The 57,671-nt window shown below is 60.0% G+C and carries 50 protein-coding genes and 1 pseudogene (2 of these 51 only partly in view); 39 read left to right on the top strand and 12 right to left on the bottom strand.

Translation table 11 applies throughout. The features are described 5' to 3' along the window. The 18 genes from IEX16_RS03265 to IEX16_RS03180 form a co-directional block, all read left to right on the top strand. On the top strand, nt 1-521 hold the final stretch of the coding sequence (locus tag IEX16_RS03265) for an MFS transporter (RefSeq protein ID WP_188706570.1). 742 nt of this gene lie to the left of the window's left edge; only the last 521 of its 1,263 coding nucleotides appear in the window; its start codon lies off the left edge, out of view; the stop codon is at nt 519-521. Nucleotides 522-642: 121 nt separating this feature from the next. Beyond that, the gene (locus tag IEX16_RS03260) at nt 643-2,271 is read left to right on the top strand and encodes an MFS transporter (RefSeq protein ID WP_188706569.1); all 1,629 of its coding nucleotides are present in this window, start codon (nt 643-645) and stop codon (nt 2,269-2,271) included. 44 nt (nt 2,272-2,315) lie between these two features. After that, the gene (locus tag IEX16_RS03255) at nt 2,316-6,134 is read left to right on the top strand and encodes a nitrate reductase subunit alpha (protein WP_188706566.1); all 3,819 of its coding nucleotides are present in this window, start codon (nt 2,316-2,318) and stop codon (nt 6,132-6,134) included. After that, entirely contained in the window at nt 6,131-7,663 is a 1,533-nt protein-coding gene (gene narH, locus IEX16_RS03250) for a nitrate reductase subunit beta (protein ID WP_188706564.1), read from the top strand. Before IEX16_RS03255 ends, narH begins: the two co-directional genes overlap by 4 nt. A 3-nt stretch (nt 7,664-7,666) precedes the next feature. After that, nucleotides 7,667-8,371, top strand: coding sequence for a nitrate reductase molybdenum cofactor assembly chaperone (gene narJ, locus IEX16_RS03245; protein WP_188706562.1), 705 nt, complete (start codon nt 7,667-7,669; stop codon nt 8,369-8,371). Further along, nucleotides 8,368-9,090 (top strand): respiratory nitrate reductase subunit gamma, encoded by a 723-nt coding sequence (narI, locus tag IEX16_RS03240; protein WP_188706559.1) that lies wholly within the window; start codon nt 8,368-8,370, stop codon nt 9,088-9,090. Before narJ ends, narI begins: the two co-directional genes overlap by 4 nt. A gap of 23 nt (nt 9,091-9,113) precedes the next feature. Then, nucleotides 9,114-9,974, top strand: coding sequence for a peptidylprolyl isomerase (locus tag IEX16_RS03235; RefSeq protein ID WP_188706558.1), 861 nt, complete (start codon nt 9,114-9,116; stop codon nt 9,972-9,974). Continuing rightward, on the top strand, nt 9,971-10,663 hold the full coding sequence (locus IEX16_RS03230; protein WP_188706555.1) for a carbonic anhydrase: 693 nt from the start codon (nt 9,971-9,973) through the stop codon (nt 10,661-10,663). The genes IEX16_RS03235 and IEX16_RS03230 overlap by 4 nt, the downstream gene beginning before the upstream one ends. 34 nt (nt 10,664-10,697) lie before the next feature. Then, nucleotides 10,698-11,894, top strand: a complete 1,197-nt coding sequence (locus tag IEX16_RS03225; protein WP_229676146.1) for an NAD(P)H-dependent flavin oxidoreductase — start codon at nt 10,698-10,700, stop codon at nt 11,892-11,894. A 12-nt stretch (nt 11,895-11,906) separates the two neighbouring features. Next, nucleotides 11,907-15,476, top strand: coding sequence for a ribonucleotide reductase barrel domain-containing protein (locus IEX16_RS03220; RefSeq protein WP_188706550.1), 3,570 nt, complete (start codon nt 11,907-11,909; stop codon nt 15,474-15,476). Further along, complete coding sequence (locus tag IEX16_RS03215) at nt 15,473-16,795, top strand: NnrS family protein (RefSeq protein WP_188706548.1); 1,323 nt, start codon at nt 15,473-15,475, stop codon at nt 16,793-16,795. Before IEX16_RS03220 ends, IEX16_RS03215 begins: the two co-directional genes overlap by 4 nt. An 11-nt stretch (nt 16,796-16,806) precedes the next feature. Continuing rightward, the gene (locus IEX16_RS03210; RefSeq protein ID WP_188706546.1) at nt 16,807-17,487 is read left to right on the top strand and encodes a nitroreductase family protein; all 681 of its coding nucleotides are present in this window, start codon (nt 16,807-16,809) and stop codon (nt 17,485-17,487) included. Nucleotides 17,488-17,499: 12 nt separating this feature from the next. Beyond that, entirely contained in the window at nt 17,500-17,904 is a 405-nt protein-coding gene (locus IEX16_RS03205) for a ribonucleotide reductase subunit alpha (RefSeq protein ID WP_188706544.1), read from the top strand. Between the two features lie 46 nt (nt 17,905-17,950). Next, a complete protein-coding gene (locus IEX16_RS03200; protein WP_229676145.1) occupies nt 17,951-18,487 on the top strand; it encodes a hemerythrin domain-containing protein in 537 nt (178 codons plus the stop codon). Between the two features lie 64 nt (nt 18,488-18,551). Next, the gene (locus tag IEX16_RS03195; protein WP_188706542.1) at nt 18,552-19,862 is read left to right on the top strand and encodes a glutamate-5-semialdehyde dehydrogenase; all 1,311 of its coding nucleotides are present in this window, start codon (nt 18,552-18,554) and stop codon (nt 19,860-19,862) included. A 118-nt stretch (nt 19,863-19,980) separates the two neighbouring features. Next, nucleotides 19,981-20,604: a methyltransferase domain-containing protein gene (locus tag IEX16_RS03190; protein WP_188706540.1), complete on the top strand. Its 624-nt coding sequence runs from the start codon at nt 19,981-19,983 to the stop codon at nt 20,602-20,604. A 116-nt stretch (nt 20,605-20,720) separates the two neighbouring features. After that, on the top strand, nt 20,721-22,016 hold the full coding sequence (gene gshA / locus IEX16_RS03185) for a glutamate--cysteine ligase (RefSeq protein WP_188706538.1): 1,296 nt from the start codon (nt 20,721-20,723) through the stop codon (nt 22,014-22,016). A gap of 414 nt (nt 22,017-22,430) precedes the next feature. After that, nucleotides 22,431-24,299, top strand: coding sequence for a potassium transporter Kup (locus tag IEX16_RS03180; RefSeq protein ID WP_188706536.1), 1,869 nt, complete (start codon nt 22,431-22,433; stop codon nt 24,297-24,299). A gap of 95 nt (nt 24,300-24,394) precedes the next feature. Here IEX16_RS03180 and IEX16_RS03175 read toward each other — a convergent pair whose 3' ends face one another. The 4 genes from IEX16_RS03175 to IEX16_RS03160 all read right to left on the bottom strand — a co-directional run bounded on the left by IEX16_RS03175 (nt 24,395) and on the right by IEX16_RS03160 (nt 28,460). Then, nucleotides 24,395-25,186: a gamma-glutamyl-gamma-aminobutyrate hydrolase family protein gene (locus IEX16_RS03175; RefSeq protein WP_188707157.1), complete on the bottom strand. Its 792-nt coding sequence runs from the start codon at nt 25,184-25,186 to the stop codon at nt 24,395-24,397. A 159-nt stretch (nt 25,187-25,345) separates the two neighbouring features. Next, nucleotides 25,346-26,782, bottom strand: coding sequence for a sensor histidine kinase (locus tag IEX16_RS03170; protein ID WP_188707155.1), 1,437 nt, complete (start codon nt 26,780-26,782; stop codon nt 25,346-25,348). A gap of 233 nt (nt 26,783-27,015) precedes the next feature. Beyond that, entirely contained in the window at nt 27,016-27,690 is a 675-nt protein-coding gene (locus IEX16_RS03165) for a response regulator (RefSeq protein ID WP_188706535.1), read from the bottom strand. 269 nt (nt 27,691-27,959) lie between these two features. After that, nucleotides 27,960-28,460 carry a MarR family winged helix-turn-helix transcriptional regulator gene (locus tag IEX16_RS03160; RefSeq protein WP_188706533.1) on the bottom strand — a complete coding sequence of 167 codons (501 nt, stop codon included), beginning with the start codon at nt 28,458-28,460 and terminating at the stop codon, nt 27,960-27,962. A 152-nt stretch (nt 28,461-28,612) separates the two neighbouring features. On the opposite strand from IEX16_RS03160, the gene recA reads away from it, so the two are divergent. Beyond that, on the top strand, nt 28,613-29,746 hold the full coding sequence (gene recA / locus IEX16_RS03155; protein ID WP_188706531.1) for a recombinase RecA: 1,134 nt from the start codon (nt 28,613-28,615) through the stop codon (nt 29,744-29,746). 56 nt (nt 29,747-29,802) lie between these two features. Next, complete coding sequence (gene recX / locus IEX16_RS03150; protein WP_188706529.1) at nt 29,803-30,321, top strand: recombination regulator RecX; 519 nt, start codon at nt 29,803-29,805, stop codon at nt 30,319-30,321. A gap of 122 nt (nt 30,322-30,443) precedes the next feature. Here recX and argC read toward each other — a convergent pair whose 3' ends face one another. Further along, a complete protein-coding gene (gene argC, locus IEX16_RS03145; protein WP_188706527.1) occupies nt 30,444-31,367 on the bottom strand; it encodes an N-acetyl-gamma-glutamyl-phosphate reductase in 924 nt (307 codons plus the stop codon). A 198-nt stretch (nt 31,368-31,565) separates the two neighbouring features. Here argC and sucC point away from each other — a divergent pair, with 198 nt between their 5' ends. The 10 genes from sucC (at nt 31,566) to IEX16_RS03095 (ending at nt 45,092) form a co-directional block, all read left to right on the top strand. After that, nucleotides 31,566-32,726, top strand: a complete 1,161-nt coding sequence (gene sucC / locus IEX16_RS03140; RefSeq protein ID WP_188706525.1) for an ADP-forming succinate--CoA ligase subunit beta — start codon at nt 31,566-31,568, stop codon at nt 32,724-32,726. Between the two features lie 16 nt (nt 32,727-32,742). Next, on the top strand, nt 32,743-33,636 hold the full coding sequence (gene sucD / locus IEX16_RS03135) for a succinate--CoA ligase subunit alpha (RefSeq protein ID WP_077591559.1): 894 nt from the start codon (nt 32,743-32,745) through the stop codon (nt 33,634-33,636). Nucleotides 33,637-33,721: 85 nt separating this feature from the next. Then, nucleotides 33,722-34,423 carry a TerC family protein gene (locus tag IEX16_RS03130; protein WP_188706523.1) on the top strand — a complete coding sequence of 234 codons (702 nt, stop codon included), beginning with the start codon at nt 33,722-33,724 and terminating at the stop codon, nt 34,421-34,423. 219 nt (nt 34,424-34,642) lie between these two features. Further along, nucleotides 34,643-37,342: a CHASE2 domain-containing serine/threonine-protein kinase gene (locus tag IEX16_RS03125; RefSeq protein WP_188706521.1), complete on the top strand. Its 2,700-nt coding sequence runs from the start codon at nt 34,643-34,645 to the stop codon at nt 37,340-37,342. A 9-nt stretch (nt 37,343-37,351) separates the two neighbouring features. After that, entirely contained in the window at nt 37,352-38,137 is a 786-nt protein-coding gene (locus IEX16_RS03120; protein ID WP_188706519.1) for a Stp1/IreP family PP2C-type Ser/Thr phosphatase, read from the top strand. Nucleotides 38,138-38,175: 38 nt separating this feature from the next. Continuing rightward, nucleotides 38,176-38,829: an FHA domain-containing protein gene (locus tag IEX16_RS03115; protein ID WP_188706517.1), complete on the top strand. Its 654-nt coding sequence runs from the start codon at nt 38,176-38,178 to the stop codon at nt 38,827-38,829. A 63-nt stretch (nt 38,830-38,892) separates the two neighbouring features. Next, entirely contained in the window at nt 38,893-41,142 is a 2,250-nt protein-coding gene (locus IEX16_RS03110) for a CHASE2 domain-containing protein (RefSeq protein WP_188706515.1), read from the top strand. 33 nt (nt 41,143-41,175) lie between these two features. Next, entirely contained in the window at nt 41,176-41,967 is a 792-nt protein-coding gene (locus IEX16_RS03105; protein WP_188706513.1) for a 3',5'-cyclic-nucleotide phosphodiesterase, read from the top strand. Beyond that, entirely contained in the window at nt 41,964-44,369 is a 2,406-nt protein-coding gene (locus IEX16_RS03100; protein WP_188706511.1) for a GspE/PulE family protein, read from the top strand. The genes IEX16_RS03105 and IEX16_RS03100 overlap by 4 nt, the downstream gene beginning before the upstream one ends. 159 nt (nt 44,370-44,528) lie before the next feature. Further along, a complete protein-coding gene (locus IEX16_RS03095) occupies nt 44,529-45,092 on the top strand; it encodes a pilin (RefSeq protein WP_188706509.1) in 564 nt (187 codons plus the stop codon). Here the strand turns inward: IEX16_RS03095 and IEX16_RS03090 are convergent. Next, nucleotides 45,089-45,451 carry a hypothetical protein gene (locus IEX16_RS03090; protein ID WP_188706507.1) on the bottom strand — a complete coding sequence of 121 codons (363 nt, stop codon included), beginning with the start codon at nt 45,449-45,451 and terminating at the stop codon, nt 45,089-45,091. The two genes, IEX16_RS03095 and IEX16_RS03090, sit on opposite strands and share 4 nt — an antisense overlap. On the opposite strand from IEX16_RS03090, the gene IEX16_RS20415 reads away from it, so the two are divergent. After that, nucleotides 45,370-45,660, top strand: a complete 291-nt coding sequence (locus IEX16_RS20415) for an ATPase, T2SS/T4P/T4SS family (protein WP_444543966.1) — start codon at nt 45,370-45,372, stop codon at nt 45,658-45,660. The two genes, IEX16_RS03090 and IEX16_RS20415, sit on opposite strands and share 82 nt — an antisense overlap. Before the next feature lie 157 nt (nt 45,661-45,817). Here IEX16_RS20415 and IEX16_RS03085 read toward each other — a convergent pair. Further along, nucleotides 45,818-46,710: pseudogene (locus IEX16_RS03085) on the bottom strand (IS5 family transposase). A gap of 354 nt (nt 46,711-47,064) precedes the next feature. On the opposite strand from IEX16_RS03085, the gene IEX16_RS03080 reads away from it, so the two are divergent. The 3 genes from IEX16_RS03080 to IEX16_RS03070 all read left to right on the top strand — a co-directional run bounded on the left by IEX16_RS03080 (nt 47,065) and on the right by IEX16_RS03070 (nt 50,137). After that, nucleotides 47,065-47,676: a pilin gene (locus IEX16_RS03080; protein ID WP_308421318.1), complete on the top strand. Its 612-nt coding sequence runs from the start codon at nt 47,065-47,067 to the stop codon at nt 47,674-47,676. Nucleotides 47,677-47,804: 128 nt separating this feature from the next. Continuing rightward, on the top strand, nt 47,805-48,557 hold the full coding sequence (tfpZ, locus tag IEX16_RS03075) for a TfpX/TfpZ family type IV pilin accessory protein (RefSeq protein WP_188706504.1): 753 nt from the start codon (nt 47,805-47,807) through the stop codon (nt 48,555-48,557). Nucleotides 48,558-48,886: 329 nt separating this feature from the next. Continuing rightward, nucleotides 48,887-50,137 (top strand): PglL family O-oligosaccharyltransferase, encoded by a 1,251-nt coding sequence (locus tag IEX16_RS03070; RefSeq protein WP_229676144.1) that lies wholly within the window; start codon nt 48,887-48,889, stop codon nt 50,135-50,137. A 13-nt stretch (nt 50,138-50,150) separates the two neighbouring features. Here the strand turns inward: IEX16_RS03070 and moaC are convergent, their stop codons facing one another. Beyond that, nucleotides 50,151-50,633, bottom strand: coding sequence for a cyclic pyranopterin monophosphate synthase MoaC (gene moaC / locus IEX16_RS03065; RefSeq protein ID WP_188706500.1), 483 nt, complete (start codon nt 50,631-50,633; stop codon nt 50,151-50,153). Between the two features lie 82 nt (nt 50,634-50,715). Between moaC and IEX16_RS03060 the strand changes: the two genes are divergently transcribed. After that, entirely contained in the window at nt 50,716-50,892 is a 177-nt protein-coding gene (locus IEX16_RS03060; RefSeq protein ID WP_188706498.1) for a hypothetical protein, read from the top strand. Continuing rightward, nucleotides 50,876-52,435: a M48 family metalloprotease gene (locus IEX16_RS03055; RefSeq protein ID WP_188706496.1), complete on the top strand. Its 1,560-nt coding sequence runs from the start codon at nt 50,876-50,878 to the stop codon at nt 52,433-52,435. Before IEX16_RS03060 ends, IEX16_RS03055 begins: the two co-directional genes overlap by 17 nt. On the opposite strand, the gene IEX16_RS03050 is transcribed toward IEX16_RS03055, so the two are convergent. The 3 genes from IEX16_RS03050 to IEX16_RS03040 all read right to left on the bottom strand — a co-directional run bounded on the left by IEX16_RS03050 (nt 52,394) and on the right by IEX16_RS03040 (nt 54,094). After that, entirely contained in the window at nt 52,394-52,744 is a 351-nt protein-coding gene (locus tag IEX16_RS03050; RefSeq protein WP_188706493.1) for a phage holin family protein, read from the bottom strand. The genes IEX16_RS03055 and IEX16_RS03050 overlap by 42 nt on opposite strands. A gap of 75 nt (nt 52,745-52,819) precedes the next feature. Then, a complete protein-coding gene (locus IEX16_RS03045; RefSeq protein ID WP_188706491.1) occupies nt 52,820-53,269 on the bottom strand; it encodes a hypothetical protein in 450 nt (149 codons plus the stop codon). A 96-nt stretch (nt 53,270-53,365) separates the two neighbouring features. Next, nucleotides 53,366-54,094: a TerC family protein gene (locus IEX16_RS03040; RefSeq protein ID WP_188706489.1), complete on the bottom strand. Its 729-nt coding sequence runs from the start codon at nt 54,092-54,094 to the stop codon at nt 53,366-53,368. A gap of 471 nt (nt 54,095-54,565) precedes the next feature. On the opposite strand from IEX16_RS03040, the gene IEX16_RS03035 reads away from it, so the two are divergent. Further along, nucleotides 54,566-54,997, top strand: a complete 432-nt coding sequence (locus IEX16_RS03035; RefSeq protein ID WP_188706487.1) for a DUF3717 domain-containing protein — start codon at nt 54,566-54,568, stop codon at nt 54,995-54,997. A 353-nt stretch (nt 54,998-55,350) separates the two neighbouring features. Further along, nucleotides 55,351-55,656, top strand: a complete 306-nt coding sequence (locus tag IEX16_RS03030; protein WP_188706486.1) for a DUF2007 domain-containing protein — start codon at nt 55,351-55,353, stop codon at nt 55,654-55,656. Between the two features lie 126 nt (nt 55,657-55,782). Here IEX16_RS03030 and purB read toward each other — a convergent pair whose 3' ends face one another. Beyond that, nucleotides 55,783-57,171: an adenylosuccinate lyase gene (gene purB / locus IEX16_RS03025; RefSeq protein ID WP_188706484.1), complete on the bottom strand. Its 1,389-nt coding sequence runs from the start codon at nt 57,169-57,171 to the stop codon at nt 55,783-55,785. A gap of 137 nt (nt 57,172-57,308) precedes the next feature. Here purB and IEX16_RS03020 point away from each other — a divergent pair, with 137 nt between their 5' ends. Then, a protein-coding gene (locus IEX16_RS03020) for a glutathione S-transferase family protein (RefSeq protein ID WP_188706482.1) crosses the window boundary here: on the top strand, nt 57,309-57,671 show its 5' portion. The gene runs 264 nt beyond the window's last position; 363 of the gene's 627 nt are visible here — the first part of the coding sequence; the start codon lies at nt 57,309-57,311; the stop codon falls past the right edge of the window.

Raw genomic sequence — 57,671 nt, 5'->3', positions numbered from 1 at the left:
CGGCCTTGCTAGCAGCCTGCTTCTCGTTGCCGGGTGGTGCACTGCGCGCGTTTGGCGGTGTTCTGTCGGACAAGTACGGCGCGCACAGCGTGACATGGTGGGTGATGTGGGTGAGTTGGGTCTGTCTGTTTCTGCTGTCCTATCCGCAGACCGACTTCACCATCCTCACCGTCAACGGCCCGGCGACCTTCCACATTGGCCTGAACGTTTACACCTTCACGGCGCTGATGTTTCTGCTGGGCATTGCCTGGGCCTTCGGCAAGGCAAGTGTTTTCAAATACATCAGCGACGACTACGGCGCCAACATCGGCGCGGTCAGCGGCATTGTCGGGCTGGCGGGTGGCCTGGGCGGCTTTGTCTTGCCGATCATTTTTGGCGTGTTGATGGATGTAACAGGCATTCGGTCTAGCGCCTTCATGTTCATGTATGGGGTGGTCTGGGTTTCACTGCTCTGGATGTACTGGACGGAGGTGCGCCGCACCGAGGTGATGGGCAAAAACGCCGCAGGGGCATTGGTCTGAATGAAAAGTGTCTCTTTACAAATCAACTCCAAACAGGTCGCTCGCGGGTGCGTTGACGCACAGACCGCAACGCATGCACCTTGTACGGTGAACACAAAACCACGCTACTTCAACAAGCACCATGACTACAAAAACCAATTCCAGCACCGACATTGCCGACTGGCAGCCCGAGGACGAAAAGTTCTGGGAGAGCACCGGCAAACGCATTGCTTACCGCAACCTCTGGATCTCTGTGCCCAGCCTGCTTTGCGGCTTTGCTGTCTGGGGCATGTGGGGCATCATCACGGTGCAGATGCTGAACCTGGGCTTTCCTTTTACCCAGGCTGAGCTGTTCACCTTGACCGCGATTGCAGGGCTGGCCGGCGCCACCATGCGCATACCGGCGTCCTTCCTGATTCGGCTGGCCGGTGGGCGCAACACTATCTTCCTGACAACTTCGATGTTGTTGGCGCCGGCCATCGGCACCGGTATCGTGCTTCAGCATCCCGAGTGGCCGCTGTGGTCCTTTCAGCTGATGGCCTTGTGGTGTGGCGTGGGTGGCGGAAACTTCGCCAGTTCCATGTCCAACATCAGTACTTTTTTCCCCAAGCGACTGCAGGGCACGGCACTCGGCCTGAATGCAGGTCTGGGCAACTTTGGCGTGACGACCATGCAAATCGTCATTCCGCTGGTCATGACGGTGAGCCTCTTCGGTAGCTTTGGTGGTGAGTCTGCTCTCCTCGTCAAAGACAGTGGCTGGATTTTCGGAAAGATTGTTGCGGGCACACCCACCTGGATACAGAACGCCGGTTTTGCCTGGCTGTTGTCACTGGTGCCGCTGTCCGTCATTTGCTTCTTCGGCATGAACAACCTGAAGACTGTCTCTCCTGCCATTGGCGGCACGATCCCGGCCTTTCTCAAAATCATCTGGCTCTACACGTTGTCGTTTGTGCCGGCGGGTATCGGACTGTACCTCTACCTGCCCAAACCTACCGGTCTGGGTCTGCTCAATATGTGGATCGCCATGCCATTGATTGTGGCAAGCACATTGCTGGTGCTCAAACTCACAGCCTTTGGCACGATGAAGGAAAATATCACCAAGCAGTTTGCGATCTTCAGTAACAAACACACCTGGTCGCTGACGCTGCTGTACATCGTGACCTTTGGCTCATTCATAGGCTTTTCGATGGCCTTGCCGCTGGCCATCACGGTGATCTTTGGCATCAGCCACGTGCCGGACGCCGCAGGTGTCATGCAACACGCGATAAAAAACCCGAATGCACCCTCGGCTCTGACTTTCGCATGGATAGGCCCGTTTGTAGGCGCGCTGATCCGTCCGGTGGGTGGCTGGGTGTCCGACAAGGTGGGCGGCTCCATCGTCACACAGATCATTTCTGCCGTGATGGTGGTAGCTTCTGCGGGCGTGGGTTACGTCATGCTGCTGGCCTACAAGTCGGCCACGCCCGAAGAATACTTTTTGCTATTCATGGTGTTGTTTGTCGTGCTGTTTGCGGCCAGCGGCATCGGCAATGGATCGACCTTTCGCACCATAGGCGTCATTTTTGACCGCCAGCAAGCCGGCCCGGTGCTCGGCTGGACTTCAGCCATCGCTGCCTACGGTGCCTTCATTGCCCCGGTGGTGATTGGCGCCCAGATCAAGGCCGGAACCCCTGAACACGCGATGTATGGCTTTTCCATTTTTTATGCCCTTTGTCTGGTGCTGAACTGGTGGTTCTACCTGCGCCCGGGTGCCGAGATCAAGAACCCCTGACTTTTGCCGAACAATAGTTTGCACCGTTCCACCCGGAGAATCTAATGAGCCACTTCCTCGATCGCCTGAACCACTTTTCCAACCCGAGAGAACCGTTTTCCGGAACATTCGGTGTGACCACCGCCGAAGACCGCACCTGGGAAGAGGCCTACCGAAACCGCTGGGCCCACGACAAGGTGGTGCGCAGCACCCACGGGGTGAACTGCACGGGTTCATGCTCTTGGAAGATTTATGTCAAGGGCGGCATCGTGACCTGGGAGACCCAGCAGACCGACTACCCGCGCACTCGCTGGGACATGCCCAACCATGAGCCGCGCGGTTGCTCGCGCGGTGCCAGCTACAGCTGGTATCTGTATAGCGCGAACCGTGTCAAATACCCACTGATTCGTGCGCGGCTGCTCAAGCACTGGCGTGAGGCGCGTTTGACGCTGCCGCCGGTGGAGGCGTGGGTCGCGGTGGTGCAGGACGATGCCAAGCGGCGTGACTACCAGCGCGTGCGTGGCCTTGGCGGCTTTGTGCGTTCGAGCTGGGACGAGGTCAACGAGATCATTGCTGCGTCCAATATCTATACGATCAAAAAGCATGGCGCGGATCGCATCATCGGTTTCTCGCCCATCCCGGCGATGTCCATGGTCAGCTACGCCGCAGGTTCGCGCTACCTGTCGCTGATTGGCGGCGTCTGCATGAGCTTTTACGACTGGTACTGCGATTTGCCTCCGTCGAGTCCGCAGGTGTGGGGTGAACAGACCGACGTGCCCGAGTCGGCCGACTGGTACAACTCGGGTTTCATCATTGCCTGGGGCTCCAATGTGCCGCAAACGCGTACACCGGATGCTCATTTCTTCACAGAGGTTCGCTACAAGGGCACCAAGACGGTTGCGATCACGCCGGATTATTCCGAAGTCGCCAAGCTGTCTGATCTGTGGCTGCACCCGAAGCAGGGCACTGACGCTGCAGTCGCCATGGCGATGGGCCATGTAATTCTGAAAGACTTCTATTTCGGCGGCAACGGCAAGCCGCGCTCGGCCTACTTCGATGAATACGCCAGGCGCTATACCGACATGCCGATGCTGGTGATGCTCAAGGAATACCAGATGGTAAACGGCGAAACCGTCATGGTGCCGGACCGCTACGTGCGCGCTTCCGACTTCAACGGCACACTTGGCGCAGCCAATAACCCGGAGTGGAAAACCGTCGCTTTTGACGCGCAGGGCAAGGTCGTGTTGCCAAACGGCGCCATCGGCTTTCGCTGGGGACCGGACGGCCGTGCCGATGCGGGGCAGTGGAACCTGGAGGCAAAGGAGGCAAGCCAGGGTGACGAGGTTCGGCTCAAGCTGTCGGTGATGGAGGGTGACGCGCCCAGCCAGGACAGCGCCAAAGTGGGGTTTCCGTATTTTGGCGGCATCCCTCACGAACACTTTCCCAACAATGAACAGGGCGATGTGCTGGTACGCACGGTTCCCGTACAGCGTATTTCACTGGGCAAGGCGGGTGAAGAGCGCTTAGCACTGGTGGCCACCGTGTTCGACCTGCAGGTTGCGCAGTACGGCATTTCGCGTGGCTTGCCCGGTGAGCTGGCGGCCGCTGATTTTGACGACAACACCCCGTACACACCGGCCTGGCAGGAACAGATCACCGGTGTGCCGCGTGCCCAAGTGATCACCGTGGCACGACAGTTTGCCGACAACGCCGAGAAGACCGAAGGCCGCTCCATGATCATCATCGGCGCGGGCATGAACCACTGGTACCACAGCGACATGAACTACCGCAGCGTCATCAACATGCTGATGATGTGCGGCTGCATTGGCAAGAGCGGCGGTGGCTGGGCGCACTATGTGGGCCAGGAAAAACTGCGGCCACAGACCGGCTGGACACCGCTGGCCTTTGCGCTCGACTGGATTCGCCCACCACGGCAGACGAACTCGACCAGCTTTTTCTATGCCCACACCGACCAGTGGCGCTACGAAAAGCTGGGCGTCGATGAAGTGCTGTCACCGCTGGCCGACAAAAAGCTCTACGGCGGCAGCATGATTGATTACAACGTGCGTGCCGAACGAATGGGCTGGTTGCCGAGTGCGCCGCAGCTGCAGACCAACCCGATGCAGATCGTCAAAGACGCGCAGACGGCAGGACTCGATGCGAAAGACTATGTCGTCAAGTCACTCAAGGACGGTTCGCTCAAACTCAGTTGCGAGGACCCTGACCATCCGGACAACTGGCCGCGCAACATGTTTGTCTGGCGCTCCAACATCATTGGATCGTCGGGTAAGGGCCACGAATATTTCCTCAAACATCTGCTGGGTACGGACAATGGTGTTCAGGGCAAGGACCTGGGTGCCGAAGATGGCAAGCCAGAAGAAGTGGTGTGGCACGACAAGGCGCCCGAAGGCAAGTTGGATCTGCTGGTCACGCTCGACTTCCGCATGAGCACGACCTGCCTGTACTCCGACATCGTGCTGCCTACCGCGACCTGGTACGAAAAGAACGACCTCAACACCAGCGACATGCATCCCTTCATTCATCCGTTGTCCACCGCCGTGGACCCGGTGTGGGAATCAAAAAGTGACTGGGAAATCTACAAAGGTTTCGCAAAAAAATTCAGCGAGTTGTGTGACGGTCATTTGGGTGTTGAGAAGGAAATGGTCCTGACCCCGTTGATGCACGATTCGCCGGGCGAGCTGGCACAGCCGTTTGAAGTCAAGGACTGGAAGCGTGGTGAGTGTGAACTGATTCCCGGCAAGACCGCACCGCAAATGCAGGTCGTTGAGCGTGACTATCCCAACGTCTACAAGCGCTTCACGGCGGTTGGCCCCTTGCTGAACAAGGTGGGCAATGGCGGCAAGGGCATTTCATGGAACACAGAAACCGAAGTGCGCCAGCTGGGCCAGTTGAACGGACTGGTGACCGAGCCCGGTGTGACGCAGGGCATGCCGCGCATCGACAGCGACATTGACGCCTGCGAAATGGTCTTGCAGCTGGCACCTGAAACCAACGGGCACGTAGCGGTAAAGGCCTGGAACGCACTGTCAAAGCAAACCGGGCGCGAGCACGCGCACCTTGCGATTCACCGCGAAGACGAAAAAATTCGCTTTCGCGACATCCAGGCGCAGCCCCGCAAGATCATCAGCTCGCCGACCTGGAGTGGCATTGAATCGGAAACCGTGTCGTACAACGCGGGCTACACCAATGTGCATGAGCTGATCCCCTGGCGCACCCTGACCGGACGCCAGCAGTTCTACCAGGACCATCCGTGGATGCTGGCCTTCGGCGAAGGCCTCGCCAGCTACCGTCCCCCGGTGAACCTGAAGGCCACGGCTGGCGTGCATGGTATTCGCAGCAACGGCAACACCGAAATCCTGCTGAACTTCATCACACCGCACCAAAAGTGGGGCATTCACTCAACCTATACGGACAACCTGTTGATGCTCACCTTGAGCCGGGGCGGGCCCATCATTTGGCTTAGCGAAGACGACGCCAAACTCATCGGCGTGGAAGACAACGACTGGATCGAAGCCTATAACGTGAACGGCGCGATTGCTGCCCGCGCTGTGGTCAGCCAGCGCGTCAAGCCTGGCATGGTGATGATGTACCACGCGCAGGAAAAAATCGTCAACACACCCGGCTCTGAGATCACGGGCCAGCGTGGGGGCATCCACAACTCAGTGACGCGGATTGTGCTCAAACCAACCCACATGATTGGCGGTTATGCGCAGCTCTCCTACGGTTTCAATTACTACGGAACCATAGGCACCAACCGCGACGAGTTTGTGGTGGTACGCAAGATGGACAAAGTGGACTGGCTCGACACACCGCGTGACGACGAGCGCGCCGAAGCTGTTCAGCAAATGGGAGAAGCAGCATGAAGATACGCGCACAAATCGGCATGGTGCTGAACCTGGACAAGTGCATCGGCTGCCACACCTGTTCGGTTACCTGCAAAAACGTCTGGACCAGCCGTCCGGGTTTGGAGTACGCCTGGTTCAACAACGTGGAGACCAAGCCCGGCATTGGTTACCCCAAGGAATGGGAAAACCAGGACAAGTGGAACGGTGGCTGGGTGCGCAAGGCGGACGGCTCCATTGAACCGCGCCAGGGTGGCAAGTGGAAGCTGCTGATGCGGCTCTTCTCCAACCCGAACATGCCGCAGATTGACGACTACTACGAGCCCTTTACCTTCGACTACGACCACCTGCAGTCCGCGCCTGAGATGAAGGCTACGCCGACCGCACGCCCGCGCAGCCTGATTACCGGCAAGCGCATGGACAAAATCGAATGGGGCCCGAACTGGGAAGAGATCTTGGGTGGGGAGTTTTCCAAGCGCAGCAAGGATGCCAATCTCGCCAATTTCGATCAGGTCCAGAAGGACATGGTGGGCCAGTTCGAAAACACCTTCATGATGTATTTGCCGCGGCTGTGCGAGCACTGCCTCAATCCCGCGTGTGTGGCCTCCTGCCCTTCAGGGTCGATCTACAAGCGCGAGGAAGACGGCATTGTGCTGATCGACCAGGACAAATGCCGGGGCTGGCGCATGTGTGTCTCGGGTTGCCCGTACAAGAAAATTTACTACAACTGGAAAAGCGGCAAGGCGGAGAAATGCACCTTCTGTTATCCGCGCATTGAAGCTGGCCAGCCGACCGTGTGCAGCGAAACCTGCGTCGGACGGATTCGTTACCTCGGCGTGGTGTTGTATGACGCCGACCGCATCCAGGAAGCCGCCAGCGTGGAGGACGACAAGGACTTGTACCAGGCCCAGCTCGACATCTTCCTGAATCCGCATGACCCCAAGGTGATTGAGCAGGCGCGCAGGGACGGCATTCCCGAGGCCTGGCTCGAAGGCGCACGCCGCAGCCCGGTCTACAAGATGGCGGTGGAGTGGAAAGTGGCCTTGCCGCTGCACCCCGAGTACCGCACCCTGCCCATGGTCTGGTATGTGCCGCCACTGTCGCCCATCACTTCGGCTGCCAATGCCGGCCACATTGGTATCAACGGCGAGTTGCCCGACATCGCGCAGATGCGGATTCCCGTGCAGTACCTGGCCAATCTGCTGACTGCGGGCGACACCGCTCCGGTGATCCGCGCCTTGCAACGCATGCTGGCCATGCGCTCTTATCAGCGCAGCAAACATGTGGATCAGGTGCAAAACCTCGCCGTGCTCGAGCAGGCCGGCCTCACCGTGGCTGAGGTCGAGGACATGTACCACATCATGGCCATTGCCAACTACGAAGACCGTTTTGTCATCCCCAGCAGCCACCGCGAATACGCCGAGAACACCTTCGACATGCGGGGTGGTTGCGGCTTCACGTTCGGCAACGGCTGCTCTGACGGCGAGAGTGATGTCAGCCTGTTCGGTGGCAACCGAAAACGCACCATTCCCATCAAGGTGGAGGTCTGAACCATGGCACTTTTTAACAACCCTCCGCAGGCGACAAAAAGCCTGCGAGTCCTTGGCCGCTTGCTGGGCTATCCCGACACCGAGTTGCTGGGCAACTTGCCAGCGCTTGGTGCGGCGCTGCATACAGAGCGTGCCTTGGGCCCGCAGCGTCTGGCCGAGTTGGACGCCATGATAGCCGCGCTTGCCAGTGCTGAACCGCTGGATGCCGAGGCTGCGTATGTCGAACTGTTTGACCGAGGCCGCGCGACTTCGCTGCACCTGTTTGAACATGTGCACGGTGATTCGCGCGATCGCGGGCCGGCCATGATTGATCTGGCGCAGACCTACGAAAAGGCCGGCATGTACCTTGCCGAAGGCGAAATGCCAGACTACTTGCCGGTGGTGCTGGAGTTCACTTCCACCCAACCGGCGCGCGAGGCGCGCGAGTTCCTGGCCGAGATGGCACACATCTTCAACGCGATCTTTGCAGCGCTACAGCAGCGCGGCAGTGCCTACGCCAGTGTGCTGGGCGCTCTGCTGGAGCTGGCTGGTGAAAAAGCCCAGCCGGTGCAGATTGCTGCAGAAGAGTCCATCGACGCGGTATGGCAGGAACCGGTCGTCTTTGACGGCTGCTCGTCCAAAGGGCAGGCCAAGACCGACCAGCCGCAACCGATTCATATCGTGCCCAAGGCACTGAGAGCACGTCCCACCCAAGGAGCACAAACATGAGCCCCGGTCTTCATGGTTTTCTTTTTGGTGTCTATCCCTACATCTGTCTGACGGTATTCCTGCTCGGCAGCCTGCTCCGCTTTGACCGCGACCAGTACACCTGGAAAAGCGACTCGTCGCAATTGCTGCGTACCGGCCTGCTCCGCTGGGGCAGCAACTTGTTTCACGTCGGGATCCTGTTCCTGTTTTTTGGCCACCTGGTCGGTCTGCTGACGCCCCATGCTGTTTACGGCATGTTGATGGACGCCGCAATGAAGCAGCGTCTGGCGATCTACGCGGGCGGCATCGCCGGCTTCATTTGTTTCATCGGGCTGTCGATGCTGATTTACCGCCGAATGTTTGACCCGCGCATCCGCTACACCAGCCACAAGACCGATATGGCGATTTTGCTGATCCTGTGGGTGCAGCTGGTGGTGGGCCTGATCACCTTGCCGTACTCATGGGGCCACGCCGATGGCAGTGTGATGCTGATCCTGGCCGAATGGGCCCAGCGCATTCTCACCCTGCGTGAGGTGGACTCTGCGGCACTGGCCGTCTTGCCTTGGCCCTACTTGTTTCACGTCGTGTTCGGCATGACCATCTTCCTGCTGTTTCCGTTCAGCCGCCTGGTTCATGTGTGGAGCGGTTTTGCATCGGTCGTTTACTTGTTTCGTCCCTACCAGGTGGTACGCAGCCGCCGTATGGGTGTACCGACGGCCAAGTCGTCCGGCGAACGTTAAGCAACACAAGAACGAGTATTGCCATGAACACCCTGACTTCCCCAACTCCCGTCGTCACGCAGGGCTGCGGCAGCGGCAGTTGCCAGTGCGCTTCTGCGGCCTCCGTGCCTCTTATGCCGACAGCCTTCATCAACGGTATTGCCCTGCACTCGCCCGGCCAACAACCGGACGCCGCTACGCTGCGCGAACTGGCTTATACCGAGCTGCTTCGTCAGCAGGCGGTACGTGAGGGCTTGTTGCCACGCCACCCTGGACTGACCACCCCTGAATTGGGCGAGACCGAACGCACGGTGATCGAGGCCATGGTGGACCAGCAGGTGGTCACGCCCCGACCTACTCAAGAGGAAGGCCAACGCTATTACGAAGCACACAAGCCGCAGTTTGTCGTGGGGCAAGCGCTGCATGTGCGGCACATCCTGTTTGCGGTCACGCCCGGCGTGAATGTCCAGGCGCTCACCGTGCATGCCGAGCGTGCACTGCTTGAGCTCTCGCACAAGGGCGTGCAGCCCGCCCATTTTGCTCAGCTCGCGACCGAGTTGTCGAACTGCCCGAGCAGTGCGCAGGGCGGTGACCTCGGCTGGATCGGCCCGGACGACTGTGCACCCGAGCTGGCGACCGAACTGTTTCACCTCCAGCATGCGCAGAGCGGTACCGGTGTGCATCCGCGCCTGTTTCACACGCGCTTCGGTTTTCACATCATCGACGTGCTGGAGCGCCGCAGTGGCACGCAGCCTGCCTACGAGGACGTGCGCGAGCGCATTGCGGCCTTGCTGACCATGCAGTCGCGTGCCAGGGCTTTGCACCAGTACATGAGCCTGCTGGTGGGCGAGGCAGACATTGAGGGTATTGCGCTGGAAGGGGCGGATTCGCCTCTGGTTCAATGACCGAAGACGTCGCAGGTGCGGACGAGTTGCTGCTCCGCCTGCGGCGTTTTCACTCCGACTACTTTCCGTTGCACCAGCAGCGTTTTCAGGACTTGGTGGCCCAGGGGCAGCATCCAAAAACCCTGTTTATCGGTTGCTCAGACTCACGTGTGGTGCCTTACCTGCTGACCGGCGCCGGTCCGGGCGAGCTGTTTATTGTGCGAAATGTTGGGGCATTCATCCCGCCCTATGACGGGTCACATGGTCTGCACGGAACGATGGCTGCGATTGAATTTGCGGTACTCAGCCTGCATGTGGAGCGCATCATCGTTTGCGGACACAGCCACTGCGGCGCCATCCGCGCTGCCTACGAAGGTGTACCCGAAGAGGCGGTGGCGCTTCAGGCCTGGCTCAAACTGGCCACCGAAGCCCTGCTGCCCGTGCGCTCCAGCCCCGAGGCCTTGCGCCGCACCGAGCAGCGCGTGGTGGTGCTCCAGCTTGAACGACTGATGGCTTATCCCATGGTACGGCGTGAAGTCGAGAAGGGCGCGTTGACGCTGCACGGCTGGCACTACGTCATTGAGGACGGTGAAATTCATGTCTTTGATGTACGACAAGGAAGCTTCGTGCCGGCCGCGATAGCCTCTAACAGCGGCACGGGGCCGTACCAACCTTATGTGGAGCACGATGGACAAATCATCAGTAACTGAGGTGAGCGCAGGCGCCCCTGTCGACTCGGCTGCCATGGCAGGGATTTTGGAGATGCTGTCCCATGATTCAGGTCTCAAGCCCTGGCATTTGGGTGGCAAGGACTTGATTCCCGTGGTGCAGGGCGGCATGGGCGTGTGTGTTTCTGCCGGGGGCCTGGCAGGTGCGGTGGCCAGCATGGGTGGTGTGGGCACGCTGTCTTCAGTGGACTTGCGGCGCTTGCACCCGGACCTGATGGCGAAGACCGGGCATCTTGACAAAGAGCCTGACGCTGGCGCGCAGATTGATGCCGCCAATCTGGAGGCGCTGGACCGGGAAATCCGCCGGGCGCGTGAGCTTGCACAGGGCCGTGGCCTGCTTGCCGTGAATGTGATGAAAGCCCTTACTGCGTACGAGACTTATGTGCATCAGGCCTTGGCCAGCGGGGCCGATGCGCTGGTAGTGGGCGCGGGTTTGCCGCTTGATCTGCCGGAACTGGCAAAAGACTTTCCAAAGGCCGCTTTGATCCCCATCCTGTCAGACGCGCGCGGCGTGCAGTTGCTGGTGCGCAAGTGGCAAAAAAAGGGACGTCTGCCCGATGCCGTCGTGATTGAACATCCCGGTCTGGCGGGTGGTCATCTGGGTGCTGCAAAAGTGGCCGATCTGCACGACACGCGATTCGATTTTGAGGTGGTCATTCCGCAGGCGCTGGCGTTTTTCAAGACAGCCGGCATTGAGCGCGAGATCCCGCTGATTGCGGCAGGGGGTATCAACTGCCGCGAAGACATCCTGCGCCTGCAGGCGCTGGGGGCTTCGGCGGTACAGCTGGGTACAGCTTTTGCTGTCACGCATGAGTGCGATGCAGACCCTGCTTTCAAAAAAGTACTGGCCGACGCCAGGCCGGAAGACCTGGTGGAATTCATCAGCGTGGCCGGTCTGCCCGCGCGTGCAGTGCGCACGCCCTGGCTGGACAAATACCTGCGCCTGGAGCCCAAGCTCCAGAATGCGGCCCACGTGAAGGCCAAATGCAATATGTCGTTTGACTGTCTCGCGCATTGTGGACTGCGGGATGGGGTGGCCAGCATGGGGCAGTTCTGCATCGACCAGCAGCTCGGTCACGCGTTTGACGGTGATACGCGCAAAGGCCTTTTCTTTCGTGGTGCTGCACGTTTGCCGTTTGGCAATCAGATCCGTTCGGTGCAAGAATTGATGCAATGGCTGTTGGGCGGTGTTCGTCCTGCGGCGCTTGTCTAGGGAGCGCGGGACATGAAACGCGATCAATTTGGCCGGCCTCAGGATCTGACGGCCACGCAGACCATCAGCCATGATGTGCTGAAGGAAAAATACCTCAAGGCGGGGGAGTCCAGCGCGGAAGACGTCTACCGGCGAGTGGCGCGGGCGCTTGCCTCGGTCGAACCGGAAGCTGAGCGCGCAGCTCACGAATCACTGTTTCTTGAGAACCTGCACGCCGGCGCCATCGGCGCAGGCCGCATCATGAGCGCGGCAGGTACGACCATCCAGGCCACCTTGATCAACTGCTTCGTGCAGCCCGTGGGCGACTGCATTCAGGGCTTTGACGACGGTGGTTTTCCCGGCATCTATGAGGCCTTGCGCGAAGCGGCTGAAACCATGCGACGTGGTGGCGGTGTGGGTTACGACTTTTCGCGCATCCGTCCGCGCGGGGCTGAAGTCAAAGCCATGGCGTCTTTGGCATCGGGCCCATGCAGCTACATCAATGTGTTTGACCAGTCCTGTTCCACGGTCGAAAGCGCGGGTGCCCGGCGCGGCGCGCAGATGGGTGTGTTGCGCATCGACCACCCGGATGTGTACGAATTCATCACCGCCAAACGGACGGCGGGCCGCTGGAGCAACTTCAACGTCTCGGTGGGGATGCCAGATGCCTTTATGCATGCCCTTGCCGAAGATCAGCCGTGGGAACTGGTGCACATCGCCAAGCCCGGTGTGCCGCTGATGGCGCAGGGCGCCTTTCAGCGCGCGGATGGCCTATGGGTTTTCCAAACCGTGGCGGCGCGCGAGTTGTGGGACACCGTGATGCGTTCTGCCTACGATTTTGCCGAGCCCGGCATCCTGTTTCTGGACCACATCAACCAGGACAACAACCTGCGCTACTGTGAGTCGATTGCTGCGACCAATCCTTGCGTTGCTGGCGATACCTGGGTGATGACGACAGATGGGCCGGCACAGGTGTCGGACCTGATAGGCCAGCCGTTTAACGCGGTGGTCGATGGCAAGGCCTTCGCCGTGAAGAGTGACGGTTTTTTCAAGACAGGCCATAAACCGGTGTTTGTCTTGCGCACGCGTGAAGGACAGGTCTTGCGCCTCACCGCCGACCACCGTGTACGTCGTGTGGCGCGCAGAACCCGCTACACGCTGGAGGCCGAGTGGACCGAGGCTTCACAGCTAAAGGCGGGGGACGAAATCCTGCTGCACGATCATCGCGCACTGGGTGGCTGGGAGGGCACCGGCACGCAGGCTGAGGGTTACTTGCTGGGGCTGCTGATCGGCGATGGCACGCTCAAGAACGACAAGGCGGTAATTTCAGTGTGGGCACCGGAGCTCAAGTTGGCAGCAAATGGCGCTCTTGCTTACGCGCAAACAGGCGCTGCCGGCATCGTGCAGGCTGCCGAGGCTGCGGCCGCCACCTTGTCTCACCGCGCCGATTTCGGAGGCTTTCAGCGACCCCTATCGGTAAGAGGCGAGGCGCGCATGGTTTCCGGTGCGGTACGGCACCTTGCCCAGAAAATGGGCATGCGCCCGGGGCACAAGACCATTACCCCAGCCATGGAGAAAACTTCGTCCGCTTTCGCCGAAGGGCTTTTGCGCGGGTTGTTTGACGCTGATGGTTCCGTGCAGGGCTCGCAGGAAAAAGGTGTCAGCCTGAGGTTGTCGCAAAGTGATTTGAGCTTGCTTCAGACGACGCAGCGCATGTTGCTGCGTGTGGGCATTGCCTCAACCATCTACCCAAACCGGCGTCTGGCACAGGTACGACCGCTGCCCGACGGGCGCGGTGGATTGAAGGTGTGCCAGACCGCCTCGCAGCACGAATTGGTCGTCAGTGCGGACAACCTGCGAATTTACGCAGAGCGCATTGGTTTTGCCGATACCGACAAGGCTGAACGGCTGGACCGTGCGCTGGGCAGTTACAACCGCAGCCTCAACCGTGAGCGCTTCACGGCCACGGTTGCATCGCTGTCCGAGGACGGCAGCGAAGATGTTTTTGATGTCACCGTGGCAGACGTTCACGCCTTTGATGCCAACGGCCTGTATGTCCACAACTGCGGCGAGCAACCGTTGCCGCCTTACGGCTGCTGCGATCTCGGACCCATCATCCTCACGCGATTTGTGCGCCATCCTTTTGGATTTGACGACGCCCCTGACTTTGATTTTCAGGCCTTCGAAAAGTCGGTGAGCACCCAGGTACGGGCGCTTGACAATGTGCTGGACGTGACCTTCTGGCCGTTGCCGCAGCAGCAGGCCGAGGCCGCCGCCAAGCGCCGAATTGGGGTGGGTTTTACCGGCTTGGGCAATACGCTGGCCATGTTGCGCCTGCGGTACGACACGCCAGAAGGCTGCGCGATGGCTGCGCGTATTGCTGTGCACATGCGCGACGCAGCCTATGCCGCGTCGGTGGCACTGGCCAAAGAAAAAGGCGCTTTCCCCAAGTTCGACGCCGACGGCTACCTGGCCAGCGGTACCTTTGCCAGCCGGCTACCGGCCGCGTTGCAAAAGGCCATCCGTGCCAATGGCATCCGCAACAGCCATTTGCTGTCTATTGCGCCTACCGGTACGGTCAGCCTGGCTTTTGCCGACAACGCTTCCAACGGCATTGAGCCCCCGTTCTCCTGGATGTACCGGCGCAAGAAGCGCGAGTCCGATGGCAGCACCACCGAGTACGCCGTGGAAGACCACGCCTGGCGCCTGTACCGGGAGTTGGGGGGTGACGTGAACCAGCTGCCCAGCTACTTTGTCTCCGCGCTTGAGATGTCGGCGGCAAGTCACATCGCCATGATGCAAGCGGTTCAACCCTTTGTGGACACCGCCATCTCCAAGACCGTCAACGTGCCGGCCGACTACGCCTACGAAGACTTCAAGGGGCTCTACCAGTTGGCCTGGCGAGCGGGCCTCAAGGGTCTGGCGACCTACCGGCCAAATGCTATTTTGGGTTCGGTGCTGGAGGTTCATTCTGACCCTGCAGCAGCGCCCTCTGCTGCGGCGACCGCCATGGACCCCATGCGCACCGTGATCGAAAGCCGACCCAAGGGTGCGCTATCGGCGGTGGCCGAAAAGGTCGACTACTGGACGCAGGAGGGCCACAAGACGCTGTACATCGTAGTGTCGTTTTTGCCAGTGCCAGCGGCCAGCGGTGCGGGCACTGTTGAGCGCGCCATCGAGTTTTTCATGCCGGTGGGCCAAAGCGGCGAATCACAACAGTGGATCACTTCCAGCATGCGCATGTTGTCGCTGGCTGCACGCGGCGGATTTCTGGAGCGGGCGCTCAGCGACATGCGCAAGGTGGCCTGGGACCGAGGACCGGTGCGATTGGGAACTTACGAGAAGACCGACGGCACGCGCGTACCCCTGTGGCACGACTCCGAGGTGGCTGCCATTGCCTATGCGGTGCAGAACATCATTGCATTGCGTGCTGATCGATCAGCGTCTGGGGCAGCACCTGTTGCAGAGCCCGAGGTTGATGCCTCGCTTGCGCCCCCCGTGATGGCGGGCAAGAAATGCAGTGAGTGCGGTGCGCATGCCGTTATTCGAAAGGACGGCTGTGACTATTGCACGCAATGTGGTCATCTGGGGGTATGCGGATGAGCGAACCGCCAGTCATCGCGTTGCGGCTGAAGCCTGGCAAGCCTTCGGCCAGCGAGCGGGCGATGGTGGACCATCGCTGGCGCGTCGGCCATCTGATGCTGGCGCCGCATCGACTGGGCTTCTTTCTGGCCATGCTGGTGCTGGTGGTTGCGGCGCTCTGGTGGGCGCTGGTTCAGCTGGACCGCGTCAGTTCTGTCCTGAGTCTGCCTTACGCCTTGTCGCCCTCACTGGTCCACGGCGCGGTGATGACCTTCGGTTTTATCCCCTTGTTCTTCTCAGGCTTTTTGTTCACGGCCGGCCCGAAGTGGCTGGGTGTCACGCCACCGCAGACCCGGCAATTGCTTGTGCCTTTGCTGCTGCAGGCAAGCGGCTGGATGTTGTGGCTGATTGGCGCGCATCTGCACGGCTTGATGGCGTTGGTCGCGCTGGTACTTTCGTGCGTGGGGCTGGCGTGGGTGACTGCCCTGTTCTGGGGGCTCATCCGGCGCAGCGAAGCCGAAGACCAGTTGCACGCGCGCACAGCGGGCGTGGCTTGCGTGGTGGGATGTCTTAGCCTGGGCGGGCTGGCGCTCAGCCTGCTGCTGGGTGAGCCAGCTCTGGCGCGTGCCTGCGTGCTGACCGGTTTGTGGGGATTTATTGTGGTGGTGTACGTGGTGGTGGCGCACCGGATGATTCCGTTTTTTACCTCCAGCGCCATGCCCTTGGTCAATGCGTGGCGACCATCCTGGGCGTTGTGGCTGATGCTGGGCGTCGCAGCCTTCGAGGTGGCCGCTGCGTGGGTGGAGCATGCCGCCTGGCTTCGGGGCTTTGCTGAAGCCGGGTGGATGTTTGCGCGCGGCGCACTTGAACTGGTCTCGGGCGGCGTGCTGCTTTGGCTGGCTGTTGTCTGGGGGTTGGTGCAAAGCCTGAAAAACCGCCTGCTGGCCATGCTGCATATCGGGTTTGTCTGGCTTGGGCTGTCGCTGCTGCTGGCCGGCGTTTCGCAGTGGCTGAGTTTGTGGCAGGGCACGCCCGTGCTGGCTTTGGGATCGCTGCATGCGCTGACCATGGGTTGTCTGGCGTCCCTGATGCTGGCCATGGTCACGCGTGTGTCCTGTGGTCACAGCGGGCGTGCACTGGTGGCTGACAACCTGACCTGGGCGCTGTTCTGCTTGCTGCAGTTGGCGACCTTGCTGCGTATTGGCGCCGCCGCGCAGAGCCCCTTTGCGGCCTGGGTTTTGCTGGGCGCAGTCTTGACATGGACCAGTGTCATGGGCGTGTGGGGTGTGCGGCTGGGTAGCTGGTATGGCAGGCTGCGCGCAGACGCCCGTCCCGGTTGAATCGGATAAGCATGGGCCTCGTTGCTGTTCCTGTCCGCCGTCCCGAAATCGTTGAGCCGGAGAACGAGCTGGCGGCGATGGTGGCCGCCACCATGCAGTCGCGGCAGACCATTTTGCCGAAACGCTTGATTGCACCCGGGCCGGCTCCAGAGCAGCTGGCCATGATTTTGAATGCCGCAGCCACCGCGCCCGACCATGGGCAGCTGCTGCCGTGGCGTTTCGTGCTGGTGCCGCAGGACGCACGCTTTCGACTGGCCGATGTGTTTGGCGCGGCGCTGATCGCACGCGACGCGCTGGCAACGCCCGTACAGATCGGTCAGGCGCGCGAAAAAGCCTATCGGTCTCCCCTGCTGTTGCTGGTCGTCGTGGATGGTCGGCGCGGCGATGCCGCGATTGACCTGTCCGAACGCATCGTCTCTGCCGGCTGCGCGGTGCAGAACATGTTGCTCATGGCCACGGCGCTCGGGTTTGGTTCGGCACTGACCAGTGGTCAGGCCCTGAAGTTTGACGGGCTTCGCAAGTTGTTTTGCCTGGCAGAGGGCGAACAGCCGCTATGTTTTGTCAGCGTGGGTACGGCTCAGTCGCGCAAGCTGGCACGACCGCGCCCGGCCCCGCCCGAGTTTATGACCCGGCTGCCTGCTGTTCAAACCGTTGCGCCGGTCGAGGCGCTGCATTCTTTTTATTCCCTGTGACTGGATAGCTTCATGGACATTCTGAGTTTTGACGATCTTCTGCAAGCGGCCCGAGCCCAGCCCGAGGCGCAACGCCTGCTGTTTGTGTTCACCGGCGTCGAGTTGCCCGAGGACAGCACACCGCTTCAGCGCGAGCGTTTCCAAGCTGGCCAGGGCGGTGCGCTGGTGCCGCTGATGTGTGTGGACAAACGCCCGGACGAATTGACGTCTTTTGCAGCGCTGGCGCAAGAGTCCAGCCAGTTCGGCCACGCCTGGGGTCTGGTGTTTGCCGCGGCCATGTCGGGCACTGTGAACCGGGCGCCGACCACCGAGGACGCCGAAGAGCCGCTGCAACGCATGGTCGAGTCCATCAAGCAGGGGAGGATTGGCGCTTTTATTCCGTTTGACCCGCAGGGGCAACCGGTGCAGATGGGCTGACATGGGCGTGTTGCGCCGGGTAAGCCCGCCTGCGTCCTTGCCTGGCATGCCCGTACCGGGCGCCGGTTTTGAGGCGCCTTTTGAGATGCTGGCGGCCTGTCACGAGCGTGTGGCGCGCACGCTGGTGTTGCTGGCTCGGCTGCAGCAGCATTTGCTTGAGCAGGGCCAGGACGAGGCTGCGCGGCAGGCCGCCCGCGACGTGATGCGCTACTTTGATCTCGCCGCCCCGCTGCACCATCAGGACGAAGAGCTGCATGTGTTCCCGCCTTTGCTGGCGGGCACAGACGTGGCGCTGGCCGCTTTGGTGCAGCGCTTGTTGCAGGACCATCGGGATATGGAAGTCGCCTGGCCGCTGGCGCGCAGGGTGCTGCTGGGTATCGCAGAAAGTCCAGCCCCTGAGTGGGCGCCGCTGGCGCCCGGCCAGACCCTGGCGCTGAACGGCTTTGCCGCCTTGTACACACGGCATATGCAGGACGAAGACCATCTGGTCTACCCTGCGGCGCATGCTGCTTTGACGGGCGGCGCTCTTCAAACCATGAGCCAGGACATGATGCAGCGCCGCGGCGTCAGTGCCATCCAGTGAAGGGCTGCCATTTGCGGTCTGCTGCGGGCAGGTGTCTGGCCGCCGTTACAGGCAAAATAGCGCGATGAACGCGCCCGACTCTTCCAACGCCCTGGCTGCCCGCAGCGAACTCCCAGACCTGATGCAGACGCTGGGTTCTCAAGCAAAAACGGCCTCAGCTCTTATGGCGCGGGCGCCATCAGCTATCAAAAACAAAGCACTTGCGGGGCTGGCTGCCTTGCTGCGCAGCCAGATCGCGCCTCTGCAGGCCGCCAATACCCTCGATTTGCAACGCGCGACAGCGGCCGGCTTGGCCGGCCCCATGCTGGATCGGCTCAAGCTCGAAGCGAAAACCCTGGAAACTGTCGCCCTTGGATGCGAGCAACTTGCGGCCATGCCCGACGTGATCGGCGAGATCATTGGCATGAAACAGCAGCCCAGCGGCATCCGCGTCGGCCAGATGCGTGTGCCCATTGGCGTGTTCGGCATGATTTATGAAAGCCGGCCCAACGTCACGATTGAAGCGGCCTCGCTGGCGATCAAAAGTGGCAACGCCTGTATTCTGCGCGGCGGCTCCGAGGCGATTGAATCGAACAGGGCGCTGACTGCGCTGGTGCAGCAGGCGCTCACTCAAGCCGGCTTGCCCGCCGATGCGGTGCAACTGGTGCCAACCACCGACCGCGAAGCGGTCGGCCTCCTGATCACCATGCCGCAGTATGTGGACGTGATCATCCCGCGTGGCGGCAAGGGGCTGATCGAACGCATCAGCCGCGATGCGAAAGTGCCGGTCATCAAGCACCTGGACGGAAACTGCCACGTTTATGTGGACGACCCCTGCGACATCGCCATGGCTGTGAGCGTGGCCGACAACGCCAAGACCCAGAAGTACAGCCCCTGCAATGCCAGCGAAGGCCTTTTGGTCGCGCGTGGTGTGGCGGCGGAGTTCCTGCCAAAAATCGGTGCGATCTATGCCGCCAAAGGTGTGGAGATGCGTTGCGACCCCGAGGCCCAGGCCATGCTCGCGAAGCTGCCGGGGGCAAAGGTGCGGTCCGCCACCGAACAGGACTGGTACGAGGAATACCTGGCGCCTGTCATCAGCATCAAGGTCGTCGCGGATGTGGACGAAGCGATTGGTCACATCAACAAATATTCGAGCCACCACACCGACGCCATCCTCACGCGTGACCACATGCATGCGCAGCGCTTTCTGCGTGAGGTCGATTCGGCCAGCGTCATGGTGAATGCGAGCACCCGCTTCGCCGACGGTTTCGAGTTTGGCCTGGGCGCCGAAATCGGCATCAGCACTGATAAATTCCACGCCCGCGGGCCGGTCGGCATCGAAGGCCTGACCTCGCTGAAATATGTGGTGCTGGGCCAGGGCCAAGTACGGAGTTGATGAGTTTTGATTGAACGATTAAGCGTGAAATGCCCGCACCACTGCCTTTGCTGCAGCATGAATCGCAAGCGCACGGCTTCATGTTTCGCGTCAGAAATTAAACAGCCAAAGGATTTTTATGCATGAGGCGAGCAAGGCGTTGATGCGTCGATTGCACGATAACCGTTTCGGTTCACGTTTTTTTGTGGGCGACGGCATCGACATTGGATGTGGGCCGGACCCCTTGGGGCAGTATGCCGAGCAATTTCCGCTGATGAAAACTGTTCGAAACTGGGACATGCCGGATGGCGATGCGCAACTGCTCGAAACCGTTGGAGATGCCTCGCTGGATTTCGTGCACTCAAGTCACTGTCTTGAGCACATGCATGAACCCCGTATCGCCATGCATCACTGGTTAAGGGTCCTCAAGCCTGGCGGGCATTTGGTTGTCGTGATTCCCGACGAAGATCTCTATGAACAGGGTAGTTTCCCTTCTACCTTCAATTCGGACCACAAGTGGACATTTACCGTCCACAAAACATCCAGTTGGTCCCCAAAGTCGATCAACGTGATGGATCTCCTGGGCGGCATGTCTGGCGTGGCCCAGACCATAAAACTGGAATTGCTGGATGCAACCTACCGGTATAAGCTGGATCGATTTGACCAAACGAGGACGCCAGTGGGTGAGTCCGCCATTGAATTTGTCATGCGCAAATTGCTACCGGACGAAATGGAAAGAAAAGGACGCTTCACTCACCGGTAGGTTTCTTCAACCCGGCCATGGCGAGCGTGATCACTAAGCCTGGCTTTGCAGAACTTGAAGCCTTGCGTTTCGGCCCCAGGTTTGACGGGTTATTCGCCTATTCTCCAGAGGATTCCATGGTTCCGCACCTCATCACCGCCCTCAACGGCCCCACCAACGAGCTCGAACAGCGCATCCTCGACATGACACCGGCGATCGAACGCTGGTTCCGGCTGGAGTGGATGGAGCACACGCCGCCGTTTTACAGCTCGGTCGATGTGCGCAACGCGGGCTTCAAGCTGGCGCCGGTGGACACCAATCTTTACCCCGGCGGCTGGAACAACCTGACGCCCGAGATGCTGCCGCTGGCGGTGCAGGCGGCGATGGCGGCGATTGAAAAGATCTGCCCTGAGGCGCGCAACCTGCTGGTCATCCCCGAAAACCACACACGCAACACCTTCTATCTGTCCAATGTGCTGCAGCTCAAGCGCATCTTCCACCAGGCCGGCCTGAACGTGCGCTTCGGCTCGCTGAGCCTGGACATCACCGAGCCCACCACGCTGACCCTGCCGACCGGCGAGCAGATCACGCTGGAGCCGCTGGTGCGCACGGATCGGCGCTTGGGCCTGAAAAACTTCGACCCCTGCACGATTTTGCTCAACAACGACCTGTCAGCCGGCACACCCGGCATGCTGGAAGACCTCAATGAGCAGTATTTGCTGCCGCCGCTGCACGCAGGCTGGTCGGTGCGGCGCAAGTCGCACCATTTCCAGGCTTACGAGGAGGTCTCCAAGCGTTTCGGCAAGCTGCTGGGCGTGGACCCCTGGCTGATCAATCCGATGTTTGCTAAATGCGGCGAGGTCAACCTGGCCGAAGGCGCCGACATGGACTGCCTGACTAGTAACGTTGATGCGTTGCTGACGAAGATCCGGCGCAAATACAAGGAATACGGCATCAACGAAAAGCCGTTTGTCATCGTCAAGGCCGATAACGGCACCTACGGCATGGGCATCATGACGGTGCGCGACGTGAAAGACCTGGACGAGCTCAACCGCAAGACAAAAAACAAGATGAGCACCACCAAGGACGGCCAGTCGCTGTCCGAGGTCATCATCCAGGAAGGCGTGCAGACCCACGAACGCATCAATGACGCCGTGGCCGAACCGGTGGTCTACATGATGGACCGCTACGTGGTGGGCGGCTTTTACCGCGTGCATGCCGACCGCGGCATCGACGAAAACCTCAACGCGCCGGGCTCCAGCTTCGTGCCGCTGGCTTTTGCCGACAGCGGGCGCCTGCCGCAACCGGGTGTGCCGCCAGGTGCCAGCGGGCCCAACCGCTTCTATATGTACGGAGTGATTGGCCGCCTGGCCATGCTGGCCGCCAGCTACGAGCTGGAAGCAACCGATCCGGACGCCGAGGTCTATGACTAGGCTCACCCCTATCGTTCTCACTCCGCTGCGCTCGGTGTAGGGCCGTTTCCCTTGCAGGGGACGCCGCGGGCACCCGGCAAAGCCGGTCTGTCCGTGGCCGTTGAAAAAATCGAGGAAAATAACGATATTTCCTCGCCGACCCAGACTTTGAGTCTTTTAGGCCTCTAGCCCATAGCTAGCGGGCGTGAGCAGCTATCAAAAAAATAGTGTTTCCCTAAGCCAAGGCCAAGCACCGGACCGGCCAGGTCGCAGCCGTTCATGTTACAAGTTGTTGCACCGCAACAAAGCCCTGAAATCTGGTGGTTCGGGTGGCCGTCCGACTTGTTTCGGGCCGCGCGAGGCGCAAAATAGCGTCCCCAAGGCAACCCTTCCCGCATCGGGCCTGAACTGATTCCGGCTCAACGGGAATTTTTTGTGTCCAGTAAAAAATCATCACTTGCAGCGCTGACTCTAGGCGCCATCGGCATTGTTTACGGCGACATCGGCACCAGCGTGTTGTATGCCCTCAAGGTTGTGTTCGAGTCGGGCCATGTGCCGCTGACCCCGGACAACGTCTATGGCATCCTGTCCATGGTCTTCTGGACCATCACCGTGATTGTCTCGCTGAAATACGTCACGTTGATCCTGCGCGCCGACAACAACGGCGAAGGCGGCCTGATCGCGATGCTGGCACTTGCCACCAACGCCGTCAACGACAAGCCCAAACTGCGGCGCTGGCTGCTGGGCGTGGGCATTTTCGGCACCGCAATTTTTTATGGCGACGGCGTGATCACGCCGGCCATTTCGGTGCTGTCGGCGGTTGAGGGGCTGGAACTGCTGTCGCCAGCCTTTCATGACTACATCATGCCGATTGCGCTGGTAGTGATCTTCGGACTGTTCTACGTCCAGAAGAACGGCACCGCGGGCATAGGCAAGCTGTTCGGTCCGATCTGTGTGGTGTGGTTCGTCACCATTGCGGTGATGGGTATTCCGCACATCTGGGCCCATCCGGAGGTGCTGGGTGCCGTCAGCCCGCACCATGCCTTGCGCTTCATCTTCCAGCACCCCGGCATCACCTTTGTGCTGCTGGGCGCGCTGGTGCTGTGTGTCACGGGCGCGGAAGCGCTGTATGCCGACCTCGGCCACTTCGGAAAAAAACCGATCCGCATGGCCTGGTTTGCGCTGGTCATGCCGGCCCTGCTGATCAACTATTTCGGTCAGGGCGCGCTGCTTATCTACACCCCGGAAGCCGTGACCAACCCCTTTTACCTGATGGCGCCCAAGTGGGCGCTGGTTCCGCTGGTGCTGCTGGCCACTGCGGCCACGGTGATTGCCTCGCAGGCCCTGCTGTCCGCAGCCTTCTCGGTGACCAAACAGGCGATTCAGATGGGCTATTTGCCGCGTATGCAGATCCGCCACACCTCGGTGCACGAAACCGGTCAGATCTACATTCCCGCCGTGAACTGGTCGCTGTTCGCCGCGATTGTGATCGCGGTGGTGTTGTTCAAGAATTCGACCAATCTGGCCTCGGCCTACGGCATTGCGGTGACCTCCGACATGCTGATCACAACGGTGCTGACCTTTTTTGTGATCCGCTATAGATGGAAGCTGCCACTGGCCCTGTGCGTGAGCGCAACCGGCCTCTTCTTCATCGTCGACCTGATGTTCTTCGCCTCTAACGCGCTGAAGTTTCTCGCCGGTGGCTGGTTCCCGGTGCTGATCGGTGTGGTGATGTTTACCGTCATGATGACCTGGAAGCAGGGCCGGGCGCTGCTCAACAACAAGCTGCGTGCCGACGCCATCGACCTGCCGAGTTTTCTGGAAGCGGTGTTTGTCAGTCCCCCCGCCCGCGTTGAAGGTACCGCCGTGTTCCTGACCGCCGAGGCTGGCGTGGTGCCCAATGCATTGCTGCACAACCTCAAGCACAACAAGGTGTTGCACGACCAGAACCTGTTTGTCACCGTGCACAACCATGAGGTGCCCTGGATCGGCCTGGACAAACGCCTGGTGATTGAATCGCTGGGCCACAACTGCTGGCAGGTGGTGATCCACTACGGCTTCAAGAACGACCCCGACGTGCCCAAGGCGCTGCAGCAGATGCGCACGCGTGGCTGTGAGCTGGAGACCATGACAACCAGCTACTTCCTGTCGCGTGACGTGGTGGTGCCCACGATAGGGGGTGGCATGATGCCGTGGCGCGAGAAACTGTTTGCTCAGATGCACCACAACGCGGGCGGCGCCGCTGACTTTCTGAACCTGCCCAACAACTCGGTGGTGGAGCTGGGCAGCAAGATCGAAATCTGAATATTGAGTGCCATTTGAGCCTCAAGCCTCTGGCAAGTGGTCCTGAATAGCTATTGAATTAATAGCTGTTCTACGCAAAACCTCGGGCATCGTGTTCAGGCCATCAGCCGTTTCTTCGCCGCCGCCACGGCGGAAAGAAAATCCTCCAGCACCGCCGCATCGTCAATCGTGTCCGAACCCGGTTGGTGAAACTCCGGATGCCACTGCAAGGCCGCGATGTAACTTTTTTCCGGATCCTTGCGGCGTATCGCCTCCACAATCCTGTCGTCCACGCTGAAAGCCTCGGCCTCGAACTCTGGCGCCAGGTCCTTGATTCCCTGGTGGTGAATGCTGTTGACGCGCACTCGCTCCAGGCCCGGATAAAGGCACGACAACCGGGAGCCCTGCACGATCTCCACGCTGTGGAAGTTCTGGTCGTAACTCACCGCATCGCGGTGCACAAAGGATTCGGGCACCTGAGTTGTGATGTCCTGATACAAGGTCCCGCCAAAGGCGACATTGAGCAGCTGCAGGCCGCGGCAGATGCCGAACACCGGCTTGCCGGCCTTTTCAAATGAAGCGACCAGTGCCTTGTCGTAATCGTCGCGCACCCGGTCGCCAGACCAGCGTTCTTCCAGCGGGGCTTCGCCGTAGCTGCCGGGCCAGACGTCAGCGCCGCCGTGCAGCACCAGGCCGTCCAGCCATTGCGCGTAATCGTCAAAGTTCACGTCGCCGCGCTGGGTGCTGCCGGTCGGGCAGGGCACCATGACCACCATGGCGCCAGAGGACATGACCCAGTGCGCCACGGTTTGTTCGACGTATTGCAAGGTTTTGCCGGTGAACAGGGAGCGTGTGGGATCGGCGTGGGAAAAACAGGCCGACAGGCCGATCTTCAGGCGGGTGCGCATGTGGCGCCGGCTTTCCCTGGCGCTGGCATCGGCGGCAGGGAGGGTGTGGGGCTTGGGACTCATGGGCGGGGCATATCTCCGGGAAGGAATGCCCCAGTGTAGGCAGACCGGCATGCCTGCGCTTACAGACAGGCGCTCATTGCCCCGCCGGACAAGACCTCATTCCAGCGGCAGGTCTGCAAAACCCATGAAACGGATGGTCACGCGTGTGCCCGCCGGACTGTGCCCGGGCATGGCGTCTTCGATGGTGACCGTGGCGGCGTGCTGCTTGGCAATTTCCTCGACGATGGCCAGGCCCAGACCCGAGCCGTCCACGTTGGTGCCCAGCGCACGGTAAAACGGCTGCAGCACCAGCTCCCGTTCGGCTGCCGGAATGCCTGGGCCCGAGTCTTCGACCTGTAGCACCACCACGCCGCTGAAGCGGTCGGTCAGCAGGCGCACCGTGACCTGACCGCCATCGGGTGTGTAGTTCAGCGCGTTGTCCAGCAGGTTGCGCACCAGCTCCTTGAGCAGCGTCGGATTGGCCTCCAGCATGCTTGCTGTCTCGCCGGGCGGCGGACCGTCGTAACCCAGGTCAATATGTTTTTCCAGTGCACGGGGCACCGAGTCCTGGATGGCGTCGGACAGCACCTGCACCACGTCCAGCTTCTGCTTGGCCAGGCTGCGGCCAGTGGTCTCGGCGCGCGCCAGCGCCAGCAATTGGTTGACAGTGTGGGTGGCGCGCACGCTGGCACGTCCGATCTGCTTGAGGGATTTCTTGAGCTCGTCGGCATCGGTCTCGCGCTGGGCCAGGTCGGCCTGCATGCGCAGGCCGGCCAGCGGCGTCTTGAGCTGGTGGGCAGCGTCGGCCAGGAAGCGTTTTTGCGTGGTCAGCAGCACCTTGAGCCGGTTCAGCAGATCGTTGATCGACGAGACCAGCGGTGCCACTTCTTCGGGCACCACGCTTTCGTCGAGCGGACTCATGTCGTCGGACTTGCGCGCGCGTATGCGTTTTTCCAGCTGGTCCAGCGGCTTGATTCCGCGCACCAGCGCCAGCCAGACCAGCAGCACCGCCAGCGGCAGCGTGACAAACTGCGGCACCATCACGCCCTTGACGATTTCAGTGGCCAAGGTCTTGCGTTTCTCCAGCGTCTCGGCCACCTGCACAAGAATGGGGTGGGCACCCGGCACATCGACCTTGATCCAGGTGTAGGCCACGCGAACTTCCTGGCCCTGCATGGTGTCCTCGCGCAACCGAACCTCGCCATCGGTGGACAGTTCCTCGTCCAGCGGCAGCGGCAGATCATGCTCGCCGCTGATGAACTCGCCGCGTGTGCCCAGCACCTGGTAGAAGACCAGATCGGTGTCGTCGGCGCGCAGGATCTCACGCGCCGGCCCGGTCAGGTTGAACTGCACCTGCTTGTTCTTGACCACGATCAGCTTGCTCAGGGCCTGCACGTTGTATTCGAGCGCGCGGTCAAAAGGTTTGCCGGCAATGTTCTGTGCCACCAGCCAGGTCAGCGCCAGGCTGATGGGCCACAGCAGCAGCAGCGGCGTGAGCATCCAGTCCAGGATCTCGCCAAACAGGCTGCGGCGCTCGCGCTGGAAAAGCCTCAGTGCCACAGCTTAAAAGCGGGGCGGGCTGAGGCCCGCCGAACGTTCTCTTCATTTAAGCCGGGGCCGTGGGTCCGGCTTTGCTGGCCCGCAGGCGCAGCGGCCCCCTCGGGGCTGGCACCTGCGGCTCCAAACCTGCCTGAGCAGGTTTGGACAGGCACCAGAAGCGAAGCCTCTGGCGAGCGGCGGCTTGCAAGGTGCAGGGAGTTACACGCAGTGAAAAGCGTGGGGGCCATTTAACCAGGTATCTTTTCGAGGCAATAACCGAGGCCGCGCACCGTGGCAATCCGCACCGGGCCTTTCTCGATTTTCTTGCGCAGCCGGTGGATGTAGACCTCTATCGCGTTGTTGCTGACCTCTTCGCCCCATTCACACAGGCGCTCGACCAGCTGGTCCTTGCTGACCAGGCGGCCGGCGCGCTGCAACAGCACTTCCAGCAAACCGAGCTCGCGCGCCGACAGCTCGACCATCTGGCCGTCTATGGTGGCCACACGCCCGGCCTGGTCATACACCAGCGGGCCGTGTTTGATGGTGCTGCTGGCGCCGCCCATGCCGCGACGAATCAGGGCGCGCACGCGCGCTTCAAGCTCCTGCAGCGAAAACGGTTTGGCCATGTAGTCGTCGGCGCCATAGTCCAGGCCCTTGACGCGTTCTTCGACGCTGTCGGCGGCGGTCAGGATCAGCACCGGCATGGCCGAGCCACGCGCGCGCAGGCGCTTGAGCACTTCCAGCCCGTGCATGCGCGGCAGACCCAGATCAAGGATCAGCAGGTCGAACTCGGTATTGGTCAGCAGCGCGGCATCGGCTTCGGTGCCGCTGGCCACATGGTCAGCCGCAGCGCCGGAGGCGCGCAGGGTGCGCAGCAGGCCGTCAGCCAGGACCTGGTCATCTTCGGCGATCAAAATACGCATGCTTGTCTCCTGAGGGGATGACTGCACGCTCCGGCGGAGGGCGCAGGCTGAAACGGCTCTGAGGCTGTTTTCCAAATTCTAGGCTTTTATCCCCTCCGGTTTGCTGACTGGCTGCGCCCATGCTTTTCATAGCCTCTAGTGCGCTATGCCAATGCCTTTCTGTCTTTCCAAGCAGGGGCCGCGGATCTGGCTTTGCCAGTCCGCAGGCGCAGCGGCCCCCTCGGGGGGCAGGGAGCGACACGCAGTGCGCGACCGTGGGGGCCCCATTTTTACCCAGCATAGGCTTCCAGGCCCAGCGCGACCACGGTCGCCACGTCGGTGCCGACGGCCTGGCGGAACTCGGTCTCGGCCTGGCTGACTGCGGTGCGAAAGGCTTGCAGCCAGTGCAGGCCGGACGCGGTGAACATCACCACGCGGGCGCGTTTGTCGTGCGGGTCGGGCTCGCGTAGGACCAGGCCCCAGGCCTCGCATTGGTCCACCAGGTCGCCCATGGCCTGCTTGCTCATGCCGGCGCTTTGCGCCAGGTCGGTCAGGCGCGAGCCGCCGACCGCCAGGTGCCGCGTGATGTGGATGTGCGCCGCGCCGACCTGGGCGCGCGCGGCCAGGTTGGACAGGGCCAGGGGCACGTCCACATTGCGCGCCATCAACATCAACACGCGCTCGTCAAAACGCCGCAAGGCGTGGCCCAGCAGGCGGCCCAGGTGGGTCAAGCGCCAGTTTTCCTCGTCGGCCGGCGCGGCAGCGGGGGTCGGAACAGGGCTAAAATCCATGCCAAAAATGATACAGGCAATTGATCAGGCAAACTGACTAAAAATGGGGTTTACTTATTTCAACGACGCCCATAAAGTACTGGTCATGCATCCAGCGCTGTGATTAAAAGCAGAGCTGGAACAAGCAAAACTTTCAACTCAAGGAGCTTTTCATGGACATGCCCAATCGCAGCAACCCCGCCCTGAACACCGAAAAAGCCAAGGCCCTGCAAGCCGCCCTGGCCCAGATCGAAAAGCAGTTCGGCAAAGGCACCATCATGAAGCTGGGCGCCGGCGAGGTGATCGAGGACATCCAGGTGGTCTCCACCGGTTCGTTGGGCCTGGACATCGCGCTCGGCGTCGGCGGTCTGCCGCGCGGCCGGGTGGTGGAGATCTACGGCCCGGAATCGTCTGGCAAAACCACGCTGACCCTGCAGGTGATTGCCGAGATGCAGAAACTCGGCGGCACCTGCGCCTTTGTCGATGCCGAACACGCGCTGGACATCCAGTACGCCCAAAAACTGGGCGTCAATCTGCAGGAATTGCTGATTTCCCAACCCGACACTGGCGAGCAGGCGCTCGAAATTGTGGATTCACTGACCCGCTCCGGCGCAGTTGATTTGATCGTGATCGACTCGGTCGCGGCGCTGACACCCAAGGCCGAGCTTGAAGGCGAAATGGGCGATTCCCTGCCCGGCCTGCAGGCCCGCCTGATGAGCCAGGCGCTGCGCAAGCTGACGGCCCACATCAAGAAGGCCAACTGCATGGTGATTTTCATCAATCAGATCCGCATGAAGATCGGCGTGATGTTCGGCAGCCCGGAAACCACCACCGGCGGCAATGCGCTGAAGTTTTACGCCTCGGTGCGTCTCGATATCCGCCGCATCGGTTCGATCAAGAAGGGCGAAGAGGTGGTCGGCAACGAAACCCGGGTCAAGGTGGTCAAGAACAAGGTGGCCTCGCCCTTCAAGATGGCCGAGTTCGACATTCTTTATGGCGAAGGCATCAGCCGCCTCGGCGAGGTGCTGGATCTGGGTGTGGCCGCGCATATCGTCGAAAAAGCCGGTGCCTGGTACGCCTTCAACGGGGAAAAGATTGGCCAGGGCCGCGACAACTCGCGTGAGTTCCTGAAAGAAAATCCGGAACTGGCGATGGAAATTGAAAACAAGGTGCGCGAGTCGCTGGGCATCCCGCTGATCCAGGACGCCGTCGGCGGCAAACCGGAAAAAGCGGAAAAAGCGGACAAGACCGATAAAGCGGACAAGGCAGAAAAAGCCGAGAAGGCACCGAAGGCGCTAGTTGCCTGAAGGTGCAAGGCTTCGGATGGTGAGTCAAATCGGACTCCCGCCCTTGTCCAGTAAGCATGAGTAGCTACCAAAACAATAACAAATTGGGGTCGCGCGCCGGGCAGGTGACTGGCAAGGCGGCCACAGCGACAGGTTTCGGCCTGTCGCTCAAGGGCCGCGCCCTGCGTTACCTGGCGGCGCGTGAGCATTCACGCGCCGAGCTGGAGCGCAAGCTGTCCGCTCATGCCGAGTCGCCCGAGCAACTGGCCCAGGTGCTCGACGAGCTGCAGGCCAAAGACTTCATCAGCGAAGCGCGGGTGGTCGAGTCAGTGATCAACCGGCGCGCCGGGCGTTTCGGTGCGGCGCGCATCCGCCATGAACTGCAGGGCAAGGGCCTGGCGCCCGAAGCGGTGGCTGAGGCCGTCAGCGGACTCAAAGCCAGTGAGGTCGCGCGCGCGCGCGAAGTCTGGCGAAAGAAGTTTGGTGAGCCTGCGCCGGACGCCGCCGCGCGCGGCAAACAAATGCGCTTTCTGGCAGCGCGGGGTTTCGGGTCAGAGGCGATACGCCGCGTGGTGTCGCAGTCGGAAGACGATTAGGCGACAGCCTTGCTCGCGATCATGGCGGGTTGGACCCCCTTTCCTGACTTTTATAGAGCCAAATTGGCCGTAAGCCCCCGTCGGCCAGGCGCAAGCAGCTATCAATTCAAGAGCAATGAGGACTACAAACCCAGCATCAGTTCGAGGTTTTGCACGGCCGCGCCCGAAGCGCCCTTGCCCAGGTTGTCAAGCCGCGCAATCAGCACTGCGTGGCGGAATTCCTCGTTGCCGAACACCCGTAACTCCATCTTGTTCGTGTCGTTGAGGCCCAAGGCATCAATAGAGGTGCAGTCTCCGACCGGCTCGACCGTGACCCAGGGGCTGCCGGCGTAGTGACGCGCAAGTACATCCTGCAATTGGGCTGCGGTGGGCTGGCCCGTCAGCAGATCCAGGTGCAAGGGCAGTTGCACCAGCATGCCTTGCTTGAAGTTGCCAACCGAAGGCGTGAACACCGGTCGGCGTGTCAGCCCCGTGTATTTCATGATCTCCGGCAGGTGTTTGTGCTTGAGGTTCAGGCCGTAGACCTGGTACGGCGGCGCCTTGCCAGCTTCGTAGTCCTCGATCATGCTGCGGCCGCCGCCAGAGTAGCCGCTGATCGCCGGAATGGCCAGCGGATAGTCTTTCAGCAGCAGGCCGGCATCGACCAGCGGGCGGATCAGCGCGATCGCGCCGGTGGAATAGCAACCTGGGTTGGCAACCCGGTCGGCGCTAGCCACCGCCTCACGTTGGCCGGCCGCGAGCTCGGGAAAACCAAATACCCAACCCGGCGCCGTGCGGTGCGCGGTGGACGCATCAATGATCTTCGGGCCCTTGCTGCCGCTGATACGGGCCAGGTCGTCGATCATGGCGACCGATTCGCGCGCCGCGTCGTCATGCAGGCACAGCACCACCAAGTCAACCGTGCCCATCAGTGCGCGCTTGGCCGCCGCATCCTTGCGCAGCTCAGGCGCGATGCTGACCAGCTCGATGGCGGGCATGGCTTGCAGGCGTTCGCGGATCTGCAGACCCGTGGTTCCCGCTTCACCGTCGATAAAGACCTTGGCCATGGAGGCTTCTTCCTGTGAAAATTGCTAATTACGGAGGGGTCAGGCGCGCACAATAATTGTGCATCGCAACATGATACAGTTCTGCGCTGCTGCCCGCAGTGATCGACGGCGTTACATTTTGGGGAATTCTGCAAAATGTGGCAGATCCACATCACCCCCGCTGACGCCTCCTTTTTACCGACTCCTGGAAGTAATTTCATGAAAATTCACGAATACCAAGGCAAGGAAATCTTGCGCAACTTTGGTGTGCCCACGCCGCGCGGCATTCCCGCCTTCACCGTGCAGGAAGCTGTTGAAGCTGCGCAAAAACTCGGCGGCCCGGTCTGGGTGGTCAAGGCGCAAATTCACGCGGGCGGCCGTGGCAAGGGCGGCGGCGTCAAGCTGGCGCGCAGCATCGATGAAGTCAAACAACTCGCCGGCGAAATCCTCGGCATGCAACTGATCACGCACCAGACTGACGCCGCCGGCCAAAAAGTCCGCCGACTGCTGATTGAGGACGGCGCCGACATCAAGAAAGAATATTACGTCTCGGCCGTGACCGACCGCGCCACGCAGCGCGTCGCCTTCATGGCGTCTTCCGAAGGCGGCATGGACATCGAGGAAGTGGCGCACGCCACGCCCGAAAAAATCATCAAGGTGTTTGTCGACCCGGCTCTGGGCCTGACCGACGCGCAAGCCAAGGAACTGGCCGACGGCATGACCGTGCCGCCGGGCTCCACCGCCCAGGCCGTGGACGTGCTGCAAAAGCTCTACAAGTGCTACATGGAAACCGACTGCAGCCTGGCCGAGATCAACCCGCTGATTCTCGAAGGCAACGGCAACATCAAGGCGCTGGATGCCAAGTTCAACTTCGACCCGAACGCGCTGTTCCGCCATCCGGAAATCGTCGCCTATCGCGACCTGGACGAGGAAGACCCGGCCGAAGTCGAGGCCAGCAAGTTTGACCTGGCCTACATCAGCCTGAACGGCAACATCGGCTGCCTGGTCAACGGCGCCGGCTTGGCCATGGCCACCATGGACACCATCAAGCTGTTCGGCGGCGAGCCGGCCAACTTCCTGGACGTCGGCGGTGGCGCCACGGCGGAAAAGGTCACTGAAGCCTTCAAGATCATGCTGAAGAACCCCGATGTCAAAGGCATCCTGGTCAATATCTTCGGTGGCATCATGAAGTGCGACACCATCGCCGACGGCGTGATCACCGCCTGCAAGGCCGTTAACCTGTCGGTTCCACTGGTGGTGCGCATGAAGGGCACCAATGAGGACCTGGGCAAGAAGATGCTGGCCGACTCAGGCCTGCCCATCATTGCTGCAGACACCATGGCCGAAGCCGCGACCAAAATCGTCGCCGCCGTCAAATAAGCCCGGAGCCAAGAACATGTCCATCTACATCAACAAAAACACCAAAGTCATCACGCAGGGCATCACCGGCAAGACCGGCCAGTTCCACACCCGCATGTGCCGCGATTATGCTAACGGCAAGGAGTGCTTTGTCGCCGGCGTGAACCCGAAGAAAGCCGGCGAAGATTTCGAAGGCATCCCGATTTTTGCCAACGTGACGGAGGCCGCCAAGGCCACTGGTGCCACGGTATCGGTGATCTACGTGCCGCCTGCAGGCGCTGCCGCGGCCATCTGGGAAGCTGTTGAAGCCAACCTCGACCTGGCGATCTGCATCACCGAAGGCATTCCCGTGCGCGACATGCTGGAAGTGCGCAACCGCATGAAGGCCAAGGAAGCTGCCGGCGGCAAAAAAACCCTGCTGCTGGGCCCCAACTGCCCCGGCCTGATCACGCCTGAAGAAATCAAGATCGGCATCATGCCCGGCCACATCCACCGCAAAGGCCGCATTGGTGTGGTCAGCCGCTCCGGCACGCTGACTTATGAAGCCGTGGCGCAACTGACCGAGATCGGCCTGGGTCAGTCCAGCGCCGTCGGCATCGGCGGCGACCCGATCAATGGCCTGAAACACATCGACGTGATGCGCGCCTTCAATGACGACCCGGACACCGATGCTGTCATCATGATTGGCGAAATCGGTGGCCCTGACGAGGCTGAAGCCGCCATGTGGTGCAAAGCCAATATGAAAAAGCCCATCGTCGGCTTTATCGCCGGTGTGACCGCCCCTGCCGGCAAACGCATGGGCCATGCGGGCGCGCTGATCTCCGGTGGTGCCGACACGGCCGATGCCAAGCTCGCCATCATGGAAGAATGCGGCTTCACGGTGACACGCAATCCGTCAGAAATGGCGAAATTGCTCAAAGCCCTGCTGTAAATTCCGGAAAATTGAGTCCGGTCAACTGTTGGGCCGATTGTCTTCGCTGACAATCGGCCTTTTCGATTCCCTTTGAGAGGTTTCCATGGAAGAGTTCATGACGGCCAGTTTCTGGCTTGCGGTTGGCCAGATCATCATGATCGACATCCTTCTGGGTGGCGACAACGCGGTGGTGATCGCCCTGGCATGCCGGAACCTGCCTGCCAAGCAGCGCACCCAGGGCATTATTTACGGGACCATGGGCGCGATTGTGTTGCGCGTTTTGCTGATTGCTTTTGCGCTGGCGCTGCTGGCCGTTCCCTACCTCAAGATTGTCGGCGCCTTGCTGCTGCTGTGGATTGGCGTCAAGCTGCTGCAACCCGAAGGCGAGGACGCGCACAACATAAGCTCCAGCGACAAGCTCTGGGGCGCGGTCAAAACCGTGATCATTGCGGACCTGGTGATGAGTGTGGACAACGTGTTGGCGATTGCGGGTGCCGCCCAGGGCGCCCATCTGGACCATCAACTGCCATTGGTAATTTTCGGTTTGCTGGTCAGCATTCCCATCATTGTCTGGGGCAGCCAGATTGTGCTGAAGCTGATGGGGCGTTTTCCGATCATCATCACGCTGGGCGCCATGCTGCTGGGCTGGATTGCCGGTCAGATGGCGTACACCGACCCCGCCATCAAGGCTTATTTGCCTGAGTCGGCGGCCTGGAGTTACGTGGCGGCAGCGGTAGGTGCTTTGTTTGTCCTCGCGGCGGGCAAGATTGTGCAGGCTCGGCACAAGCCGGCAAGCCCGGCCTGAGCCCCGGCCTTACCGGGGCTGTAGCCTAGGCGCTTACGGCATCTAATTTGCAACACGGCCTTGTGCCGTGTGCAAAAGTCTCTTGTCCGTGTTCAAGGCGTCTGTTAATGTCCACAATAGGAAATTTGTAACCGCGATGTAACGTGGCGGGGCGGTCGCTTTACGCGACCAAATCGGTGAGAGTGGATATGAACAGCGAACCAGGACAAAGGGCGGGACGTGGCCACATCATCAAGTAAGCGCGGGCAATTCTGGCGGGCAGACTGGTTTGTTGGAGTCCTGGTGGTGCTGGCCGTGCTGGGCTTGCACGCAGCCACCGACTTCTTTGGCGCGCTGGAGCGTCGCTATTACGACTTTGCCAGCACCAGCACTTCGCGCCAGCCCTCCGACCGCATCGCGATCATTGCCATCGACGACCAGAGCATCGCCAACATCGGCCGCTGGCCCTGGTCGCGCGATGTGCATGCGCAACTGATTGACCAGTTGGCCGCAGCCAAAGCCAAAACGATTGCCCATACAGCGTTCTTTTTTGAACCCCAAACCGACCGTGGCCTGGTGTTCATTCGCAAGATCAAGGAAGCCTTGGGGCCGGTGAGCGACCCGGCTGTCTCCCAGGGTGGGCTCAGTGAGCAGCTGAGCAAGGTCATCGCGGAGGCCGAGATCACGCTGGACACGGATGCCAAGCTTGCCGCAAGCATGGCCAAAGCGGCCAATGTGCTGGTTCCCTCGGTGTTTGTGCTGGGTGAACCCCAGGGCAAGCCCGACAGTCCGCTGCCCGCATACGCGCTCAAAAGCGCCGTGGAAGAGACCGGGGGTTTCTCGCTGCCCGCCGTTCGGGGGCAACAGCCGATAGAGATCATTGGCAACAGCGCGGCGGGTGTTGCGCATTTGAACCAGCTGCCTGACGTGGATGGTGCGGTGCGACAGGAGCCTTTGCTGATCAACTATTACGGCAAGGCGGTGCCCTCGATGGGTTTGCTGGCAGCCGTCAAAAGCCTGAACCTTGACGCGCGAGATATCAAATTGAATGGGGTGGAGTCGGTGCAAATCGGCAAATTGCGCATCGGCACCGACGAGGCTGCATTGATGCTGCCGCAGTTCTACAAAGGCCGGGACGGCAAACCGGCGTTTACGGTGGACTCTTTCTATGACGTGCTGTCAGGCAAAATTCCATCCAGCAAGTACACCGACAAGATTGTGGTCATCGGCGCCACGGCCGCCGGGGTGGGGACACAGTTCCCCACGCCAGCCGGTCCGGGGCTGTCGCCCGCGGAGACCATTGCCCACATCACCTCCAGCATACTGAGTGAGCATTTCATCGTTCAGCCGGGCTGGGGCATCTGGGCTACGCTGGGGGTGTGGCTGGTGGTCGCTGCTTACCTGATCGCCGGTTTGCCGCGTCTGTCTGCCGGCAAGGCGGCGATGGTGACGCTGCTGGTGTTTGTGGCGCTGCTGGTGATCGAGTTTGTTTTGCTGTCGGCAGCGGCGACCTGGCTCAAGCTGGTGTTTCCAGCCGCGCTGCTGATGATCGGGCATCTGGCGCTGACCACCAAGCGCTTCCTCATGACCGAAGCCGGCAAACTCAGGTCGGACGAGGAGTCGGCCGAAACCAATCGAATGATGGGATTGGCCTTGCAGGGGCAGGGGCAGCTCGATATGGCGTTTGACCGTTTTCACCGCGTGCCTTTCACCGATGCGCTGATGGACAACATGAACAACCTGGCGCTCGATTTTGAGCGCAAGCGTCAGTTCAACAAGGCCCAAGCCGTGTACGAATACATGGCCACTTACAACAAGAACCACAAAGACCTTCAATCCAAACTCAACCGTGCCAAAAACCTCTCTGAAACCGTTATTCTGGGTGGCGGTGGCTCGCATCCGGGCGGGACCATGCTGCTCGACGGCGGCGGGGTTGAAAAACCGATGCTCGGGCGTTATCAGGTTGAGAAGGAACTGGGCAAGGGCGCGATGGGCGTGGTCTATCTGGGCAAAGACCCGAAAATCGGGCGGGTGGTGGCGATCAAGACGATGGCATTGAGCCAGGAGTTCGAAGGCGACGAGCTGACAGATGCCCGCGAGCGCTTCTTCCGGGAGGCTGAAACCGCAGGCCGGCTGCAGCACCAGAACATCGTGACGATCTTCGATGCCGGCGAAGAGCATGACTTGGCCTATATTGCCATGGAGTTCCTTAAGGGCAAGGATCTGGCCGATGTGACCAAAGACGGTCATCTGCTGGCCATTCCCAAGGTGCTTTCGATTGTTGCGCGTGTGGCGGAGGCGCTGGCTTATGCCCACAAGCAAAACGTGGTGCACCGCGACATCAAGCCTGCCAACATCATGTATGACCCCCAGAGCGACACCGTCAAGGTGACTGATTTCGGGATTGCCCGCATCACTGACTCCAGCAAAACCAAAACCGGCATGGTGCTTGGAACGCCGAGCTTCATGTCGCCCGAGCAGATCGCCGGCAAAAAGGTCGATGGCCGCTCGGATCTGTATTCGTTGGGTGTGATGCTTTTTCAGATGCTTGCAGGTGTGCTGCCTTTCCGCGGTGACTCGATGGCGGAGTTGATGTACAAAATCGCCAATGAGCCCGCACCGGATATCCGTATCATCCAACCTCAGTTACCCGGGCGCTTGGCGGATATCGTGGCCTTGTCGCTCAGTAAAAATTCCGAGACCCGGTACCAGGAGGGTGGGCAGTTTGCCGCAGATCTGCGCGTTGTAATCGCAGAGCTGTCTGGCGCCGTCACTTCGCCGCCTTCTGCGACGGTTTTGCAGGCTGTGGGGGCGTCAGACGCAGGCGAAAAAACCGTCGCTTTAGCAGCCGGAGAGCTACCTTCATTTGAAAAGACAGTCGTCACTCAAACACCTTTCGACGCCGCGGCAGGCCATGCCGAAAAAGAATTGAAGCCATAACAAAAAGCAATGATTTACGAGATTTGCACCCAGACTGACCCGGGGTTAACTCGGGACAATAACGAAGACGCGGTGACTTTCGATGCCGCTACCAACCTCTGCATTCTGGCCGACGGCATGGGTGGCTATAACGCTGGAGAAATAGCCAGCGGTATGGCCACCGCCTTCATCAAGTCGGAGTTGGGACGATGGTTGTCCCAAGCGGGAAAAAACGCCAACGCCAAGGAGGTGCGACGCGCCATGGAAATTTGCGTTGAAAATGCCAACCATTCCATTTTCAATGCGGCCAACTCCAACCCTCAATATTCCGGCATGGGCACCACACTGGTTGTCGGTGTGTTTCAGGGCATGCGCCTGATGCTGGGCCATATCGGTGACTCGCGCTGTTACCGTCTGCGGGGAACTCAGTTTCAGCAGATATCCAAAGACCACTCACTGCTGCAGGAGCAGATAGATGCGGGGCTGATCACACCTGAACAAGCGCTCACTTCGGTGAACAAGAACCTGGTCACGCGGGCTCTGGGGGTCGAGGATGCGGTGTTGCTGGAAGTCAACGAACACCGGGTGGAGTTGGGTGATATATATCTGATGTGCTCTGATGGCTTGTCCGACATGATCACCGACGAAGCGATTGCAGCTATTCTATTGGGATCGAAATCGCTCGATCAGATCGCCAAGCAACTTGTTATTGCGGCCAATAACGGGGGGGGGCGGGATAATATTTCAGTCCTGCTGACACAAGCCAAGGAAGCCTCGGTTAAACGCGGACTACTATCAAGAATGTTGGGAAAATAGCCATTGAGAGCTAAATTAAAAAATGACAGGAGTCGGCCATGCCGAAAATGATCGTCTCTATTGACGGTGTCGTCATCAAGGACGTGCAACTGACCAAGGACCGTACGTCTTTGGGTCGGCGGCCTTACAACGACATCGTCATCGACAACCTGGCCGTCAGTGGCGAGCACGCGGTTCTGCAAATGTCGGGCAATGAAGTGTTTGTCGAAGATTTGAACAGCACCAATGGCACCTATCTCAACGGCAAAGCCGTCAAAAAGCAGCAACTGAGCAATGGTGACATTGTCGAGATCGGCAAGTACAAGATCAAGTATGTGAATGAAGCCACAAGCGCGGGCTTCGAGAAAACGATGATCATCAAGGCGGGTTCGGCGGGCTTGGCCGCACCGGCAGCCCATGCGGTTGCGCCCTCTCCGGTGGATGGGGGCACGGGCCGTGCGGCCATCAAGGTGATGTCGGGCGCAGCGGCTGGCCGGGAGGTCGCGCTGGTCAAGGTCGTCACCACCATTGGCAAACCGGGCGTGGCGGTTGCCGCCATTACCAAAAGGCCTCAGGGTTTTGTTGTTGCGCATGTGGAAGGCGAAAACCGACCTACCCTCAATGGGGCGTCCATTGGTGCGGAGCCAGTCCCGCTTAAAAACGGTGATCTTCTGGAGCTGGCAGGCACACAAATGCAGTTTGTGCAGCATTGATCCAGGTGGTTGTGTGGCGTTGACCGGAACACCGACTTTAAGCGCCGCACTCTGAGAGGCCCTATGCGACTTCTTTTTCGGCACTGGCGTCGCATTGCTGTCACGCTGATCCCGCTGATTTTTGCATTGCTGCATGCAGGTGGCGTGCTTCGGCTGGATGTTCTGCAGCGGTTTGACGACATTCTTTACGATGCCCGGCTTCGCGCCACCATGCCCAAAACGCTCGACGAGCGCATCGTCATTGTGGACATTGACGAAAAAAGCCTCGCAGAGGTGGGCCGCTGGCCCTGGGGGCGCAACAAGCTGGCTGATTTGGTGGAAGAATTGCTGGACCGCCAGCAAGCGGCCATGCTCGGTTTTGACGTAGTTTTTGCGGAGGCCGATGACAGTTCCGGCTTGAAGCGGCTCAGGCAGCTGGCGCAAAACGAAATGAAGGACCAGCCGGCATTTGCCGACAAGCTTGGCCAGATACAGGACAGTCTGGACTACGACGCTGTCTTTGCAAAATCAATCGCCAAGCGCCCGGTGGTTCTGGGTTATTACTTCACAAGTGACCGGGATGGACGGGTCAACGGCCTGTTGCCGGCCCCGGTGATGGACCGCGAGGCGATGAAAGGCCGACTTATCAAGGTCACCAGCTGGAGCGGCTACGGCGCCAATATTGACGCGGTTGCCAAGGCGGCGCCGATGGCGGGCTTTTTCAACTCCATTACCGAGGGGGATGGCGTTGTTCGCTCCATCCCTTTGGTGGCCGAATACAAAGGCCAATATTACGAATCTCTGTCGTTGGCGATGTTTCGCATGCTGATCGGTTTGCCGGGCGTCGAGCCTGGGTTTCCGCAGGAAAGATTTTTGACCCGCAATTACCAGAGCCTTGAGAGCATTCTGCTCAAGCAGGGCAACAAGACGCTGGCTATTCCTGTCGACGACCGGGTGGCAACCTTGGTGCCTTTTCGGGGGCCGGGTGGCGCCAGCGGCGGCTCTTTCAGGTACATCTCGGCCTCCGATGTGCTCGCTAAACAGGTAGCGCCGGGCCAGCTAAAGGACAAGATTATTCTGCTGGGCACCACCGCGCCGGGTTTGCTCGATTTGAGGGTGACGCCTGTCGGGGAAACCTTTCCGGGCGTGGAGACCCACGCCAACGTGATTTCGGGTTTCCTCGATGGCAAGGTGTTTGTCAAGCCGGATTACGCGGTGGGGTATGACGTACTGATTCTGATTTTGTCCGGGCTGACACTGGCATTTGCGCTACCCCTGCTGTCCGCCCTCAAGGCCGTAGCAACCAGCGTGGGCATGGTCGCCTTTCTGGTCGGCCTCAATTTCTGGTTGTACTCCGCGTATGGACTGGTGTTGCCACTGGCCACCGCGCTGGTGATGGCGCTGACCGCCTTTGCGTTGAACATGAGTTATGGCTACTTTGTCGAAAGCCGTTCCAAACGCGAATTGGCCCATTTATTTGGCACCTATGTGCCGCCTGAGCTCGTCGATGAAATGGTCAAAGACCCTGACAGCTACAGCATGAAGGCGTCGGCCAAGGAGCTGACGGTGATGTTCTGTGACATGCGCGGTTTCACCAAAATGTCCGAGACTATGGAGCCCACGCAACTCCAGGCATTGCTCAATAATGTTTTCAGCAGGCTGACTGACCTGATCCGCAATAACCGAGGCACCATTGACAAATACATGGGGGATTGCGTGATGGCGTTTTGGGGCGCACCCGTGGAAACGCCGGAGCATGCCGGTCTGGCGGTCAAAACCTCCATCGAAATGGCCCATGCGATTCGCCAGCTTAACGAAGAACACCGCGCCCAAGGGTTACCGGAAATCGGCATAGGCATCGGGTTGAACACCGGGAGCATGTGTGTCGGCGACATGGGCTCCCACATCCGGCGCAGCTATACCGTGATTGGCGACTCGGTCAATCTCGGTTCGCGCCTGGAGGGGTTGTCCAAAATCTATGGGGTTGATACCGTGGTCAGCGACTCGACCCGCAAGCTCGCCACAGCGTTTGCCTGGCAAGAGCTGGACAGGGTGCGGGTCAAGGGCAAGGATCAGGCGGTGGCCATTTTCTGCCCGCTGGCGCCGTTGGGCCTGCTCGATGCGCGAACAGGTGCCGAGTTGAGGGAGTGGGCTTTGGGCCTCAAGGCCTACCGCGACCAGGCCTGGGACGCTTGCGATGTGCATTTGCTCAACTTACAGCGTATGAATGCGCAAAAGTACCTTTACCGCTTGTACGCAGAGCGTGTAGCCTCCATGCGATTGCTACCGTTTGATCCCGAATGGGACGGCGCAACCAACTTCGAAACCAAATAAGCGCAGCATGTCGGCGCATCAAGCGTAAAAACCATGAAAGTACGTGTACTGGGTTGCTCCGGGGCTATCGCCAAAGACTGCCGAACCACGTCCTTCCTGCTCGATCATGACGTGCTGGTCGATGCCGGGACGGGGGTTGGTGATCTCACGCTTGATGAGATGCGCGGCATTGACCACGTTCTGCTCACCCATTCCCACCTTGATCACGTTGCGGCGCTGCCGCTGATGGTCGACGCGATTGCGGCCCAGCGGACAAGTCCGATACAGATTCATGCGCTGCAGGGCACGATAGATGCGTTGAGGGCACATATCTTCAACAACACCATCTGGCCTGATTTCTCGAAAATACCGACGCCTGAGGCACCTTTTATCAGCTTCCACCCGTTGGCGATTGGACAGACACTGTTGCTCGCCGGAAAATTTGTGGAAGTACTGCCTGCGGTTCATACGGTGCCGGCGGTCGGTTATTCGGTGGCTGCTGGCGCTGGCTGCTGGGTGTTTACCGGTGACACTGAACGCAACCCCGCGCTTTGGCAACGTATCAACCAGCTCAACGTCGCCATGCTGGTGATCGAAACTGCCTTCAGCAACAGGGAGCGCGACTTGGCCAGGCGCAGTTTGCATCTGTCGCCCCATGCGCTTGCCAGCGAGCTCGACTGCATCGACAAAGGCAAAAATTACCCGATTTACATCACCCATACCAAGCCGGCAGAAACCGATTTGATCATGGCCGAAATCCAGCGCTTCGACAAGACGGCGCCGTTTGGTCCCAACGTCACCCACGACATACGCTGGTTGCGCGCGGGTCAGGAGTTTGAACTATGAGCGCCGTCGTACAACGAGACCACGAAGACGATTTCTTCAACTCTCAGATGCTTCCGCCGCAGGAGCGGGGAGTGACTTTTGAAGCGCTGTATTTTCGCCAGTTGCAACTGGTGACCAACCGGATTCACGAGACCGAAAACATCGACCAGATCATGCTGGACGCGAGCCAGGACATCTGCAAGCTCTTCAACGCAGACCGGCTTACCCTGTATGCCGTCAACGAGGACCGCACGTCAATTGTTTCCAAAGTCAAGACGGGCCTCAATACCAGCCGGGACCTCAAGCTGCCCATCAGCGCGCAAAGCATTGCGGGCTATGTGGCGCTGTCGAAGGCCATGGTGAACATCGCCGATGTGTATGACGATGAAGCACTCAAGAAAATCCATCCCAAGCTGAGTTTCCTGCAAGAGGTGGACAAACGCTCCGGCTACCGCACCAAGCAAATGCTGGTTGCCCCGGTGATGAATGGCAGTACCCTGTATGGGGTTCTCCAGGTCATCAACAACCGAAGCGATCAACCGTTCGCCAAGCTTGAGGAAGATGGCGCGCAGCAGTTGTGCAAGACCCTGGGCATTGCGATTCGTCAGCGTCTGCAGAAGGTGGAGGATGGCCAGCGGCGCAGGGCGACGAAATACGATGGGCTGGTGGCCGACGGCGTGTTGTCGCAAGATGAATTGCTGCAGTGTGTGCAGAAAGCCCGTGAAGAAGTGCAGTCGGTGGAGCATCTGTTGATGGCGGACTATCGGATCCGGTCGGCACAAATAGGCGCTTCACTGGCTAAATTCTTTGGCGTGCCTTATGAAACGTTCAACGCCGGGCGCATTCGTTCAGAGATGCTGCATGGCTTGCTCAAGCGGCATTTTGTCGAGCAGCAAGGCTGGATGCCGCTGGAAGAAACTCCCGAGGGCCTGATCATCATGTGTGTTGACCCCGAGGCCGTGCGCGGCGCACGGGTCGTTCCTCAGGTGTTTCCGAAAAACAGCAAGTTTTCCTACTGCGTGACGACGCAAACTGAATTTGACGAAACGCTGAACCAGCTTTTCGGTGCAGGAAACGAAGGGGGCTCCATCGATCAGCTGCTGGCTGACATGGACTCGCCGCTTGAAAATGATAGTGGCGACGATTCTGCCCTGGAGTCTGCTGCTGCCGATAACGAGCTGGTCAAGTTTGTCAACAAGGTCATCATTGATGCGTACAAGCAGAAGGTGTCCGACATCCACATCGAGCCCATGCCTGGCAAGGCAAAGACCGGCATTCGTTTCCGCATTGATGGCACCCTGCAGCCCTACATCGAAGTGCCGGCACAGTTTCGCCAGGCCATGGTGACCCGGCTCAAGATCATGTGTGATCTCGATATTTCGGAAAAACGCAAGCCGCAGGACGGCAAGATCAAGTTCAAGAAGTACGGCCCGCTTGATATCGAATTGCGCGTAGCCACCATTCCCTCGGCCGGCGGCGTGGAAGATGTTGTCATGCGCATATTGGCAGCGGGCGAACCCATTCCGCTGGAAAAGCTCGGCCTGACCACGCACAACAGGGAGCGACTGGAAAAAACCGTGACCAAGCCCTATGGCCTGTTTTACGTGTGCGGTCCCACTGGCTCGGGCAAAACCACGACCTTGCATTCCATTTTGAAATTCCTCAATACGCCGGATACCAAAATCTGGACCGCTGAGGACCCGGTGGAAATCACGCAGAAGGGCCTGCGCCAGGTTCAGATCAACAAGAAAGCCGGCATTGATTTCGCGCTGGTCATGCGCGCCTTTCTGCGTGCTGATCCGGACATCATCATGGTCGGCGAGTCACGCGACAAGGAAACCGTTTCGATGGGTGTGGAGGCCTCCTTGACAGGGCACATGGTGTTTTCAACCCTGCACACCAACTCGGCGCCGGAGTCCATCACGCGATTGCTGGACATGGGCATGGACCCCTTCAATTTTGCCGATGCCCTGCTGGGCATTCTTGCGCAACGGCTTGCGAAAAAACTTTGCGATTGCAAGCTGGCCTACCAGCCGGATTCACAGGAGCTGAAGGACTTCATCAAAGAATACGCTGAAGAACTGCGCAACACCGACGCCTGGAAGAGCGACCCTGGCGGAGCAGCGCAAGAACTGCTCGACGATTGGATGGAGCGTTATGGCCAAGACGGCAAACTCACCCTTTACCGTGCGGTGGGCTGCGACAAGTGCAACCGGACCGGCTACAAAGGGCGCATCGGCCTGCACGAGTTGATGATTGCCGACGATGCGGCAAAAAAGCTGATTCAGGAACGGGCGCGGGTCGCTGAGCTTTTTTCAGCGGCGGTCAACAGCGGAATGCGTACCCTCAAGATGGACGGCATGGAGAAGGTGTTGATGGGGCTGACGGACATGAAGATGGTCCGGTCAGTCTGCATCAAGTGACAAAACTGTCGCCCCCGGCCCCCTGGCCGACGAGAAAGGTCAACTTAGGCGGCCTTTCCTTGGTGAATATCGGCTAAATTGAGCATTTCTACGCATCCTACGGTGTGGGCATGAAAACTGCTCATATGTTCATCGCTTTTCTCAACCAAGGAGTTTTTCATGAAGCTTTCCGTGCAAAAGGGTTTCACCCTCATCGAGTTGATGATTGTTGTGGCAATCATCGGTATTTTAGCGGCGGTGGCTTTGCCTGCTTATCAGGACTACACCATCCGGGCCAAAGTGACCGAAGGTATCGTACTGGGCAGCTCGTTGAAGGTCGTCGTGGCAGACAATGCTTCGAATTCCACCCCCGCTGCCAGTGGTGGGTTTTTCGCCGGCATGACAACGGGTACTGCCGCTGCGGCGACGGTATGTAATGCAGCTGGTAATTGCATCATGCAGACGCCAGCGGCTGCTGGGCTGACTAAGAACGTGCTGAACATCACCGGAGCAACGGCCACCGGGCTGATTACTGTGGCATATCAAGCCGCTCTTGTTCCTGCGCTTACCAATACCCTGCTCATGAATCCTTCTTCAAATGGTGCTTTGCTGACCGTGGGTACTCCTCCAACAGGTGCCCTCGTCTGGACATGCTACACCGCCGGTAAGGGTGGAGTCGACGGTTTCGCAGGCACCGCTGCCGCCACGATGCTTGGCAAATTCGCACCCGCCGAATGCCGTTAAGCCTGTAAACAGGATTGCATCCTTGCAAGAAGGCCGCCGTTGCGGCCTTCTTGCATTGGGTGGCTTGGTTGTGCCTGCGCGCGCGCATGGCAGAATCGAATAACGTTTATTTCCTTGAGCGACTTGCAGAATTCAAAACCGCCGCAGCCCGCGCTTTTGCTCTTTGCGCGGGTTGTGGTGAGTTGCGCGACAAGGAGAGCGTGTCCACGGGCATGGACCCTTTCAACTTTGCCGACGCCCTGCTCGGCATATTGGCCCAGCACCGGACAAAAAAATTGTGCGACTGCAAAGAGGCTTATTACCCCGACGCAGAAGAAGTGAAAACCTTCATGGCCGAATACGCCGAAGAGCTTCGCCATTCGTCGGCCTGGAAGGCGGACCCTGCGGTCGGGACAAAAAAATCTACGACGGCTGCGTTCGACTGTATGGCGAGAGCGGCAAGCTCAAAATATGCCGGGTGGTGGGCTGCGACAAGTGCAACCAGACCGGCTACAAGGGACGGATTGGCCTGCATGAGCTCATGATTGCCGACGATGCCGCTAAAAAAATCATTCAGGAAAGAGCTTAGGGATGCTCTGCGTAACTCGCGCTGCAGCGGGAGTTGAACGGCAAGAATTCACACGATGAAACCTGAAGTGCGTTTTCACTGATTTCCTGAGCACATTTGCTTTGGTTCGAGGCCTTTTCAGGCTGCTGGTGGGCGTTTGCCCGCATTGCAAACGCACTTATCCCAGCGCTCCCCGAAGAACTCGCCTTCTGGCCATCCACAAATTGCTCAAGGCAAACAGCGTGACCAGTTGCGCCGTCTTCTTGGCCAGTCCCTTGTAGCGGACCTTGGTAAATCCGAACTGGCATTTGATGACTCTGAAGGGATGCTCCACCTTGGCGCGCACACTGGCTTTGAGCTGCTCAGCCTTGTCCAGCAGGTCTCCCCAGGGCGAATGCTTATCCAGTGCCCGGCGTTTGCCCGGACGCATGGCCACATGCCAGTCCACGCCCGTCGCTTCAGCACGCTTCGTCGCCCCTTGGAGCCTGCGTCAGCAAACACCACAGTTTCCTTGCCGTGCAGCAAGCCGTGTCCTTGGGTGACGTCGTTGACGTTGGCTGCTGTGCCGATGACGGTGTGTACCAGTCCAGAGTCAGCATCGACACCAATGTGGGCCTTCATCCCAAAGTGCCACTGGTTGCCTTTCCTGGTCTGGCGCATCTCGGGGTCACGCTTACCGCGGCTGTTCTTGGTCGAACTCGGCGCGGCGATCAAAGTGGCATCCAACACCGTACCGGTCTTGAGCATCAGGCCCTTGGTGGCCAAGGTGGCATTGATGGTGGCCATGATTTGGATACTCAGGTTGTTCTCTTCAAGCAAGTGGCGAAACCGCAGAATGGTGGATTCGTCAGGCAACCAGGTGATGCCTGCGTCCAGTCTGGCGAACTCGCAGTACAGCGGCACGTCGTGCAGGGCTTCTTCCATGGCCGGGTCAGACAAACCGAACCGCTGTTGCATGAAGTGAATGCGCAGCATGGTCGACACCGCAAAGGGCGGGCGTCCTGTCTTGCCCGTCGGCCCATGCGGCTCAATCAATCCAACCAGTTCGGCCCACGGCACCACCAGATTCATCTCATCCAGAAACTTGCGCTTGCGCGTGCGCTTGGCCACAAGTTCAAATCCGGTGGCGGCAAGGCCTATTTGTTTCATCAACACTCAACGTCTGGTCGGCCTATTGGGCTGACTTATGCAGAGAATCCCCAGGTGGCCGAGCTGTTTTCTGCTGCTGTCAACAGCAGCATGCGGACGCTGAACATGGACGGGATGGAAAAAGTACAGATGGGGCTGACTGATTTGAAGATGGTGTGATCAGTTTGTATCAAATGACAAAAATGTCTGGTCGTTTTTGCATCTTGACGGAAATGGTAACTTCTCTCTCACAGATGTAGCCTGATTGGGCTAATTTTTGGGGGCTTAGAGGGTGGCATGAAAACTGCCTATTCACTCCGCAAGTTTCTCAACCAAGGAGTTTTTATGAAGCGTTCCATGCAAAAGGGTTTTACCCTGATCGAGTTGATGATTGTTGTGGCAATCATCGGTATTTTGGCGGCGGTGGCTTTGCCTGCTTATCAGGACTACACCATCCGGGCCAAAGTGACCGAAGGTATCGTGTTGGGTAGCTCGCTGAAAGTCGTCGTGGCAGACAATGCTTCGAATGCCACCCCCGCTGCCAGTGGTGGATTTTTCGCCGGCATGACAACGGGTACTGCCGCTGCGGCGACGGTATGTAATGCAGCTGGTGATTGCATTATGCAGACGCCAGCGGCTGCCGGGCTGACGAAGAACGTGCTGAACATCACCGGAGCAACGGCCACCGGGCTGATTACGGTGGCGTATCAAGCTGCTCTTGTTCCTGCACTTACCAATACCCTGCTCATGAACCCTTCTTCAAATGGTGCTTTGCTGACCGTGGGTACTCCTCCAACAGGCGCTCTCGTCTGGACTTGCTACACCGCCGGTAAGGGTGGAGTCGACGGTTTCGCCGGCACCGCTGCCGCCACGATGCTTGGCAAATTCGCACCCGCCGAATGCCGTTAAGCCTGTAAACAGGATTGCATCCTTGCAAAAAGGCCGCTGTTGCGGCCTTTTTGCTTTTGTGGCCCTGGTTGCATGCACATACGCATGGCAAACTCAAGCCTTGTTTCTTTTCTTGTGGGGGTGACTGAATGAGTCTTCGCGTTCGCGCTTCAGGACTGCACTTTCTCATCAGCGCCGGCATTGCGCTGCTGGCCAGCCTGCTCGTTTTTCTGGTTTGGTATCCATCGCCGTACTCAACACTGGCCGGCGGCTTGGCCTTGTTTGCCATGCTGGTGGGCATTGACCTTGTGTTGGGCCCGGTTTTAACGGCATTGGTGGCCAATCCGTCCAAACCGCACGCCGAGTTGCGGCGTGATATCGCTCTGATTGTCCTGGTGCAACTGCTGGCGTTTGGCTATGGGATGTACACCATCGCCATCGCGCGCCCGGTGCATCTGGTGTTTGAAGTAGACCGGCTCCAGGTGGTGACGGCCGCCGATATAGAGCCCTTGCAGTTGGGCCAGGCGCTTCCCGAGTATCGCCAACTGCCGTGGACCGGTCCGACCTTGCTTGCCGCTCGAAAATCCGCGAGCCAGCAAGAGATGTTGCGCGGCCTGGATTTGGGCATGCAAGGGCTTGATCTCGCCATGCAGCCCGAGCGCTGGGTCAGCTACGCGTCCTATGCAGATGCGGTTTTCAACAAGGCACGTCCTGTGAAATTGCTGCTTGAAAAATTCCCTGAGCAGGCTGACGCCGTCCGTGCCGCAGCCGCGCGTCACGACGTGGCGCCAGAAAACATGCGCTTCCTGCCCATGACGTCCCGCCACGCAAGTGGCGTCGCCCTGCTTGCTCTCCCCGATGCACGCATCCTGGGGTATTTGCCAGTAGACGGTTTTTTCTAGTGGTGCCACTGGCTTTGGAGGCTCGCCTGTGAACCTCCGCGTCTCGATCCTCTGACATTATTTTGATGTTGCCCGTCGTCGCGTTCAGTTTGCTGGTCCTGCCTTGGTTAAATCCGTTTGCGCCAGGGCCCTCGCCTGCTGTGCTGCCATGGCTGTTTTCTTGGGGCTGTTTTGCCGCATTGGCAGGGATGTGGGGTGTTCACCATGAGCGCCCAAGTGCCCGAAGCTGGGCACCCGTCATTGCTGAGGCCTGGCTGCTTGCAGGGGCGCTCAGTAGCGTGATCGGTTTGTGCCAGTACTTTGGGGTGGCGGCCTACTTTTCACCCTGGATGAGCTTGCCCAGCACGGGGGAGGCGTTTGCCAACCTGCGTCAGCGCAATCAATTTGCGAGCCTGACCAATCTGTCTCTGGTGGCGCTGGTGTGGTTGGTGGCAACCAGCCGCGTTGCGCCACATCGAAAGTGGTTGCCGCTGCTTGGCGCGGCTTTGTTTGCGGCCGGCAATGCCGCCTCGTCGTCACGGACCGGTTTGCTGCAGCTATTCTTGCTGTGCGTGTTGTGCGGTGTGTGGGGTGCATGGCGTCAGCCAGCTGCACGGCGGGTATTGCTGACGGCGGTGTTCATTTATGCGCTTGCGCTGCTGGCCTTGCCGTGGCTGGCGGGGTTCGAGTTGCAGGGACAAGGTGCGCTTGCCCGCCTGCGGGACGGCGATGCGGGTTGTACCAGCCGCCTAACGCTCTGGTCCAACGTGCTGCACCTGATTGCCCAAAAGCCATGGCTTGGCTGGGGTTGGGGTGAACTCGATTATGCGCACTACACGACCCTGTATGCCGGCCAGCGCTTTTGCGACATTCTGGACAATGCGCACAACCTGCCTTTGCATTTGGCGGTGGAGTTGGGCATTCCTGTGGCGATGCTGTTTTGCGGTATCGCCGGTTGGCTGGTTTTGCAGGCTCGGTCCTGGTGTGAAACTGATCCGACGCGCCAAATGGCCTGGGGCGTACTCGCGATTATCCTGCTGCACAGCCTGCTTGAATACCCCTTGTGGTATGGACCGTTTCAAATGGCCTTCGGCCTGTGTGTGTACCTGCTCTGGACAACGCGACAGCGACATGACCCCACATCGCCCCCGCAAGCAGGCGTCGAAACAAGCCAGGTGCGTGTCAATTATTTTCTGGCCGCGACAGCGGCGCTGATGCTGACGGTGGCTGCCTACGCCGCCTGGGATTACCGCCGGGTCAGCCAAATTTATCTGGTGCCGGCCCAGCGCGATGCCGCTTATCGCGAAAACACCTTGGAGAAAATTCGTGACACGTACTTGTTCCGGCACGAGTTCGACTTCGCGGCGCTGAGTCTGACACCGCTGACCCCCGCGAATGCGCTACAGATCTACGCGCTGGGCATTGAGTTGCTGCACTACTCGCCCGAGCCCAGGGTGATCGAAAAGGTGATTGAAAGTGCCGTCATGCTGCGGCGCGACGATGAAGCCTTGCTGCACCTGGCCCGCTACCGTGCGGCCTTCCCGAAAAACCATGCGCAATGGCGTCGGGCCCAGATCATACCGACCGGACCGGCGAATTGAGACTGGCGTGCCCTCACGCCGTGGCCACAAAACTGCCTGATTTACCACCGTGTTTTTCCAGCAATTTGACATCGGTGATGACCATGGCTCGGTCCACCGCCTTGCACATGTCGTAAATTGTCAGCAATGCTATTTGTACTGCGGTTAATGCTTCCATCTCCACACCGGTGGGGCCGACGGTTTCAACGGTGGCGAGGCAGCTGATGCTGGCCCCATCGGCGCTGAACTCAAGCGCCACGCGGGTCAAGGCCAGTGGGTGGCACAGCGGAATCAGGTCGCTGGTTTTTTTAGCGGCCATGATGCCGGCAATTCGAGCGATCCCGAGTACGTCGCCTTTTTTTGCCGTGCCGTCGAGGATGATGGCCAGGGTGGCAGTCGTCATGAAAATACGGCCTTGTGCCACCGCGACCCGGTGTGTGTCGGGTTTTGCGGCGACATCCACCATGTGCGCCTGGCCTTGCCCATCAAAATGCGTGAGTGTTGAAGTTGTGGTCATACTGTTACGAAACCTTTACAAGCATCCTTCATCATAAGAGCATGTTCATCACGTCCCAGGTCATCGCGCTGGACAGACCGGCGTGACCCAAAGCCCCGTTCAGGACCTGCCGGTGTTGTTGACGCCGCGTTGGCGTCGGCGCCGGGTGCTGGCCGGTCCGGTGGCGGCCTTGCTTGATCTGAACACTACCGGGGTGATTGCCTTTGTTTCCATTGACTCCTTCCGAATTTATCAAGAAAAAAATGCCTCTAGCCCATAGTTTATATGCGTTAGCCGCTATATTTTTGATAGCATTTGCTGGTCTTTCGCAAGCCCAGGCGCCGGTTCGTTCCGGCGGCTCCTTGCCCGTGCTGGGCGATACATCGGAGTTGCCGGCCAGTGCGGAGAGACGCCTGGGCGACCGGATCGCCAGCAGCATTTACCGCGACCCGGATTACCTGGACGATCCGGTGCTCGGCGACTACCTGCAAAGCATCTGGCAGCCCCTGATGACGGCAGCGCGCGCCCGCGGCGAACTCGGTGTCGAGCTGGAGGAGCGCTTCGCCTGGGAGGTCATGCTGATACGCAACCGCACCATCAATGCCTTTGCCTTGCCTGGCGGTTATCTGGGCGTGCACCTCGGCCTGATTGCTGTCGTGGAAAGCCGGGACGAGCTGGCCTCCGTGCTCGCGCACGAGTTGAGCCATGTGACGCAGCGGCATATTTCCCGCCTGATGAGCAAGCAGAGCCAGCAAATGCCGTGGGTGCTTGCCGCCATGATCCTGGGCATGATGGCCGCCAGCAAAAATGCCGATGCCGCGAACGCTGCCATCGCCGGGGGGCAGGCGATCGCGGTGCAGAACCAGCTCAACTTTTCCCGTGACATGGAACGCGAGGCCGACCGGGTGGGTTTTGGCGTGATGGCCGATGCCGGCTTTGAAAAGCAGGGTTTTGCGACCATGTTTGACAAGTTGCAGCAGGCCTCGCGGCTCAACGACAACGGCTCATATCCCTACCTGCGCAGTCACCCCCTGACCACGGAGCGCATCGGTGACGCCAAAGGCCGGTTGCAGCTGGAGGGACCTGCACCCCCTTCGGTTTCCGGAGAGGGCGGCCGCGCGCGCGTGGTTCACGCGATGATGGCGGCGCGCGCTCGCGTGCTGGGTGATGCCAGTGTGGATGCCTTGCGCCTGTTGTTGGCCGAGGCGCAGCGCGTTCCCTCATCTGCAGCCGAGAGTTTGAAGCCGCGAGATGCGGGCGCTTTGTACGCGGGCGCTCTGGCGGCCGCCCGCCTGCGCGAGCACACCCAGGCACGCAGCCTGACCGACAAACTGAAAACAGCGGCGGCCGGAAGTCCATCGATGGCCAATGCGCTTGAACTGTTGTCGCTGGAAATTGATATTGCAGCGGGGCGTGCGGCGCAGGCCCCCAAACTGGTCACCGGTAACAGCCGGGCGGCGGTCCTGCTGCAGTCGCAGGCCGACCTGGCGGTGGGTCGCCCGCAGGATGTGTCGGACCGCCTGCAGAGCTGGGTCAGCACCCATCCCAAAGATGCGATGGCCTGGCAGCTGCTGGCGACGGCCCAGGGTCAGCAGGGACAGACCCTCCGGGCGATTCGGGCTGACGCAGAAAGCCGCGTGGCACAACTTGACTACGGCGCAGCGCGGGACCGCTTCAAGGCGGCGCAGGACCTGATGCGCAGCGGGCGCGACACCGGCTCCGGCGCCAGCGCGCACATTGACGGCTCGATCATTGATACCCGTGCGCGCGAAATCGACCAGTTACTTCGCGAACAGGCGCTCCAGGAGAAACTCGATCGCTAGCTGCAGCAGTGAGTAAATCAGCGAACCAATCAGGGCCGCCACGAAGCCAGTGACATGCAGGCCGCTGAGCAGGCTGGCCGCCGCCCAGAACATCAAGGCGTTGATGACGAACAGGAACAGCCCCAGCGTGACCAGCGTCACCGGCAACGTCAGCAGTACGAGGATCGGACGCACGACGGTGTTGAGCGCGCCCAGCACTGCCGCCGCGAGCAGCGCAGCGGGGACGCTGGTGACGGTGACACCGGAATATAGATAAGCCACCGCCAGCAGGGCGGCAGCGCTGAGAAGCCATTTGATGATGAGTTTCATGGACGCAAGAATAGCACCCGCGCCGCTTGCTGGCCGGCAAGACAAAGAGGCCCTTCCGGGAGATATCCGCTCGATTCAGTCCGCCGTCAGCAACATGCCGGTGCTTGCCATCATGGCGACATAACTCCACAGACCCCGCACCTCCGGCGGGTGCTGGCGCGTGACCGGTTGATATTCGTTGCCGACTTTGGGGCGGCGCGCGTCCAGCACGCGACTTGCACCATATTGCGCCATCAGTGCCTCCGTCAAATCGCACAGCGGACCGCTGGCGACCTGGGTGATCACCGAGTCGCCGGGGCCTTGCAGCCGGGGAACGACCTGAGAAAAGACTTTGTTGGCCCACTTGCTGCGCCAGCTCTGGCGTGCACTGTGCGTAACCCATTTACTTACGTGGTGGGTGACTCGGGGGGCACAGCCGACCACGATCCAGCGGACGGGGCTACGTGACTTGCCCACCGGCAGCATGGGCGTCAACATCGTCAACGCATAGGCGGCCTCGTCGACGTACACAATCATGTTGTCCATAAAGTTTCCCCGGTTGTGCGTGTTCGTGCGGACTCTCTAGCGCCCAGGCTGCGATGCAACGGCCGGTCGGACCGCCGCATCTTGCCCAGTGATGGTTTATTCTGCAACCAACTTGTTGTCATCGGAGGTTTTGCGGCGACGGGTCGCCCACCATCCGGCGCCCAGCACGCCGGCGACGGCCAGGGCGTAGGTGCCCCACTCGGCCAGGCGGTGCAGGGTCGCAGCGCCCACGGCCGAGTCAGGTCCACCGTAGATGACATCCAGCAGCGGTTCGCTGACAACCATACTTGCAGCTGTGAAGGCTAGAACCGCAGCACCGATGTTGATGATCATAGGGAAGCGCTCGACCAGCTTGAGCACCATGGTGCTGCCAAACACCACGATCGGGATGCTGATCAGCAAACCGATGACCACCAGGTCAAACGAGCCGTTGGCCGCGCCGGCCACACCCAATACGTTGTCCACGCCCATCAGCGCATCGGCGATCACAATGGTTTTCATAGCCCCCCAAAAGGTGCTGGCCACCGGGCCGTCGTGTTCCTTGTCACCCTGGTCTGCCAGTAGTTTGTAGGCAATCCAGAGCAGGCCCAAGCCGCCAACCAGCATCAGGCCCGGAATCTTGAGCAGCCAGACCACACCGACGGTCATGACCGAGCGCACAACGATGGCGCCGACGGTGCCCCAGGCAATGGCTTTTTTCTGCAGGTGCGGCGGCAGGTTGCGCGCCGCCAGAGCGATCACGATGGCGTTGTCGCCGGCCAGGACCAGGTCAATCAGGATGATGGCCAGCAGGGCAGACCACCAGGGTGTTGAGAATAATTCCATTTCACACTTTCACGTCAGGTTGCGACATGGAAATCCGGCGGGCGGACTTCCGGCTTCGTTAAAAACCAGACAAGGTTGGAGAGGGGCGGAATGGTTGCCGCGACGCCTCGATCAAACCTGTTCAGGTTTCAATCGAAGGTCTGGCTCGACATGCAATGCGCTGCATGCCCAGCAAGCCGGAAGTGTGAACTTCGTAATGACGACTTGCTGAACGTCTGGCGGCGGGACGATCCCGATCGGGCCGGACGAGGGAGTTACTCCCCTTCGGAATCCTGTATTTGACAACAAATTGCAAATTTTTGCAAAAGTTAGGCGGGTCGTGGCGGGAAAAGAGCCCGGGATACGGCATGGACGCAGGCTTGGCCTATCATTCGTGGCCTGGGAGCCTGGGCGGAAACAAGCCGACACCGCTTTGAAGCGCCGCCTGGTTTTTCAGCTTCGATTTTTCTTTTTTCGATTGCATCGCCCCGCATGCCTGGCATCCACATCACCGACATTGAAGCCGCCATCAACCACTGGCGCGAGAAAAAACCTTCGCCCGACGGCGTCACACTGGCGCCCGAGTTGCGGGCACTGGCCGAGGTCTATGCGCTGATGGTTTTCTACCATGAGGATGAGGCCGACGAGACGGGTTTTCCGCCCAAGGCCATGGCGGCCTGGCGCGCCTGGTACGACACCACCGCCGACACGCCCTGCATCGCCATCTGCTCTACCAGCCAGGGCGACGACCTGTGCAAAGGCTGCGGCCGCACTTTTGAGGAAGTCCAGCACTGGCCCGAGATGAACCCGGTAGAAAAACGCGCCACATGGCGGCGCATCACACAGGAAGACACCGCCTGGCGCTTTGGCCGTTATGCTGACCGTGCGCTGGAAAAAAAGGACGCACCGCCAGATTCGGCTTGAGCAGAATCTTAGAGCCTTTTCGGCCTCTAGCCCTTATCGAATGGGCGCAAGCAGCTATCAATTCAGGAGTACAGGAGTAAACTTGGGCCTGTCCCCACTATTTATGCAAGATGCGTTGCGAGTCAAAAAGGTCATGCGCGAGGCGCAAAAAGCAGCCTGGCCGGCGCCCGGCCAGGCTTTGCAACACTGCGCATGGCCTTTTTGGCCGCAACCCGAAGGGAACGGGGGTGAGAACAGCGCCACTCGTTGTTGCACTCCTAACCCACACGCCCGGTCTGGGTGTCGCCGCGCGCCTAGATTGCCACTGTTTTCACCCCGTTCGAACTTGTATAAATAGTGGGAACAGGCCCTAGATGCTCCGACTTGCCCGCGCGCCCAATATTGCCATTGCAGCACTGTGGACCGATGCCTTGCAGCAGGCCGGCTTCTCAGCCAGTGTGCAGCGCTATTTCCTCAGCAGCGTCGCCGGCGAACTGCCGCCCGACCAGTGCCAGCCCGAAATCTGGCTGGCCCATGATCATGAAAAACCACGCGCCGAACTGCTGCTGCAGAGCCTGCAGAACCCGCCGCAGCGGCACTGGCTGTGCGCGTGTGGCGAAATGGTCGAGGGCGGCTTTGAAGAGTGCTGGAACTGCGGCGCCAGCATGCCGGCCGTCTAGTCTTGTCGGATACAGCGCGACGCTATGAAACCAAGCCGGGGCCGCGGGTCCGGCTCTGCCGGCTCGCAGGCGCAGCGGCCCCCTCGGGAAGCAGGGCGCTACACGAAGTGCGACCGTGGGGGCTAGTCAGACCCGGTTGGCAAGTTCGGCGGCCTTGCCGGTGTAGCTGGCCGGCGTCATCGCCAACAGGCGGTCTTTCTCGGCCTGCGGAATCTCCAGGGAGCGAATCAGCCCGTGCAGGGCTTCGGCGGTCACGGTTTTTCCGCGTGTGACTTCCTTGAGCTTTTCGTAGGCGCCCTGCACGCCGTAACGCCGCATCACGGTCTGGATCGGCTCGGCCAGCACTTCCCAGGCGCTGCCCAAGTCCTCGTCCAGCGCCTCGCTATTGAGCTCGAGCTTGCCCAGGCCCAGGCTCAGCGAGCTGTAGGCCAGAACCGCGTAGCCGAAGGCCACGCCCATGTTGCGCAGCACCGTGCTGTCGGTCAGGTCTCGTTGCCAGCGGCTGATAGGCAGCTTTTCGCTGAGGTGGCGCAGCAGCGCGTTGGCCAGGCCCAGGTTGCCTTCGGCATTCTCGAAATCGATCGGGTTGACCTTGTGCGGCATGGTACTCGAACCAATCTCACCGGCTTTGAGCCGCTGCTTGAAGTAGCCCACGCTGACATAACCCCAGATGTCGCGCGCAAAGTCGATCAGGATGGTGTTGGTGCGGGCCACCGCGTCGAACAGCTCGGCCATGTAGTCGTGCGGCTCGATCTGGATGCTGTAGGGCTGGAAAGTCAGGCCCAGGCCCAGCGGCTCGGGCGACTCGATAACGCGCCGACTCAGCGCTTCCCAGTCGAACTCGGGCCAGGCCGACAGGTGGGCGTTGTAATTGCCAACTGCGCCGTTCATCTTGGCCATCAACTGCACCCCAGCAATGCGTTGGCGCGCCACGTCCAGGCGGGCGACCACGTTGGCGATCTCCTTGCCCACCGTGGTCGGGCTGGCGGTCTGGCCGTGGGTGCGGCTGAGCATCGGCTGGTCGGCATACCGATGCGCCATCTCGCGCAACTGGGTGATGACCTTGTCGAGCGCCGGAAGCAGCACCTGCTCGCGGCTGCTTTTGAGCTGCAACGCATGGCTGGTGTTGTTGATGTCCTCGCTGGTGCAAGCGAAATGCACGAACTCGCTGGCGCTCTGTAACTCGGGCCTGGCCTCGAATTTCGATTTGATCCAGTACTCCACGGCTTTGACGTCGTGGTTGGTGGTTTTTTCGATCTCCTTGATGGCCGCCGCATCGGCTTCGGAGAAGTGTTTGACCAAGCCCAGCAAGTAAGTGCGTGCTCCAGGCGTCAGCGGTTTGAATTCTGCAAATCCGGCATCCGACAGCGCGATGAACCAGGCGATTTCAACCTGGACGCGGCGGTGCATGTAACCGAGTTCCGACATCAGCGGCCGCAAAGGCGCCAGTTTGGCGGCGTAACGCCCGTCAAGCGGGGACAAGGCGGAGATGGTGAAGCTGGTGGACGGGTTCATGCCCCAATTGTAGGCGGCTCGCCTGTGCATCTACGCGACGGTTTGGCGAGTTTCAGCGGCTAACGGTTACCGTTAGGGGCTTACTCGATAGAATGCAAAAGACACCCCATTCCTGCCCACGATACAAAACCAAAGCTATGAAACTCATCGGATCCAACGGCAGTCCCTATGTGCGCAAGGTGCGCATTGTGATGGCCGAAAAAAAGCTCGACTACCACTTCGTCATTGAAGACGTCTGGGCGGCCGGCACCAGCATGTCCGAGTCCAACCCGCTGGGCAAGGTGCCCTGCCTGGTCATGGAAGGCTCCAACGGCTCTGAAGAAGCTGTTTTCGACTCGCGCGTGATTGTTGAATACCTCGAAACCCTGTCGCCGGTCGGCAAGCTGATTCCGGTACAGGGCCGTGAGCGCGCCGAGGTGAAAACCTGGGAAGCGCTGGCCGATGGCCTGATGGACGCGGCCATTCTGGCGCGGCTTGAAGCCACCTGGTCTGGCCGCACC

This window comes from Polaromonas eurypsychrophila, from assembly GCF_014641715.1.
GTDB lineage: Bacteria > Pseudomonadota > Gammaproteobacteria > Burkholderiales > Burkholderiaceae_C > Polaromonas > Polaromonas eurypsychrophila.
This window is presented reverse-complemented; position numbering and strand designations above follow the sequence as displayed.

Excerpts from the sequence above, each read along its gene's own strand:
- IEX16_RS03260 (WP_188706569.1), top strand. The coding sequence starts at position 643 with ATGACTACAAAAACCAATTCCAGCACCGACATTGCCGACTGGCAGCCC.
- IEX16_RS03255 (WP_188706566.1), top strand. The coding sequence starts at position 2,316 with ATGAGCCACTTCCTCGATCGCCTGAACCACTTTTCCAACCCGAGAGAA.
- narH (WP_188706564.1), top strand. The coding sequence starts at position 6,131 with ATGAAGATACGCGCACAAATCGGCATGGTGCTGAACCTGGACAAGTGC.
- narJ (WP_188706562.1), top strand. The coding sequence starts at position 7,667 with ATGGCACTTTTTAACAACCCTCCGCAGGCGACAAAAAGCCTGCGAGTC.
- narI (WP_188706559.1), top strand. The coding sequence starts at position 8,368 with ATGAGCCCCGGTCTTCATGGTTTTCTTTTTGGTGTCTATCCCTACATC.
- IEX16_RS03235 (WP_188706558.1), top strand. The coding sequence starts at position 9,114 with ATGAACACCCTGACTTCCCCAACTCCCGTCGTCACGCAGGGCTGCGGC.
- IEX16_RS03230 (WP_188706555.1), top strand. The coding sequence starts at position 9,971 with ATGACCGAAGACGTCGCAGGTGCGGACGAGTTGCTGCTCCGCCTGCGG.
- IEX16_RS03225 (WP_229676146.1), top strand. The coding sequence starts at position 10,698 with ATGGCAGGGATTTTGGAGATGCTGTCCCATGATTCAGGTCTCAAGCCC.
- IEX16_RS03220 (WP_188706550.1), top strand. The coding sequence starts at position 11,907 with ATGAAACGCGATCAATTTGGCCGGCCTCAGGATCTGACGGCCACGCAG.
- IEX16_RS03215 (WP_188706548.1), top strand. The coding sequence starts at position 15,473 with ATGAGCGAACCGCCAGTCATCGCGTTGCGGCTGAAGCCTGGCAAGCCT.
- IEX16_RS03210 (WP_188706546.1), top strand. The coding sequence starts at position 16,807 with ATGGGCCTCGTTGCTGTTCCTGTCCGCCGTCCCGAAATCGTTGAGCCG.
- IEX16_RS03205 (WP_188706544.1), top strand. The coding sequence starts at position 17,500 with ATGGACATTCTGAGTTTTGACGATCTTCTGCAAGCGGCCCGAGCCCAG.
- IEX16_RS03200 (WP_229676145.1), top strand. The coding sequence starts at position 17,951 with ATGCCCGTACCGGGCGCCGGTTTTGAGGCGCCTTTTGAGATGCTGGCG.
- IEX16_RS03195 (WP_188706542.1), top strand. The coding sequence starts at position 18,552 with ATGAACGCGCCCGACTCTTCCAACGCCCTGGCTGCCCGCAGCGAACTC.
- IEX16_RS03190 (WP_188706540.1), top strand. The coding sequence starts at position 19,981 with ATGCATGAGGCGAGCAAGGCGTTGATGCGTCGATTGCACGATAACCGT.
- gshA (WP_188706538.1), top strand. The coding sequence starts at position 20,721 with ATGGTTCCGCACCTCATCACCGCCCTCAACGGCCCCACCAACGAGCTC.
- IEX16_RS03175 (WP_188707157.1), bottom strand. The coding sequence starts at position 25,186 with ATGCGCACCCGCCTGAAGATCGGCCTGTCGGCCTGTTTTTCCCACGCC.
- IEX16_RS03165 (WP_188706535.1), bottom strand. The coding sequence starts at position 27,690 with ATGCGTATTTTGATCGCCGAAGATGACCAGGTCCTGGCTGACGGCCTG.
- IEX16_RS03160 (WP_188706533.1), bottom strand. The coding sequence starts at position 28,460 with ATGGATTTTAGCCCTGTTCCGACCCCCGCTGCCGCGCCGGCCGACGAG.
- recA (WP_188706531.1), top strand. The coding sequence starts at position 28,613 with ATGGACATGCCCAATCGCAGCAACCCCGCCCTGAACACCGAAAAAGCC.
- recX (WP_188706529.1), top strand. The coding sequence starts at position 29,803 with ATGAGTAGCTACCAAAACAATAACAAATTGGGGTCGCGCGCCGGGCAG.
- argC (WP_188706527.1), bottom strand. The coding sequence starts at position 31,367 with ATGGCCAAGGTCTTTATCGACGGTGAAGCGGGAACCACGGGTCTGCAG.
- sucC (WP_188706525.1), top strand. The coding sequence starts at position 31,566 with ATGAAAATTCACGAATACCAAGGCAAGGAAATCTTGCGCAACTTTGGT.
- sucD (WP_077591559.1), top strand. The coding sequence starts at position 32,743 with ATGTCCATCTACATCAACAAAAACACCAAAGTCATCACGCAGGGCATC.
- IEX16_RS03130 (WP_188706523.1), top strand. The coding sequence starts at position 33,722 with ATGGAAGAGTTCATGACGGCCAGTTTCTGGCTTGCGGTTGGCCAGATC.
- IEX16_RS03120 (WP_188706519.1), top strand. The coding sequence starts at position 37,352 with ATGATTTACGAGATTTGCACCCAGACTGACCCGGGGTTAACTCGGGAC.
- IEX16_RS03115 (WP_188706517.1), top strand. The coding sequence starts at position 38,176 with ATGCCGAAAATGATCGTCTCTATTGACGGTGTCGTCATCAAGGACGTG.
- IEX16_RS03110 (WP_188706515.1), top strand. The coding sequence starts at position 38,893 with ATGCGACTTCTTTTTCGGCACTGGCGTCGCATTGCTGTCACGCTGATC.
- IEX16_RS03105 (WP_188706513.1), top strand. The coding sequence starts at position 41,176 with ATGAAAGTACGTGTACTGGGTTGCTCCGGGGCTATCGCCAAAGACTGC.
- IEX16_RS03100 (WP_188706511.1), top strand. The coding sequence starts at position 41,964 with ATGAGCGCCGTCGTACAACGAGACCACGAAGACGATTTCTTCAACTCT.
- IEX16_RS03095 (WP_188706509.1), top strand. The coding sequence starts at position 44,529 with ATGAAGCTTTCCGTGCAAAAGGGTTTCACCCTCATCGAGTTGATGATT.
- IEX16_RS03090 (WP_188706507.1), bottom strand. The coding sequence starts at position 45,451 with ATGGCGAAGCTCTTCGGCGTATTCGGCCATGAAGGTTTTCACTTCTTC.
- IEX16_RS03080 (WP_308421318.1), top strand. The coding sequence starts at position 47,065 with ATGAAAACTGCCTATTCACTCCGCAAGTTTCTCAACCAAGGAGTTTTT.
- tfpZ (WP_188706504.1), top strand. The coding sequence starts at position 47,805 with ATGAGTCTTCGCGTTCGCGCTTCAGGACTGCACTTTCTCATCAGCGCC.
- IEX16_RS03070 (WP_229676144.1), top strand. The coding sequence starts at position 48,887 with ATGAGCTTGCCCAGCACGGGGGAGGCGTTTGCCAACCTGCGTCAGCGC.
- moaC (WP_188706500.1), bottom strand. The coding sequence starts at position 50,633 with ATGACCACAACTTCAACACTCACGCATTTTGATGGGCAAGGCCAGGCG.
- IEX16_RS03055 (WP_188706496.1), top strand. The coding sequence starts at position 50,876 with ATGCCTCTAGCCCATAGTTTATATGCGTTAGCCGCTATATTTTTGATA.
- IEX16_RS03050 (WP_188706493.1), bottom strand. The coding sequence starts at position 52,744 with ATGAAACTCATCATCAAATGGCTTCTCAGCGCTGCCGCCCTGCTGGCG.
- IEX16_RS03045 (WP_188706491.1), bottom strand. The coding sequence starts at position 53,269 with ATGGACAACATGATTGTGTACGTCGACGAGGCCGCCTATGCGTTGACG.
- IEX16_RS03040 (WP_188706489.1), bottom strand. The coding sequence starts at position 54,094 with ATGGAATTATTCTCAACACCCTGGTGGTCTGCCCTGCTGGCCATCATC.
- IEX16_RS03035 (WP_188706487.1), top strand. The coding sequence starts at position 54,566 with ATGCCTGGCATCCACATCACCGACATTGAAGCCGCCATCAACCACTGG.
- IEX16_RS03030 (WP_188706486.1), top strand. The coding sequence starts at position 55,351 with ATGCTCCGACTTGCCCGCGCGCCCAATATTGCCATTGCAGCACTGTGG.
- purB (WP_188706484.1), bottom strand. The coding sequence starts at position 57,171 with ATGAACCCGTCCACCAGCTTCACCATCTCCGCCTTGTCCCCGCTTGAC.